At 69.0% G+C, this 57324-nt stretch carries 49 protein-coding genes (2 of these 49 only partly in view); 22 read left to right on the top strand and 27 right to left on the bottom strand.

The window, feature by feature from the left end; genetic code table 11:
- From ACEWX3_RS09155 to ACEWX3_RS09135, 5 genes are all read left to right on the top strand, one after another.
- Positions 1-730, top strand: the 3' portion of a protein-coding gene (locus tag ACEWX3_RS09155) for a DUF1214 domain-containing protein (protein WP_207066867.1). Its footprint begins 521 nt before the window's first position; 730 of the gene's 1251 nt are visible here — the last part of the coding sequence; its start codon lies beyond the left edge, outside the window; the stop codon is at positions 728-730.
- 1 nt (position 731) lies between these two features.
- A complete protein-coding gene (locus tag ACEWX3_RS09150; RefSeq protein WP_374159240.1) occupies positions 732-1565 on the top strand; it encodes an oxidoreductase in 834 nt (277 codons plus the stop codon).
- Between the two features lie 2 nt (positions 1566-1567).
- Positions 1568-2386, top strand: coding sequence for a mycofactocin-coupled SDR family oxidoreductase (locus tag ACEWX3_RS09145; RefSeq protein ID WP_221363120.1), 819 nt, complete (start codon positions 1568-1570; stop codon positions 2384-2386).
- 114 nt (positions 2387-2500) lie between these two features.
- A complete protein-coding gene (locus ACEWX3_RS09140; protein WP_163677685.1) occupies positions 2501-3661 on the top strand; it encodes an acyl-CoA dehydrogenase family protein in 1161 nt (386 codons plus the stop codon).
- 8 nt (positions 3662-3669) lie between these two features.
- Positions 3670-4785: an acyl-CoA dehydrogenase family protein gene (locus ACEWX3_RS09135; RefSeq protein WP_374159239.1), complete on the top strand. Its 1116-nt coding sequence runs from the start codon at positions 3670-3672 to the stop codon at positions 4783-4785.
- Here the strand turns inward: ACEWX3_RS09135 and ACEWX3_RS09130 are convergent.
- Both ACEWX3_RS09130 and ACEWX3_RS09125 read right to left on the bottom strand, forming a co-directional pair.
- Entirely contained in the window at positions 4782-5570 is a 789-nt protein-coding gene (locus tag ACEWX3_RS09130; RefSeq protein ID WP_374159238.1) for an alpha/beta hydrolase, read from the bottom strand. The two genes, ACEWX3_RS09135 and ACEWX3_RS09130, sit on opposite strands and share 4 nt — an antisense overlap.
- 28 nt (positions 5571-5598) lie before the next feature.
- Positions 5599-6570, bottom strand: a complete 972-nt coding sequence (locus ACEWX3_RS09125; protein ID WP_374159237.1) for a linear amide C-N hydrolase — start codon at positions 6568-6570, stop codon at positions 5599-5601.
- 864 nt (positions 6571-7434) lie between these two features.
- On the opposite strand from ACEWX3_RS09125, the gene ACEWX3_RS09120 reads away from it, so the two are divergent.
- Positions 7435-7662, top strand: a complete 228-nt coding sequence (locus tag ACEWX3_RS09120) for a hypothetical protein (RefSeq protein WP_207066873.1) — start codon at positions 7435-7437, stop codon at positions 7660-7662.
- 103 nt (positions 7663-7765) lie between these two features.
- Here ACEWX3_RS09120 and ACEWX3_RS09115 read toward each other — a convergent pair whose 3' ends face one another.
- The 4 genes from ACEWX3_RS09115 to ACEWX3_RS09100 all read right to left on the bottom strand — a co-directional run bounded on the left by ACEWX3_RS09115 (position 7766) and on the right by ACEWX3_RS09100 (position 11936).
- Complete coding sequence (locus ACEWX3_RS09115) at positions 7766-8440, bottom strand: DUF899 domain-containing protein (protein WP_374159236.1); 675 nt, start codon at positions 8438-8440, stop codon at positions 7766-7768.
- Complete coding sequence (locus ACEWX3_RS09110) at positions 8437-9750, bottom strand: threonine/serine exporter ThrE family protein (RefSeq protein ID WP_207066875.1); 1314 nt, start codon at positions 9748-9750, stop codon at positions 8437-8439. Before ACEWX3_RS09110 ends, ACEWX3_RS09115 begins: the two co-directional genes overlap by 4 nt.
- Before the next feature lie 56 nt (positions 9751-9806).
- Positions 9807-10679: an LLM class flavin-dependent oxidoreductase gene (locus ACEWX3_RS09105; RefSeq protein ID WP_221363140.1), complete on the bottom strand. Its 873-nt coding sequence runs from the start codon at positions 10677-10679 to the stop codon at positions 9807-9809.
- Between the two features lie 75 nt (positions 10680-10754).
- A complete protein-coding gene (locus ACEWX3_RS09100) occupies positions 10755-11936 on the bottom strand; it encodes a TDT family transporter (protein ID WP_374159235.1) in 1182 nt (393 codons plus the stop codon).
- Positions 11937-12103: 167 nt separating this feature from the next.
- Between ACEWX3_RS09100 and ACEWX3_RS09095 the strand changes: the two genes are divergently transcribed.
- The 3 genes from ACEWX3_RS09095 to ACEWX3_RS09085 are packed head-to-tail and all read left to right on the top strand — an operon-like array spanning position 12104 to position 15010.
- Positions 12104-13447 carry a sensor histidine kinase gene (locus ACEWX3_RS09095; RefSeq protein WP_374159234.1) on the top strand — a complete coding sequence of 448 codons (1344 nt, stop codon included), beginning with the start codon at positions 12104-12106 and terminating at the stop codon, positions 13445-13447.
- Complete coding sequence (locus tag ACEWX3_RS09090) at positions 13435-14079, top strand: response regulator (protein ID WP_374159233.1); 645 nt, start codon at positions 13435-13437, stop codon at positions 14077-14079. Before ACEWX3_RS09095 ends, ACEWX3_RS09090 begins: the two co-directional genes overlap by 13 nt.
- A 34-nt stretch (positions 14080-14113) precedes the next feature.
- Entirely contained in the window at positions 14114-15010 is an 897-nt protein-coding gene (locus ACEWX3_RS09085) for a DUF4097 family beta strand repeat-containing protein (protein WP_374159232.1), read from the top strand.
- A gap of 10 nt (positions 15011-15020) precedes the next feature.
- On the opposite strand, the gene ACEWX3_RS09080 is transcribed toward ACEWX3_RS09085, so the two are convergent.
- The 4 genes from ACEWX3_RS09080 to ACEWX3_RS09065 all read right to left on the bottom strand — a co-directional run bounded on the left by ACEWX3_RS09080 (position 15021) and on the right by ACEWX3_RS09065 (position 18541).
- The gene (locus ACEWX3_RS09080) at positions 15021-16346 is read right to left on the bottom strand and encodes a flavin monoamine oxidase family protein (RefSeq protein WP_374159231.1); all 1326 of its coding nucleotides are present in this window, start codon (positions 16344-16346) and stop codon (positions 15021-15023) included.
- Positions 16346-17365, bottom strand: a complete 1020-nt coding sequence (locus ACEWX3_RS09075) for a nitronate monooxygenase (protein WP_374159230.1) — start codon at positions 17363-17365, stop codon at positions 16346-16348. The genes ACEWX3_RS09080 and ACEWX3_RS09075 overlap by 1 nt, the downstream gene beginning before the upstream one ends.
- Before the next feature lie 90 nt (positions 17366-17455).
- Positions 17456-17932, bottom strand: coding sequence for an RrF2 family transcriptional regulator (locus ACEWX3_RS09070; RefSeq protein ID WP_374159229.1), 477 nt, complete (start codon positions 17930-17932; stop codon positions 17456-17458).
- Between the two features lie 9 nt (positions 17933-17941).
- The gene (locus ACEWX3_RS09065) at positions 17942-18541 is read right to left on the bottom strand and encodes a cysteine hydrolase family protein (RefSeq protein ID WP_374159228.1); all 600 of its coding nucleotides are present in this window, start codon (positions 18539-18541) and stop codon (positions 17942-17944) included.
- Positions 18542-18841: 300 nt separating this feature from the next.
- Between ACEWX3_RS09065 and ACEWX3_RS09060 the strand changes: the two genes are divergently transcribed.
- Both ACEWX3_RS09060 and ACEWX3_RS09055 read left to right on the top strand, forming a co-directional pair.
- A complete protein-coding gene (locus ACEWX3_RS09060; protein ID WP_374159227.1) occupies positions 18842-20080 on the top strand; it encodes a helix-turn-helix domain-containing protein in 1239 nt (412 codons plus the stop codon).
- Between the two features lie 132 nt (positions 20081-20212).
- A complete protein-coding gene (locus ACEWX3_RS09055) occupies positions 20213-22225 on the top strand; it encodes a fatty acid desaturase (RefSeq protein WP_374159226.1) in 2013 nt (670 codons plus the stop codon).
- A gap of 28 nt (positions 22226-22253) precedes the next feature.
- Here ACEWX3_RS09055 and ACEWX3_RS09050 read toward each other — a convergent pair whose 3' ends face one another.
- From ACEWX3_RS09050 to ACEWX3_RS09015, 8 genes are all read right to left on the bottom strand, one after another.
- Positions 22254-22985 carry a 3'(2'),5'-bisphosphate nucleotidase CysQ gene (locus tag ACEWX3_RS09050; RefSeq protein ID WP_374159225.1) on the bottom strand — a complete coding sequence of 244 codons (732 nt, stop codon included), beginning with the start codon at positions 22983-22985 and terminating at the stop codon, positions 22254-22256.
- A complete protein-coding gene (gene cysC / locus ACEWX3_RS09045; protein ID WP_374159224.1) occupies positions 22982-24880 on the bottom strand; it encodes an adenylyl-sulfate kinase in 1899 nt (632 codons plus the stop codon). The genes ACEWX3_RS09050 and cysC overlap by 4 nt, the downstream gene beginning before the upstream one ends.
- Positions 24880-25809: a sulfate adenylyltransferase subunit CysD gene (gene cysD, locus ACEWX3_RS09040; protein WP_207066887.1), complete on the bottom strand. Its 930-nt coding sequence runs from the start codon at positions 25807-25809 to the stop codon at positions 24880-24882. Before cysD ends, cysC begins: the two co-directional genes overlap by 1 nt.
- Positions 25810-25946: 137 nt before the next feature.
- Positions 25947-27869 carry a glycosyltransferase family 39 protein gene (locus tag ACEWX3_RS09035; RefSeq protein ID WP_374159223.1) on the bottom strand — a complete coding sequence of 641 codons (1923 nt, stop codon included), beginning with the start codon at positions 27867-27869 and terminating at the stop codon, positions 25947-25949.
- Complete coding sequence (locus ACEWX3_RS09030) at positions 27866-29137, bottom strand: bifunctional glycosyltransferase family 2/GtrA family protein (protein ID WP_152518121.1); 1272 nt, start codon at positions 29135-29137, stop codon at positions 27866-27868. Before ACEWX3_RS09030 ends, ACEWX3_RS09035 begins: the two co-directional genes overlap by 4 nt.
- Positions 29138-29166: 29 nt before the next feature.
- The gene (locus tag ACEWX3_RS09025) at positions 29167-31002 is read right to left on the bottom strand and encodes a glycosyltransferase family 39 protein (RefSeq protein ID WP_374159815.1); all 1836 of its coding nucleotides are present in this window, start codon (positions 31000-31002) and stop codon (positions 29167-29169) included.
- A 49-nt stretch (positions 31003-31051) separates the two neighbouring features.
- The gene (locus ACEWX3_RS09020) at positions 31052-32755 is read right to left on the bottom strand and encodes a sensor histidine kinase (protein WP_374159222.1); all 1704 of its coding nucleotides are present in this window, start codon (positions 32753-32755) and stop codon (positions 31052-31054) included.
- Positions 32733-33440: a response regulator transcription factor gene (locus tag ACEWX3_RS09015; RefSeq protein ID WP_152519830.1), complete on the bottom strand. Its 708-nt coding sequence runs from the start codon at positions 33438-33440 to the stop codon at positions 32733-32735. Before ACEWX3_RS09015 ends, ACEWX3_RS09020 begins: the two co-directional genes overlap by 23 nt.
- A gap of 201 nt (positions 33441-33641) precedes the next feature.
- Here ACEWX3_RS09015 and ACEWX3_RS09010 point away from each other — a divergent pair, with 201 nt between their 5' ends.
- The 5 genes from ACEWX3_RS09010 (at position 33642) to ACEWX3_RS08990 (ending at position 39449) form a co-directional block, all read left to right on the top strand.
- Positions 33642-33932: a hypothetical protein gene (locus ACEWX3_RS09010; protein WP_221363100.1), complete on the top strand. Its 291-nt coding sequence runs from the start codon at positions 33642-33644 to the stop codon at positions 33930-33932.
- A gap of 90 nt (positions 33933-34022) precedes the next feature.
- Positions 34023-35000, top strand: a complete 978-nt coding sequence (locus ACEWX3_RS09005; protein ID WP_207066892.1) for an ABC transporter permease — start codon at positions 34023-34025, stop codon at positions 34998-35000.
- Positions 34997-35902, top strand: a complete 906-nt coding sequence (locus tag ACEWX3_RS09000; RefSeq protein ID WP_207066893.1) for an ABC transporter permease — start codon at positions 34997-34999, stop codon at positions 35900-35902. Before ACEWX3_RS09005 ends, ACEWX3_RS09000 begins: the two co-directional genes overlap by 4 nt.
- Complete coding sequence (locus ACEWX3_RS08995; RefSeq protein ID WP_207066894.1) at positions 35899-37734, top strand: ABC transporter ATP-binding protein; 1836 nt, start codon at positions 35899-35901, stop codon at positions 37732-37734. The genes ACEWX3_RS09000 and ACEWX3_RS08995 overlap by 4 nt, the downstream gene beginning before the upstream one ends.
- Positions 37735-37745: 11 nt before the next feature.
- Positions 37746-39449 (top strand): ABC transporter family substrate-binding protein, encoded by a 1704-nt coding sequence (locus ACEWX3_RS08990; protein ID WP_373889055.1) that lies wholly within the window; start codon positions 37746-37748, stop codon positions 39447-39449.
- Here ACEWX3_RS08990 and ACEWX3_RS08985 read toward each other — a convergent pair.
- The 3 genes from ACEWX3_RS08985 to ACEWX3_RS08975 are packed head-to-tail and all read right to left on the bottom strand — an operon-like array spanning position 39436 to position 44550.
- Positions 39436-40701, bottom strand: a complete 1266-nt coding sequence (locus tag ACEWX3_RS08985; protein ID WP_374159221.1) for an alpha/beta fold hydrolase — start codon at positions 40699-40701, stop codon at positions 39436-39438. The genes ACEWX3_RS08990 and ACEWX3_RS08985 overlap by 14 nt on opposite strands.
- Before the next feature lie 49 nt (positions 40702-40750).
- Complete coding sequence (locus ACEWX3_RS08980) at positions 40751-43405, bottom strand: AAA family ATPase (protein ID WP_374159220.1); 2655 nt, start codon at positions 43403-43405, stop codon at positions 40751-40753.
- The gene (locus ACEWX3_RS08975; protein WP_207066897.1) at positions 43402-44550 is read right to left on the bottom strand and encodes an exonuclease SbcCD subunit D; all 1149 of its coding nucleotides are present in this window, start codon (positions 44548-44550) and stop codon (positions 43402-43404) included. The genes ACEWX3_RS08980 and ACEWX3_RS08975 overlap by 4 nt, the downstream gene beginning before the upstream one ends.
- 115 nt (positions 44551-44665) lie before the next feature.
- On the opposite strand from ACEWX3_RS08975, the gene ACEWX3_RS08970 reads away from it, so the two are divergent.
- On the top strand, positions 44666-45193 hold the full coding sequence (locus ACEWX3_RS08970; RefSeq protein WP_207066898.1) for a histidine phosphatase family protein: 528 nt from the start codon (positions 44666-44668) through the stop codon (positions 45191-45193).
- Between the two features lie 77 nt (positions 45194-45270).
- Here the strand turns inward: ACEWX3_RS08970 and ACEWX3_RS08965 are convergent, their stop codons facing one another.
- Complete coding sequence (locus ACEWX3_RS08965; protein WP_207066899.1) at positions 45271-45819, bottom strand: DUF3558 domain-containing protein; 549 nt, start codon at positions 45817-45819, stop codon at positions 45271-45273.
- On the bottom strand, positions 45816-46391 hold the full coding sequence (locus tag ACEWX3_RS08960; RefSeq protein ID WP_348727052.1) for a DUF3558 domain-containing protein: 576 nt from the start codon (positions 46389-46391) through the stop codon (positions 45816-45818). The genes ACEWX3_RS08965 and ACEWX3_RS08960 overlap by 4 nt, the downstream gene beginning before the upstream one ends.
- A 118-nt stretch (positions 46392-46509) precedes the next feature.
- Here ACEWX3_RS08960 and ACEWX3_RS08955 point away from each other — a divergent pair, with 118 nt between their 5' ends.
- Together ACEWX3_RS08955 and ACEWX3_RS08950 are read left to right on the top strand one after the other, a co-directional pair.
- Positions 46510-48243: an ABC transporter ATP-binding protein gene (locus tag ACEWX3_RS08955; RefSeq protein WP_374159219.1), complete on the top strand. Its 1734-nt coding sequence runs from the start codon at positions 46510-46512 to the stop codon at positions 48241-48243.
- A complete protein-coding gene (locus ACEWX3_RS08950) occupies positions 48240-50144 on the top strand; it encodes an ABC transporter ATP-binding protein (RefSeq protein WP_374159218.1) in 1905 nt (634 codons plus the stop codon). The genes ACEWX3_RS08955 and ACEWX3_RS08950 overlap by 4 nt, the downstream gene beginning before the upstream one ends.
- 235 nt (positions 50145-50379) lie before the next feature.
- Here the strand turns inward: ACEWX3_RS08950 and ACEWX3_RS08945 are convergent, their stop codons facing one another.
- Positions 50380-51420: a putative zinc-binding metallopeptidase gene (locus ACEWX3_RS08945; RefSeq protein ID WP_374159217.1), complete on the bottom strand. Its 1041-nt coding sequence runs from the start codon at positions 51418-51420 to the stop codon at positions 50380-50382.
- 306 nt (positions 51421-51726) lie between these two features.
- Positions 51727-52296, bottom strand: coding sequence for a hypothetical protein (locus ACEWX3_RS08940; protein ID WP_207066904.1), 570 nt, complete (start codon positions 52294-52296; stop codon positions 51727-51729).
- Positions 52297-52440: 144 nt separating this feature from the next.
- Here ACEWX3_RS08940 and ACEWX3_RS08935 point away from each other — a divergent pair, with 144 nt between their 5' ends.
- On the top strand, positions 52441-53340 hold the full coding sequence (locus ACEWX3_RS08935; RefSeq protein ID WP_207066905.1) for an AIM24 family protein: 900 nt from the start codon (positions 52441-52443) through the stop codon (positions 53338-53340).
- Here ACEWX3_RS08935 and dtd read toward each other — a convergent pair whose 3' ends face one another.
- A complete protein-coding gene (gene dtd / locus ACEWX3_RS08930) occupies positions 53341-53772 on the bottom strand; it encodes a D-aminoacyl-tRNA deacylase (RefSeq protein WP_207066906.1) in 432 nt (143 codons plus the stop codon).
- 117 nt (positions 53773-53889) lie between these two features.
- Between dtd and ACEWX3_RS08925 the strand changes: the two genes are divergently transcribed.
- Together ACEWX3_RS08925 and ACEWX3_RS08920 are read left to right on the top strand one after the other, a co-directional pair.
- Positions 53890-54096: a heavy-metal-associated domain-containing protein gene (locus ACEWX3_RS08925; RefSeq protein ID WP_207066907.1), complete on the top strand. Its 207-nt coding sequence runs from the start codon at positions 53890-53892 to the stop codon at positions 54094-54096.
- Between the two features lie 8 nt (positions 54097-54104).
- Positions 54105-56318: a heavy metal translocating P-type ATPase gene (locus ACEWX3_RS08920; protein WP_374159216.1), complete on the top strand. Its 2214-nt coding sequence runs from the start codon at positions 54105-54107 to the stop codon at positions 56316-56318.
- Here the strand turns inward: ACEWX3_RS08920 and ACEWX3_RS08915 are convergent.
- A protein-coding gene (locus tag ACEWX3_RS08915) for an adenylate/guanylate cyclase domain-containing protein (protein WP_374159215.1) crosses the window boundary here: on the bottom strand, positions 56310-57324 show its 3' portion. 107 nt of this gene lie beyond the right edge of the window; the window shows 1015 of its 1122 coding nt (coding positions 108-1122); its start codon lies beyond the right edge, outside the window — the gene reads right to left on this strand; its stop codon occupies positions 56310-56312. The two genes, ACEWX3_RS08920 and ACEWX3_RS08915, sit on opposite strands and share 9 nt — an antisense overlap.

Here is a 57324-nt window from a genome sequence, read left to right as displayed (position 1 = left end):
GCCCAACCACGTGCAGAGCACCCCGGAGGCCCACGAGTTCTACATCCGCGACGTGCTGCTGCACTGGGATCGCGACGACCCCAATCACCTTGCGGTGCAGCGGCTCGGCGACAAGCCGACCGTCGCGGCGCGCACGCTCGACGAGCAGGCCGACGCGACGGCGGCCATGATGGCGCACTTTGCCGACTTCACCGGCAAGCTCAGCCACGGCATCTACAAGATGCCGGCCAACCACTTCGACCTGGCCTGGTCGGCCGACAAGGTCGGCGCGATGCGCAACCAGGTGTATGTGATGGGGCGCTTCGACCTGAACCCCGGGGAGGCGTTCGTCGTCGACGTCAGCGACGGCGGCGCCGAGTACTTCACGGTGCCGTTGAGCAACATCTGGGGCACCACGTTGGACATCTGTGACCGCACCGGCAGCCTGAACAAGGCGCAGTCGGTGCCCAACGAGGACGGCACCTACACCTACGTCATCTCCCCCACCGACCCCGGAGTCGCGAACTGGATCGACTCCGACGGGTTGCGCGAAGGCATCCTGACCCTGCGGATGGCCGAGTTCGCCGGGCACGGCCCCCGCGAGGACCTCGGCGCGCACGGTCGCGTGGTGCCGCTCGACGAGCTGGAGAAGGCGGTGCCGACCCTGCGCCGGGTGTCGGCGCAGCAGCGGGCCACCGAGCTGGCCGAGCGCCGAGCGGCCTACCTTCGCCGTCTACCGGAGAGGATCTGACATGGCACGCTGGTTGATCACCGGATGCTCGACCGGCATCGGCCGCGAGATCGCCCGCGCAGCACTGGAAGCCGGGCATTCGGTGGTGGTGACAGCGCGCCGCGTCGAGTCGATCACCGACGTGGCCGACGAATACGGCGACCGCGCGGTCACCGTCGCGCTCGACGTCACCGACAAGGAGCAGATCGCCGCCGCGGTACGCACGGCGACCGACGCATTCGGCGGCATCGACGTGCTGGTCAACAACGCCGGCAACGGCTACCTCGCGGCGATCGAGGAAGGCGAGGACGACCAGGTCCGCAAACTGTTCGACGTCAACTACTTCGGCGTCGTGGACATGATCAAGGCGGTGCTGCCCGGCATGCGGGCCCGCGGTGCCGGGCACATCGTCAACATCTCGTCGATGACCGGCCTGGTGGCCAACCCGCCCAACGGGTACTACTCGTCGACCAAGTTCGCGCTCGAGGCACTCACCGAGGCGCTCGCGCAAGAGGTCAAGCCATTCGGGATCAAGGTCACCGCCATCGAACCGGGCGCGTTCCGCACCGACTGGGCCGCGAGGTCGATGTGGGAATCCGCCACACCGATCAGCGAGTACGACGACACCGTCGGCTCCCGCAAAACCATGATCAAGGAATTCGCCAACCACCTGCCGGGCGACCCGCGCAAGGCGGCCGACGCGGTGCTGATGGTGACCGGCCTCGACGATCCGCCGTTGCGGCTGCTGCTGGGCCGTGATGTGTTGAAAGCGGTGCGTGACAAGCTCGCCGCGTTCTCGGCGTCGATCGACGAGTGGGCATCGGTCACCAAAGACGTCGAGTTCCCGCGGGGCTGAGGATGGGTTCGCTCGACGGTCAGGTGGCCTTCATCACCGGCGCGGCCCGCGGCATGGGCCGTGCGCACGCCGTGAAACTGGCAGGCGAGGGCGCCGACATCGTCGCCCTGGACATCTGCACGGGCTTCGAGTTCACCGACTACCCGGGAGCCACGGTCGACGACCTCGAGGAGACCGCCCGGCTCGTGCGTAGCGAGGGACGCCGCATCCTGGCCCGGCAGGCCGACGTGCGCGATGCCGATGCGGTGGACGCCGTGCTCGCCGATGCGCGGCGCGAGTTCGGCCGCCTCGACATCGTCATCGCCAACGCCGGGGTCATCCGGGTGACCGACAGTGACCAGCGTCGTCGCGATTTCCGCGCGATCATCGACGTCAACCTGGTCGGCGCGTGGAACACCGTCGACGCGGCGATCCCGGACCTGGTCGCCGGCGGCCGCGGCGGGTCCATCGTGTTGACGAGCTCCACCCAGGGGTTGCGGGCCTCCGACACCGACCGGGCCGGTCTGCAGGCCTACGCCGCCTCCAAACGCGCCCTGGTGGCGCTGATGCAGGGCTGGGCACGTCAGCTGGCTCCGCATTCGATCCGGGTGAACACCATCCACCCCAGCGGCGTCGCCACCGACATGATCATGAACGAGTCGACGATGGCGCTGGCCACCGCCGGCGATCCGTGGCTGCTGGCTCAGCAGAACGCGTTGCCGATCGCGCTGGTCGATCCCGCTGACATCGCCGGCGCGGTGGCGTGGCTGGTCTCCGACGCGGCCCGGTTCGTCACCGGCACCTCGTGGCCGCTCGACGCCGGGTTCACGCTGCGCAGCTGAGCACCACGCGCCGGGAAGCACTGGTCAGCGATCTGTCACACCGGTCCGGTCACGGGCCGACCAACCGGGTGGTTAGGCTGGGTGGCAGATCCATCGACGGACCAGGAGGCCGCCATGCAACTGGCGCTGACACCCGAGGAAGCCGCCTTCCGCGACGAGCTTCGGACGTTCTACCGCACCAAGATCCCCGAAGAGATCCGCGAGCGGACTCGGCTGGGCGCCGAGGTCAGCCGCGAGGACATCGTCACCAGCCACAAGATCCTCAACGACAACGGCCTGGCGGTGCCGAACTGGCCGGTCGAATGGGGCGGCAAGGACTGGACCCCCACCCAGCAGCAGATCTGGCTGGACGAGATGCAGCTGGCCAGCGTGCCCGAACCGCTGACGTTCAACGCCAACATGGTCGGACCGGTGATCGCCGAGTTCGGTTCGCAGGAGATCAAGGAGCGCTTCCTGCCACCCACCGCCGCGCTGGACATCTGGTGGTGCCAGGGCTTCTCCGAGCCCGAGGCGGGCTCGGATCTGGCGTCCCTGCGGACCACGGCGCTGCGCGACGGCGACAGCTACGTCGTCAACGGACAGAAGACGTGGACCACGCTGGGTCAGTACGCCGACTGGATCTTCTGCCTGGTGCGCACCGACCCGAATGCGCCCAAGAAGCAAGCCGGTATCTCCTTCTTGCTCATCGACATGAACACCCCCGGCATCACGCTGCGGCCGATCAAACTCGTCGACGGCAGCTTCGAGGTCAACGAGGTGTTCTTCGAGGACGTCCGGGTGCCGGCTGACCAACTCGTCGGCGAGGAGAACCAGGGTTGGACGTACGCCAAGTTCCTGCTGGGCAACGAACGCAACGGCATCGCGCAGGTCGGCCGCACCAAGCTGCGCCTCTCCGAGGTCAAGGAACGGGCCAAGGCCAGCGGCCTGCTCGACGACGCGCTGTTCGCCGCGCGCCTGGCCGAGGCCGAGAACGACATCCTGGCCCTGGAACTGACCCAGATGCGCGTCGCCTCCAGTTCCCAAGGCGGCAAGCCCAACCCCGCCTCGTCGGTGCTGAAGCTGCGCGGCAGCCAGCTGCAGCAGCTCGCCACCGAGCTGATGCTGGAGGTCGCCGGCCCCGACGCGCTGCCGTTCGAGGCGGGCGAGGCGATCACGTCTCCCGAATGGGCCCAGCACAGCGCCCCGCGTTACCTCAACTACCGCAAGACCTCGATCTACGGCGGCAGCAACGAGGTGCAGCGCACCATCATCGCGTCGACCATCCTCGGATTGTGAGCTGAACCATGGACTTTCAACTCAGCGAAGAGCAGGTTCTGCTCCGCGACACCACCCGCGACCTGCTCGCCCGCGCCTACGACACCGAGCGTCGGCTCGAGATCATCGACAGCGACCCCGGCTTCAGCCGCGACGTGTGGAAGCAGTTGGCAGAGATCGGCATCCTGGGGCTGGGCTTCGAGGAGGAAGCCGGCGGGCAGAACGAGATCCAGGTGGTGCTCACCGAGGTCGGCCGGCGACTGGCCCCCGAGCCCGTGCTGCACGGGGCACTCGGGCCGGGAGCGTTGATCGCCGAGCTCGGCTCGGCAGAGCAGCGCGCGCTGCTCGACGAGGTCGCCGCCGGCGAGCGGCTGCTGGCCTTCGCCCACCAGGAGCCGGGGATGCGCGGAGCGCACGCGCCGGTGACGACCAAGGCTGCCCGCGACGGTGATTCGTGGACGGTGACCGGCTGTAAGAACCCGGTCCTGGCCGGCGACAGTGCCGACACCCTGGTGGTGACCGCGGCTCTTCCCGACGGCGGTACCGGCGCATTTCTCGTCGACGCCGGCGCGGTGAACCGGCAGTCGTTCCGCACCTTCGACGGCCAACGCGCCGCCCAGATAGATCTGGATGCGGTGGCATGCGAACCGCTGGGCGAGGCGACCGATGCGTCGGCAGCCGTCAGCCACACCCTGGTACGCATCTCGTCGGGGCTGTGCGCCGAAGCGCTCGGCGCGATGGAGGAAGCACTGCGACTGACCACCGAATACCTCACCCAGCGGAAGCAGTTCGGTGTCACGCTGAACACGTTCCAGACGTTGACCCAGCGCGCCGCCGACATGTATGTGTCCCTCGAGCTGGCTCGCAGCATGACACTGTATGCGGCCATGTCGATCGCCGACGGTGATCTGGATCCGACCATCGCGGCGCGGGCCAAACTGCAGATCGGTCGCTCCGGACGCCACATCAGCCAAGAGGCGATCCAGCTGCACGGCGGCATCGGCGTGACGGCCGAGTACCCGGTCGGTCACTACGCGGCCAAGCTGACGGCGATCGAACACACCCTCGGTTCCTCGCAGGATCAGCTCCACGTACTGATGGGTCAGCTCGGCGACTACGAGATCGCCACGGTGCGCGATAGCTAAAAGCTCTGGGCGGCAAGCCATTCCGCTATGCGTTGGGCAACCTTCGGCCACTGTGGTTCAAGCATCAGGTCATGACCCGTGTCCGCGAAGAACTCGGGTTTCACCCCGTACGTGGCGGCGGTCTGCCGGACGTCGCGTCGAGAGATGATGGTGTCCGCGTCGGCGCCCAGCACCAGCATCGGGATCGCGGCAACCCGCGAGGATCTGACGCGATCGAGCACGAGCATGTCGAGGAACGCCCGGTAGGACTCGTCCTGCATGCGACGCTGATATCGATCGACATCGCTGTGCGCGGTGGCCGCCGAGAAGAACAACTGGTGAGCGAGTTCGGGAGTGGCGACCAACGGAGCGAGGCGCAGCATCGCGTTGGCCCTGAGGAATTGCACCGGATGGTGTCGGGCGATGCGCATGGTGGCTCCCACCGCCCCGGTCGGCGGTACGGACGCGAGCAACACAGCGCCTTCGGCACGGTGGCGCTCGAGGTACTTCTGCACGACGAAGCCACCCATCGAATGGCCGATCAAGACCGGCGACGCCGGCAACTGGTCGACGAGGTCAGCCAGATCCCGCACGTAGTCGGCCACCCGGTGCCAGCGCAGCCGCCCGCCTCCCGAACTCGCTCCGTGGCCGCGCAGACTCGGGGCGTGGCACGCGTAGCCCAGCTCGGCGAAGTAGTCCAAGAAGTGTTCGTCCCAGCACCACGCTCCGTGCCACGCGCCGTGCACGAACACCAGCGGCGCCGGGTGGGCTTCGGTGGCAGCTCCTTTGACGATCACCTCGAGCATGCGCAACTCCTCCGCGGCGACGACGACGTCAGAAGCCGATGTGTCCCGGCGTCATTCGGGCCGTCACGTTCCCGACCATCGTCTCGTCATACGGATCGAGGATCAACGGGTCGCCGCCGTCAGGCAGCGTCAGGTCGTCGAAACGCACCCAGATGGTGTTGGGGCTGGTCGTCAACTCGAAAAAGTAGACCCGGTTGGTCAGGTCGCACACTGTGCGGTACTCGGTGTTGTAGACACCGAACTCGCCATAGGGGGCGCCGAACGGCACCGACACGTTGCGCATGATGGCCAGCACCCCGGCGACTGCCTGACGTTCGTCGCGCGGTGAGGGCAGCAGCGCCGAATAGTAGGCCGCACGCTGAAAACGGTCGACGGCGTTGACGTTTCCGGGCAGTGGCATGTCCCGCGACGGCTGGGAGAAGTCCCGCTCGGCCAGCAGGGCGAGCTGCTCGTCGTAGGTGGGGTCGTTGGTCATCAGCGTGTACTGACGGCCGTGGTGCACGATCGGGGTGCCGTGGTCGAATTCGATGATGGCCGAGTCACCGGAGGCGTCTTCCAGAGCCAGATGGATGGTCGCGTCGTGGCCGTGGGCGCCGACCATCACCACGTCCAGGCCGTCCATCAATGCCAGCGCTTCGGGCACGGTCGCCGCCTGGTCCAGTAGGTACTGCAACCACATGCCCGCGTGCACGCCTGGTTCAGCGGGGTTGCGCACCCCGAAGTCGGTGCTCTGCAGATACAATCCGTGCCCGGCGAGGCCCTTCTCGTTGAAGCCGTCGATACCGCCGAGGCCGTACACCGAGGTGACCAACGTCGCGTAGCGACTGGTCCAGCGCAGCGGATTACGGGGTACCACGTCGATGCCGGCCAGCGCTCCCCCGTCGCGCCGGCGGCCGGCCGGAAACGCGACGATCAACGGTTCGGTGGACTCCGGCCAGTCCATGCTGCGTCCCGTCAGGACGGCCAGTTCATTCGAGTTCCACAGCACACGGGTGCACACGGCCACCAACCTAGGCCAGACCACCGGGTCGCCGGACGATTTCAGAAACCGTTGCGACGGCGAGACGCGCCAAGCCACGCAGGGCGCCCGGGCACGTCACGCACGTCGCCGGACCGAGTCGTGCACGTCGCCGGACCCAAGTCGTGCAGGGCGCCCAGGCACGTCACGCACGTCGCCGGACCGAGTCTTGCACGTCACCCAAGCCCGTCACGCACGTCGCCGAGCCCAGTCGTGCAGGGGAAAAAGCCGTGAGCGCCGCGAAAGTACGGTTTCTGACGAGAATCGGGTGATTTCCGTCAGAAACCGTACGCTCGCGGGCTGTCTGGCCGCGGGCTCCGGGCCGCGGGGTCCGGGCCGCGGGTTCCGGGCCGCGGGCTGCGAAGTGCGGGCTGCGAGCTGCGAAGTGCGAGCTGCGAAGTGCGGGACGCGGGTTCCGGGCTGCGGGACGCGGCATGTCTGGGCCACAGACGGCTCCATGCCGTGAGCGCCGCGAAAGTACGGTTTCTGACGAGATTCGGGTGATTTCCGTCAGAAACCGTACGCTCGCGGGCTGTCTGGACGCGGGCTCCGGGCTCCGGGCCGCGGGCTCCGGGCTGCGGGCTGCGAAGTGCGGGCTCCGGGCTCGCGGGAAGCGGGCTGCGAAGTGCGGGCTGCGGGACGCGGGCTGCGGAACGCGGGATGTCTGGGCCACAGACGGAGCGGAGGTGCTGCGCTGCGCCGATGCAGCCCTGGCGCCCAACCCCGTAAGAGCCGCGTGAACTGTGAGGAATCATTCGTCGCCCGGCCGCGCTTAACGCTGGAGTGCCCGAGCGCGATAGAAATGGGTACAAACCTGAAACGAGCATCCGCCGAGAGGAGCGCACGATGCAGGTGAAGAGGATCGTCATCGCGGCAGCCATTGCCGGCGGCATGGGTGCGGCATCGATGGGCCTGGGTGCAGGTCTGGCCAACGCCGACCACGACTGGTGGCTGCCCCAGCCGCCCCCGCCCGGCCACGTCGGACAGATCGTCAACGTTCCGCCCGGACACATCGGGCAGGTCACCGGTGTGCCACCCGGCCATTGGGACAAGCCGTGGAAGTGGGGCCGATAGTCAAGGCGTCGCTGGGCGGGAGTGAAAGTGGGCCGCCATCCGCCCCGGCTCGGCGCCGCCAGCCGCCCCGGCTCAGGAGGCGAAGCGTGCCAGCCATGGTGCGTCAGTACGCGTCGTGCAACCGGATCCACTCGTAGGCCGGTTGCTGCGGCCAGCCCGGCGGTGACTTCTCCCAGGTCTCCTGACGGCCGTACGGGGTCAGGTCGAGCAGGTCGAACACCACCATGAAGGGCTCCTCACCGCGGTCGAACGTCTGCCAGGTGTGGAAGACCCGCTCACCGTCACGCAGAAACACACTGATGGAGTGCCGTTCCTGACCGTCGATGGTGGTGCGGAAATCCTCGTTGAAGGTCGACCGGCCCGACGACACCCAGGGCAGGTCCCAGCCCATGCGGTCCTTGAAGGCCACCAGTTTGCCCACCGGCGCGCGAGCCACCAGCACGAACGCGGTGTCCTTGGCATACAGGTGCGACAGCGGCCCGACGTGATCGGCCATCATCGAGCACCCGGCGCAGCCCTCGTCCCACTCCGGCGCGAACATGAAGTGCTGGACGATCAGCTGCTTGCGCCCCTCGAACAGGTCGAGCAGGGTCAGCGGGCCCGTCTCGGTGTCGAACACGTACGGGGTGTCGATCTCGACCATGGGCAGCCGGCGACGGGCGGCGCTGACTGCGTCCTTGGCGCGGATGAGGTCCTTCTCCAGCACCAGCAGTTCGGCGCGCGCCGTCTCCCACTCGGCCCGCGACACGATGGGCGGCAACGCGTCGGTGTCGGTCATGCTTCGAGCTTGCCACTGTTGAGGCCGTCATCTCGGCGCGCGAACACCGTGTCGTAGATGCTCCAGGCCACCAATGTGCCCAGCGCGATGGAGAACACCGCGGAGAAGGTGTTGCCCAACGTGGCGGCGTCCAGCGACCGCTGCACCGCGGCCGCGGTGATCGACTCGAAACCCAACGCGCCGGGCACCAGCGACCAGAAGGCCGCCAGCAACATGACGAACACCGGCGGGGCGGTCTTCAACTTCGCCGCGGCCACGGCGAACGGAAACACCAGCAGCGCACCGAGGGCCCCGGAGTGCGCCGACGACAGGAACAGACCGCCGATCTTCTGACCGATGAGTGCCACGGCCACGGCGGCGGTCACCCACAGCAGCGACCCGCGCGGTGCGGACAGGTAGATGTAGAGCCCTATCCCGATGACGATGATCGCGACATAGAACGACAGCGGCCCCATCCGGTCGGCCACGGCAGGCGACCCCGGCCTGCCCGCGATGGCCACCCCGATCGCCACCCCGAACGCCAGCAGCATGAGCTGGACCACTCCGTACACCAGCCGGCTCGAGCCCGCCATGATGGCGCCGCCGGCCAGCTCCATGGCTCCGATGGTCAGCGACAGGCCGGGCAAGGTGGCGACCAGTGCGGGAGCGATGATGCGCAGCAATTCGTCGTTCGCGGCGTCGGCGACGAACCAGATCGCCAACGTCGTCACCAATGCCGCCGACAGCGACGGGATGATGACGGCCAGCGTCGGGATGCGTCCGGCGACGACGACCACAGCACCGACCACGGCGCCGAGAAACACATACGCCCACAACGCCGTCCACGCCGGGTTGATGACGATGCCGAAGCCCAGCGTAGTGATGACGTAGCCGACCAGGATCATGACCGGACCGAAGCGTGGCGTCGCAGTGCGCGCCTCGGTGATGTCACGGACCGCATCGCGAGGGGCGACCGCGCCCGCTGTCGCGAGACGTGCCACCGCGTCGACCTTGCCCGCGCGGTCGAGCTGAGTGGTGCCTCCGGTGGAGGCCGCCACCTCGTGGCCGACCTTTCCCACCTGCACGATCAGCACCGTCGGCAACGCGACGACGCGCACCGGCTCGCTGGTGTAGCGCGCGGCGATGCGCTCCAACCGCGACTCCACGACGCCGCTGGGCACCTGCACTTCGATGAGGGCGATGCCGATGTCGCGCAACATCTCGGCGACCTCGTCGACGGGGAAGGTGTCGGGTGGGGCCAACGGAGCCGGCACCTGCTTGCTCACCGCCTGCCACATCTGCTTGGCGCGACCGCCCCAGCTGATCGTCATGTCAGCAGCGTGTCATCCCACCATCAGGTCCGGAACCGAACCGCGCGCGTCGGGCGTCAGAACTCTTCGGCGATCGCGGCGACCCGGCGCACCTGGTCGATGTCGGAGCTGGTGGGGATCAGATGAACCTCGTCGGCGCCGATCTCGGCGAAGCGGCCCAGCACCGTTCGCAGCTCGTCGTCGGTACCGGCCCACCCGGTCGTCGGCGCCATCGCGTCGACCACCTCGGCGGGAATCCAGTTCATGTAGCGACGCAGATGCCGGTGCACCTGCGCACGCGGCTCGTCTCCGTCACCGAGGGCGAACCAGAACGAGGTCGCCAGGTGCGGGGCCGGCTTGTCCGCCTCCTGCCAGGCCTGCCGAGCCACGTCGAAGAGCGCGGACTCCTTGTCGAGATCGAGGTCCAGCGTGATCCCGGCCAGACCCTCGGCCCAGGCGGCGGCGCTGCGCACGGTTTTGGGCCCGATCGTGCCCACCACCAGCTGCGGGCCCCCGGCCTGCACCGGCGGAGGCCCGACGGGCAGCGTCGAGTCGGTGATCTTCTCCCCCGCCCACACGCGCTTCATCACCGCCACCCGCTCGGCCATCTGGCGCATCGTCTGCGTTGCCGGGTCCGCCCCGACCGCGTGGTAGTCCTCGTGGCGCCCGCCCACCCCGATACCGACGGTGAGCCGTCCGCCGCAGAGCAGGTCACCGGTGGCCAGCTGCTTGGCGAGCATGACGGGGTCGTGCAACTGCGGAACCACCACGGTGGTCACCAGCCGCACGCGGTCGGTCCAGGCCGCCAGCGCCCCGAGCAGGGTCAGGCTCTCGGGGTTGTCGAACGCGATGCGTTCCCCCCAGCACAGCGACGAGAACGCGCCGCCGTCGATCAGCTGAGCCCAGGCCTTGAGCGTCCCCCGGTCCAGATCGGGTTCCATCACCGGCATCGTCATCCCGATTCGCACGTCGGCGATTCTGGCACGCCGGGTGAATCGGGCGCGCAAGGCGTCACGGTGGGTGCGTCAGCGCGCCGGATCCTTGCGGGCACGAATGGGGTCGGCTGCCGGTGGGGTGAACAACGAGCCGCGCCAGCCGAGGCGCAGCGTGCGCACCGCCACCAGCAGCCAGGTGAACAACAACCCCACGTAGGCGACGGCGGCCGCGTATCGGAACGCCGGCAGGTCGGTGTGCACCGCCAGCTGGGTGGTTCCGGTGACGAACGTGCCGACCGGGAACGTCAGGCTCCACCATGTCAGCGCGAACGGCATGCCCCGGCGCAGGGTACGCACGGTCAGCGCGGTGGCCAGCGCAATCCACAGCACCGCGAAACCCCACACCGGAACGCCGTAGAGCACCGCGAACACACTCATACCGTCGGCGAGCTTCTCGTCGACCGCCAGCGCGGCATCGGCGCCGAGCAACCCGGCCACCGTGATGGACTGGCCCAGCGGCCCCAGCACGATCCACAGCGTGGGGACCCGGGCGGTGCCCGACGTACCGAAGTGGGCGAGCCGGCTCCACACCATGGTGATGATGATCAGCGACGCGATCAGCGACAGGCCGAACATCGCGTAGCAGCCGTAGAGCATGGTGGCCCGGCCTGGCCCCTCGGCCATGTGCGGGATCAGCAACCCGCCCGTGGCAGCGGCCACCATCGGCGGCACGACCGGCATCAGCCAGCCACCGAACGCGGCGTCGGGCTCCACCCGGTGCCGGGTGAACATCAGATACGGGATGCTCAGCGCCGTGACCAGCCCGCCGATCGTCCCGGCGATCCACAGAATCCAGGCCAGGCTCACCGCGGTGCGCATGCCGATCAGATCCACCCCGACCAGCAGCGCGCCGGATCCGACGGTCAGCAGCGCCATCGGAGCCGCGCCGTAGAAGTGCGCCATCTGCGGGTTGCGCGCGTGGCTGCGGGCCATCTCGGAGTTACGCACCCAGTGCGCGACCGTCGCCACGATCAGAACCACCAGCCACGTCGCCGCGATCACCCACACCACCTGCGCGAACGCCCGCAAACCCGGCAGGGGTACCGGCAACGACGCGCCCGCGGTGGCGACGATCCCGGTTCCCATCACCGAGGCGAACCAGTTGGGGCCGAGATAGTCGAGGATCGCGGGGCGACGGCCAGCTGGACCGGCGGGGCCGGCGGGCCCGGCTGGACCTGCGGGATCGGCGGGGCCGGCGGTGTCGGCGGTCATTCCGTCAGTATGGCCAGCGGCGAGCGCGCGCGAAATGCCGGTTGGGTGCGGCGTGTCGGGCGGTGACACGCGCGCTCGCGCTGCAGAGCTCTGTGGAGGAAAACCCCCGCCGGACTCGCGGGAAAACGCCGTGTCCTCGGCGCGCGCCGGTCCATAGGTTGGTGGGCATGGTCGTAACGAATGACGCCGCCGCGCCCGAAGCCCCGGCGGCGGACACCGACACCACCGGCATCCCGGCCGGCGAGCCCCACCGCGGGCCCCGCCCGATCGGCGTGGTGCCCACCGCCTCGCTGATCGCCGGCGGCGCGCTGGCGGTGGTGTGGTTTTGGATCCCCCTCGGCATCGTCGTCCTCGGCATCTCCTCGATCCCGAGCATCATCGGGTTCGTCGTCGCCGCGGTGGTGTTCATCTACCTGATGCGAGGCATCGACCGGGTCGAACGCATCCGCAGCGAGGCGGTGTTCGGGATGGGCATCGGCGTGCCTGCACGCCGGCTGTCGTCCTACACCGGCTTCCAGCGTTGGGCACACCAGCTGTGGCTGGACGTGAGCAGCGGACGATTCTGGAAGTCGGTCGCCCACCACTATCTGCGGATGATCTACGACGCGCTGGTCACCGGCTTGGCCGTGGCGCTGCTCGCCTTCGCGTTCCTGGCGCCGGCGGCCGCGGTGGTGATCGGCAACAGCGACGCGCAGGCCGGCTTGTCGTTCCTGCCCACGCCGGTCGCGCTGCTGCTGGCCGCGGTGGCGGTCGCCGCGGCGGTGACGCTGCTCGTGTTCGCCCCGACACTGGATGCGTCCATCGACCGGTGGCTGCTCAGCCCGTCGCCGACCGCAGCACTGCAGAACCAGGTCAGCGCACTGGCCGATGCCCGCGAGGGTGCGGTGACCTCGGCGCAGACCGAACGCCACCGCATCGAACGCGACCTGCACGACAGCGTGCAGCCGCGGTTGGTGTCGCTGGCGATGACGATCGGGCTGGCCCAGACCAAACTCGACACCGACCTGCCCGCGGCCAAAGCCCTCATCGGCGAAGCGCACGCCGACGCCAAAAGCGCGTTGGTGGAGTTACGCAACGTCGTGCGCGGCATCGCCCCCACCATCCTGTCCGACCGCGGACTCGACGCCGCGCTGTCGGCGGTGGTGCAGCGGACAGTGAACGCGGGGATCCCGACCACGCTCAGCCTGCACCTGCCGCGGCGGCTTCCCGACGAGGTGGAGGCATGTGCGTACTTCGTGGTGGCCGAGGCATTGACCAATGTGACCCGGCACGCCGGCGCCTCGAACGCCGCGGTCACCGTCCGGCTCGACGAATCAACCCAGCAGTTGCACGTCAGCGTTTTCGACGACGGGCACGGCGGGGCGCGCATCGTGGCCGACGACGGAAGCGGTGAAGCCACCGGGCTGCGTGGCCTCGACGAGCGGGTGCGGGCAGCGCGCGGCACGTTCACGGTGTCCAGCCCGGCCACCGGACCCACGATCATCACCGCGGTGCTGCCATGCGCATCGTGATCGCCGAAGACTCGGCGCTGCTGCGGGCCGGCATCGAGCGGATCCTGACCGACGCCGGCCACGACGTCGTCGCCGGTGTGCCCGACGCCACCAACCTGCTGCGGCTGGTCAACGACGAGCGCCCCGACCTGGCGATCGTCGACGTGCGGATGCCGCCGACGTTCACCGACGAAGGGATCCGGGCAGCCGCGCTGCTGCGCAGCCAGAACCCGGATTCAGCGGTGCTGGTGCTGTCGCACTACGTCGAGGAACGCTACGCCGCCGAGCTGATCGCCTCGGACACCCGGGGATTCGGATACCTGCTCAAGGACCGGGTGGCCGACGTACCGGCCTTCCTCGACGCCGTGCAGGTCGTGGGCAACGGCGGCACGGTGCTCGACCCGGAGGTGGTGTCCCAGATCCTGGTGCGCTCGCACCGCCGAAACACCCTCGACGCGCTGACGCCACGGGAACACGACGTGTTGCAGCTGATGGCCGAGGGCAGAACCAATTCGGCGATCGCTGCCGCGCTGCACATATCGGTCGGCTCGGCCGAGAAGCACATCGCCTCGATCTTCACCAAGTTGGACCTGGCCCAGGACGAGAGCGAGAACCGCCGGGTGCTCGCCGTGCTGCGGTTCCTCGAATCGTGAACGTGCCCACGCGCACCGGAAGGAATGATCTCTGATGACCACCCCACTGCTCCTGCCCCCTGGACATCCTGCCGGGCAACCCACGGCGCCGCCTCCGCTGTCCCCCGGCGGACGTACCGCGGTGCGGGTCGGGCTGGTTGTGCTCGCCGGCGTCCTGATCACCGCGGTCATCGTGTCGTTGGCGGGGTTCGCTTGGGGCGCAAGCCGATTCCGGGTGGTCGCGGACACGATCACGCTGCCGGCGACACTGCGCGCGTTGACCGTCGACACCGGGCCGGTGCCGGCGGTCATCCGGATCACCACCGATCGCGACGTCTCCGAGCCCCGCGTGGATCTGCGGTTGATCAGCCCGGCGCGCACGGACGTAGAGCCGTTGACGCTGGGCGCCGACGGCCGCAGCGCGCGGGTCAGCGTCAGCGCCGAGCCGGCACCGATGCTGCGCTGGGCCCGGGGCGGTGAGATCACAGTGGTGCTGCCGCCGCAGCTGGCCCGGGGGCTGGCGGTCACGACCGAGCAGGACATGGGGGTGGTGATGGCCGACGCGGATGTCGACCAGCTCACCGCCCGCACCACCGACGGGGCGGTCGTGCTCAACGGGTCGGCACGCCGCATCGACATCGCCAACGATCACGGTGACGTCGCCAGCCGGAACGCGATTTCGGTGGCCGAGTCATTCCGGGCCGTCACCGAGACCGGAGACGTCAGCGTCGACTTCGCCGCCGCTCCTGCCGTCGTCGACGTCGAGACCGGCGACGGGGATGTGGTCCTCGCGGTGCCCGATCCCGGCCCGTACGCCGTCAACGCCAGCACCGGCGAAGGGCGGGGCTCCACGGTGGTCTCCGTGCCGCAGACCCGCAACCGCGACGACGCTGCGTCGGTGGTCACCGCCCGCTCGGAGACCGGGGACGTCGTCATCGAGGCATTGCGCTGAATCCGATGGCTCAGTCGAGAATTCGCTCGGCTTCGCGCAACCCACTGAGGTAGGCGCCGTGCACTGTGGCGAAGAACTCCTCCTGGGTGGCCTCACCGGCGAAGTGCAACCGATCCCCCACCGACTCGGCGAGGGCACGCTGATCGTCTGGGCTCGATCCCACTGCGAGAAAGCTGTAGGAGCCACGCGCGAACGGGTCGGCCGCCCAGCGGGTGACGAGCGCGCCGGTGGGCTCGGGCAGGCCCAGCACCGCACGCACCTGGTCGACCGCTGCACCGTCGGACAGGCCTTCGCGGTCACGGGCATTGCTCGCGGCGCGTAGACCGACCAGCAGCGGCGTGTCGGAGAACCGCAGCCCGTTGACCACATCGCTCACCGGCGCGTCAGCGCCCACAACGCCGAACACATCAGGGTCCGCGGGCCAGTGCGGCTCGTCGAACCTCAGCACGACCTTGTCGAGTAGACCGAAGCCCAGACGCCGGATCGCCTGCGACTTCGACTCGGGTAGCGGCGGATCGAACGTGATGGCACCGGCTTTGAGCACACCGAGGGGCACCGTGACGATCACCCGGTCGGCGGTGACCATGCCCCGTGTCGTGGTGAGCGTGACGGCGGCGCCGCGGTGGTCTATGCGGGTGACTGCCGTGTCCGGCCGGATCTGCAGGCCCCGGGACAGATGCGCCACCAGCTGGCCGTAGCCGTTGGGCAGCAGCACATCCGGACCGTCGAATTCCCCCTCCTGGCCGAACCACCGCAGCGACAGACCGGCGGGATCGGCTCCGTATTCGGCGGTGACCGTCGAGGTGATCAACCACTGGATCAACGGATCGTCGACATCCACGTAGTCCGCCACCACGTCGGCCAGCGACGTCTGCGGTCCGGCATCGGCGCCGGCGCGGTAGATCTCCTCCACCGCGTCCGTCCAGGCGGATCCCGCCGCTTCCACGTCGGCGTCCGGGACCGGCTGGGCACGGTCGAACACCATGACGTTCTCGAAGTCGGTCTCGACCGTCTCGGCGCCGACCTCGGCAGCCAGTTTCATCAGGGGGTTGTCCTGCGTCCCGTGGATCCACGCCGCGCCGAGATCGACGGGCACGCCCAGCGAGGTGTCCGTCCACGTTCGCCCGCCGATGCGGCGACGCGCCTCGAGTACGGTCACCCTGACCCCGGCGTCGGCCAGGCGCCGCGCCGCGGCCAGTCCAGCCATCCCGGCGCCGACGACCACGACGTGCTCGCCGGATCCGCCCGAGGTCTGGTTCACGCACGCACCCACCCACGGCGCTGCCGCCAGCACGCCCAGACCCATCGTGAATGCACGGCGGGTGAGCGGCGGCATCAGTGCACTCGAAGCAGCTCGATGATCTGGGCCGCCGGCCCGGGCACCGCCTTGTCGAAGCCGGTGCCCGCCCAGACGCTGGTTCCGTTCGGGTCACCGGCGCGCACCGATGCCGCGCGCACCGGGCCGGTCAGGTAGTGCACCTCGGGATATCCGAACGGCGCCTCGGCCTCGTGCTCGTCGATGAACCGGTTCCGCAGACCCCGCGCGAACCGGCCGGAAAACGCTTTGGTGACAGTGGTTTCGGTGAAAGCCGGATCGGTCAACGCCGCGCGGTGCACAGCACTGCTGCCGGCCTCGTCGGCCAACAGGAATGCGGTACCCAGTTGCGCGGCGACAGCACCGGCGCGTCGCACCCGGTCCACGTCCGCCGCGGTCATCAACCCGCCGGCCGCCACCACCGGCAGGTCGAGTTCGGCGACCAGGGTGGCGACGAGATCGTCGAGTACAACATCGGACGGCGTCGCGGTCGGGTCGAAGGTGCCGCGGTGCCCGCCCGCCGACGGTCCCTGCGCGACCACGCAATCCACGCCCACCTCGGCGGCCTGACGGGCCTCGGCCAGCGTGGTGACCGTGGCCGCGGTGGCAATGTCTGCCGCGGACAGGCGGCGGCGCTCCTCGGCGCTGGGCAACCCGAAGGTGAACGACACCAACGCCGGCCGGATGTCGAGCAGCACCTCGAGCTTGGCGGTCCAGTCGTCGTCGCTGAACCGGGGCGTCCCGAGCTCGGCGCCGTAACGGCGGGCGTCCGGCGACAGCGCCGCGGCGTAGCGATCGATCGACTCCGGTGTCGCGGCGCTGGGGTGCGGCACGAACAGGTTGGCGCCGAGCGGACCGGACGTCAGCTCCGCCGCCGCGCGGAGCCGATCGGCGAACACGTCGGCGCTGAGATAACCGGCGGCGATGAAGCCGAGTGCGCCGGCGTTGCTGCCGGCGGCGGCCAGTTCGGGCGTCGACGGTCCGCCCGCCATCGGGGCGATGACGATGGGGGCAGCGAGGTCGCGCACGTCGAACACCACACCGTGTTCCTACCACGGACGCCCTGTCTGCTTCCGCGATCCTGGTCGACCCAGGCGGGGATCCGCGCCCGGGACAATAAGCCCAGCGCCCTAGTTGTCCTGATGCCCGCGCGCCTCTTCCTGGCGGCGGTAGTCATCGGCGAAAGCGCGGACATGGGCGGGCAGTACCCCGGCGGCGACGTCGGCGAGGCTGGTCTGCTCGAGCACCGAGCGCATGCTGGCCCGAAGGGCGCGCCAGACGTCGGTCAACGCGGCCGTGGGGCCGGAGTACGGCAGGTCGCCGAGGCCGATGTCGCGCACGCTGGCCAGCGGTCCGTCGATGCAGCGCAGCACGTCGGCGATGCTGATGTCGGCCGCCGGTCTACTGAGTTCGTAGCCGCCGTCGCGGCCCCGGTGGCTGCGGACCAGCCGGTCGGTGCGCAGGTCGGACAGGATGTCGACGAGGAACTGGGCGGGGATCTGTTGCGCCTTGGCCAGATCGTCGGTTTTGACGAGAGCGCCGGCCTCGGCGGTCGCCAGTTGGATCATGGCGCGGACGGCGTACTCCGCCTTCGCCGACATCCGCATGGCGTCAGATTAGTCGGGCAGGTCGGCGGATCCGGGGACCACCACGGCGAACAGGTCGGCCATCGCGGCCAGGCTGGCGCTCTGCATCGCCGCGGCGGGCACGGGTTGTCCGTCCGTCCCGGGCAGGGCGCGGGTCGCGGTCGCACCGGCCACCACGGTCGGCGCGTAGCCGAGGTTGAACCCGCCGCGGGCAGTGGAGTTGACACACATGTGCGTCATGAAACCGGCCAACACGAGGTTCGAGGCGCCGACCGCCTTGAGCCGGTCGTCGAGGTCGGTCTGGACGAACGAGTTCGGGTAGCTCTTGACGACCACGGGCTCGCCCTCGCGCGGAGCGACCCGATCGACGATGGCGCCGATCTCGGCATCGATGTCGTAGGGCGAGCCGGCCCCGCCGTTGTGCTGGATGTGGATGACCGGAACACCTGCGGAGCGGGCCCGGTCCAGCAGGGCCGCCACCTCGTCCAGAGCGGCATCCACCCCCTCGAGTTCCATCACCCCGCGGGTGTAGGTGTTCTGGCAGTCGATGAGGACCAACGTCGAGTCGCCCAGCGGGGCAGGCGCCGCGGGCATCCCCTCCAGCGCGCGAAGGGTGTTCAATTCAGACACGGTCTCAGCGTAGTGCGCCCTCGCGCGCTGCGGTGCCGATCAATCGCCGAGGTCTCGGGCAGTCGGGTCCCCGCGCGGCACGCGAGGCGGGCGTGCCGCGGCACCGTCCATCCCGGAGTCGACGGCCTGACGATCCACGGCGGAGGTAGCGGCCACGACCCGCCTCGAGAGCCAAACTCACTGTGTTGCAGCCTATTCGACATGCATGAGAACGGCGATGAACGTGGTGGGTGCACAACCGACGACGCCGTCCGCTGTTGAACGGCGGCACTCGGCCCCGGGAGCATTAGAGTCTCGGCCATGGACGCTCAGTCGCCTGAGGGCCGACTCGACGGGCGAACGGTTGCGGTGGCACTGCTCTCCGATGTCTCGAAGCTGGCCGACGACATGCTGCAGTTTCTGGTGGAACGTATTCCCGAGACCGTCGAGGACTCCGAACTGCGCGGACTGACGCTGGGGTCGTGTTCGTCGAATCTGGAAGCGGCATTGTCCATGGTTCGCCACGGCATCGACGCCGCCGCGGCCGAGGCGCCGGTCACCGCGCTCGAGCACGCCCGGGCGATGGCCTCGCGCGGACACAGCGTCGATGTCATGTTGCGCTTCTACCGGCTCGGACACGAGTACTTCACGGTGCGGCTCGCAGACGTGATGAAGGGGTGGACGGGTGACTCTGCAACCGCCCTGACCGTCTACGCGGAACTGGAACGCTTCGCGTTCCGCTATATCGACCGGATCTCCAGCCTGGTCGCCGAAGAGTACGTCGCCGAACTCGACCGTCGCCAGAACCAGGCCCGCGCCGAGCGCGCCGAGATGGTGCAGGATCTGCTCGCCGGCAAGCACATCACGGTCAGCCGCGCAGAGCGAGTTCTCCGACACCGACTCACCGGCACCCAGATCGGATTCGTCTGTTGGGCGCACGACCGTGCAGTCAATCTGGAACGTCACGCCAACCTGTTGGCCAGGGCGTTGGGTTCACCGCACCCGCTCCTCATGGCCGACGGCCCTCTTGCGCTCTGGGGGTGGGTCGCGGTGACCGGCGACCAGGCCCGACTGGCCCGTGACACGTTGGCCACGTGGCACAGCTCCGGCGAGGCCGTCCACATCGCTGTGGGCTCACCTCACGAGGCTGTGCCGGGCTTTCGCCTGTCCCACCGTGAAGCGGTGGGCACGCGCCGCATCGTCGAACTCTCCGTGTTGTCGGCTCCGTCGCTGACGGTTTTCAGCGATGTCGCGCTCGTCGACGCGTTGTCACAGGACATCGAGGTGGCCCGCAACTTCGTGCAGTCCCAACTGGGCGACCTCGGCCGCGACGGGCCGCAGGAAAGGGAGGAACGCGCGGCCCTGCTCGCCGTCCTCGACGCGCAGGGCAGTCTGGTGTCGGCAGCGCACACGTTGAACGTTCACCGCAATACTGTGCTCAAGCGAATCCGGCGCGCCGAGGAGCGTCGCGGGGCTCCCGCCACTGCCGGCCTGGCGGGGCTTCACGCTGCGCTTCGCGCCGCAGACGTCCTCGGCGCCGCGGTGCTCAAGACCGGCTGAATTCGACCCCGACCGGTTTCCCCTCCCGGGTGTGTGCGCAGCGCACACGGAGATGGGCCGGGAGTGCCTTGTCGGCCGTTGTCGCGATTCGTAGCGTGACCCCGACCGATGAGCATGGAAGAAGGAGTCCTGATGGCGACAACCGCAGAGGAATCTCCGTCCGCGCCGACCCTGTCACGGCAGGCCCTGCCCGACCCCGGCGAACGGGTTCCCGCTCTCTCCTGGCCCATCGTCGCAATCTTCGTCGCCGCACTGGCGGTGTTCGGCGCGTCCACGGCCGCCGCGATCACCCGCAGTGTGCCGGCGGCGGCGACGATAGCCGCCAGCGCGGCAGCGATCTTCGTGATGTTCACCGTGCTTCACGATGCGTCGCACAGCGCGATCAGTTCCCACCGATGGGTCAACCGGCTCTTCGGGCGCGTCGCGATGTTCTTCGTTTCCCCACTGATCTCGTTCTCATCGTTCGCCTTCATCCACATCGAGCATCACCGCAACACCAATGACGGCGATTCCGATCCCGACCACTTCGTCAGCGCCGCACCGTGGTGGCAACTGCCTTTCCGATTTCCCGCCATGGATCTGCCCTACCTGCGGTTCCTGTGGCGCCACCGGAAAAAGCGTCCACGTGCCGAGATCATCGAAACCGCCGGCTTGATGACGCTGTCCGCGGCGGTCCTCCTGGGGGCCGCGCTCACCGGGCACCTGTGGATGGTGGCCGTAATCTACCTGATTCCCGAGCGCGTCGCCATCTTCGTTCTCGCGTGGTGGTTCGACTGGCTTCCACACCACGGGTTGGAACAGACCCAGCGCGAGAACCGTTATCGCGCAACCCGAAACCGGGTGGGGGCCGAGTGGATCATGACTCCGCTGCTGCTGTCACAGAATTACCATCTGGTGCATCATCTGCATCCGTCGATTCCGTTCTACCGATACGTCGCCGCCTGGCGGCGCAACGAGGCCGCTTACCTGGAGCGCGATGCCGCGATCGGCACTGTCTTCGGTCAGCAACTGGACCCGAACGAGTACCGCGAGTGGAAGAAGCTCAACGGCAAGCTCGCGCCCATCTTGCCTGTCAGGATGCCGCGGTCATCGAGTGCGCGGCACGCCAGCACCTACCCGGTTCCGGTCAAGAGCGTGGACCGATTGACCGCCGACAGCGTGAAGATCACGTTCGAGGTGCCCGAGGAGTTCCGCGAACAGTTCCAATTCCAGGCTGGTCAACACCTGACCGTCCAGCACCGCGCGGACAACGGCACGAAGATCCGGCGCAACTACTCGATCTGCACGTCAGCCACCTCCGGCGAATTGGCGATCGGGGTCCGCCGCATCGACAACGGCGCCTTCTCCCCGTACGCATGCGACATGCTGCGGGCAGGCGACGTGGTGGATCTCATGACACCCACCGGCAGTTTCGGTGCGCCCCTGCAGCCTGGGGCCGAGTGCGAGCATGTCGCGGTCGCCGCCGGCAGCGGCATCACCCCGATCCTGTCGATCATCAGGACCACCATGGAGATCGAAACCGACAGCCGGTTCACCCTCATCTACGGCAATCGCACCGCCGAAACCACCATGTTCGCCGACGAACTCGACCAGCTGGAATCCCGGTACGCGGACCGCTTGCGCATCATCCACGTCCGCTCCGGAGAAACCCACCACCCCGCCGACTTTCGGGGCCGTATCGACTACCCGCTGCTCAGAAGAATTCTCAGGGAATCGATCACCTCGGTTGACCGGTGGTACCTGTGTGGGCCCCTCCCGCTTGTCACCGAGTTACGCAGCAGCCTCGTCTCGGACGGAGTCGACGATGACAGCATTCGCCTCGAGCTTTTCCGCGGGGCGAAGCGCAGCGCACCCCATGCCGATTTCTCCGGAGCCCAGCTCACCGTCACCTTGTCCGGAACGAGCCACGCCGTCGACCTGACTCCAGGCGAGACCGTGTTGGAGGCCGCACTCAACAATGAGATCGACGCGCCGTATTCCTGTCTCGGTGGCGCCTGTGGGACCTGCAAAGCCAAGGTCGTCGAGGGCAGCGTGACGATGGAGCAGAACTTTGCGCTGACGTCCGCAGAAGTCGACGCGGGCTTCGTGCTGACCTGCCAGGCCCACCCGACCGCGGACACCGTCGTCGTGGACTACGACGGCTGACCCGCTTCGGATTCGGCTCGGCGGACGTTCAGCCCGCCGTGACGGCCAGCACGGCCTCGGCGAGCTCGGGGCGACACACGATCAGGTCGGGCAGCTTGGAGTCGCGCTGGTTGTAGATCAGCGGTGAGCCGTCGATGCGGGAGGTGTGCAGACCCGCGGCGCGGGCCACCGCGACCGGCGCGGCCGAGTCCCATTCGTACTGGCCGCCGGCGTGCACGTACACGTCGGACAGTCCCTGCACCACCGAGGCGACCTTCGCTCCCGCCGAGCCCATCTCGACGAGTTCACCGCCCAACGCCTCCTTGACCGCCAGCGCGACGGCCGGGGGTCGGGTCCGCGAGACCACGATGCGTGGCACTGCGGGCGCGGGCGGTGGTGCGGCCACCGACGGGGTCGCCAGCGTGATGTCTTGGGCGGGAAGTGCCACCGCCCCCGCGACGAGCTCGCCGGCTTCCCACAGCGCGACGTGCACCGCCCAGTCGGTGCGGTCGAGTTCGGAGAACTCCCGGGTGCCGTCGAGCGGGTCGACGATCCACACCCGCTGCGCCGACAGGCGTACCGGGTCGTCGACGCCTTCCTCGGAGAGCACGGCGTCGTCGGGACGCTCGGCGGCCAGCGCCGCCATCAGGAAGTCGTGGGAGCGCTTGTCCCCCGCGTCTTTCCGGTCCTGCGCGGCAGCGTCGGCGAACTCTGCGCGGACGTCGAGCAGCAACCGGCCGGCCTCGGCGGCCAGCAACGCCGCCAGTTCATGGTCGGTCACTGGCCGCGACTCTCGAGCAGCTCGATGACCGCGGCGGCCAGTTCGTCGGGGCTGCGCTCCGGGGTCAGTCGCAGGTCGGGGTTCTTCGGCCGCTGGTAGGGACTGTCGATGCCGGTGAAGTGGGTGATCTCACCGGATCGGGCCTTGGCGTAGAGACCCTTGGGATCACGCCTCTCGCAGTCGTCGAGCGGGGTGTCGCAGAACACCTCGAAGAACTCGACACCGGCCTCGTCGGCCACGGTGCGTGCCAGCTCCCGGTGCTCGGCCAGCGGACTGATGGCCGGCACCAGCACCACCTGGCCGGAATCGGCGAGGATGGCCGCCACATGAGCCAGGCGTCGCAGGTTCTCCGACCGGTCGGCCATCGAGAAGCCGAGGTCGGCGTTGAGTCCGTGGCGCAGATTGTCGCCGTCGAGAACGTAAGCGGGAACTCCCTTTTCGAGCAACTTCTGCTCGACCAGCATGGCCACCGACGATTTGCCGGATCCGGACAGGCCGGTGAACCACACCATCCGGCCGGTGCTCAGCCGGTCCTCGGAGGTGCACAGCGAATCGTGGCGCACCGTGTTGGGGCTGGAGGTCCGCGCGCTGACGTTGGGCAGGATCATGCCGGCGGCGACGGTGACGTTGGTGTTCGGGTCGATCAGGATGAACGAACCGGTCGCGGCAATGCGGCTGTATTCGTCGATCAGCAGCGGAACCTGGGAGCGCAACGAAATCCGCCCCAGCTCATTGAGTTTCAATGCGGTCGCGGACTTGTCCCGGTGCAGTGTGTTGACATCCAGCCGGTAGTCCAGCCCGGACACTTTGACCCGGGTGGTGCGGGTGGTGTGTTTGATGACGTAGTCGCGTCCGGGCTCCAGCGACGTGTCGTCGGCCATCCAGCAGACGGTCGCATCGAAGTCCTGCGCGATGCGCGGCTGGTTGTTGGGCCGCGCGATCATGTCGCCGCGCGAGATGTCGATGTCGTCGGTCAGGCTGACCGACACCGCCATCGGCGGGAACGCCTCGTCGACCGGGCCGCTGGGACTTTCGATCGCGGCGATCTGCGAGGTCTTGCCCGCAGGCAGCACCACGACCTCGTCGCCGACGCGCATGACGCCGCTGGCCACGCTGCCGGCGTAGCTGCGGTGGTCGTGGTGGTCACGGGTCTGCGGACGGATCACGTACTGCACCGGGAATCGGACGTCGACCAGGTTGCGGTCGCCGGCGACGTAAACCTCCTCGAGGTGGCTCAGCAGGCACGGACCGTCGTACCACGGGGCCGCGTCGGACTTGCTGACGACGTTGTCGCCGTTGAGCGCCGACAGCGGGATGGTCGTCACGTCGTGGACGTCCAGCCGTGCGGCGAAGTCGTGGAAGTCGTCGCGGATCTTCTCGAACTTCTCGCGGTCCCAGTCGATCAGGTCCATCTTGTTGACCGCCAGCACGATGTGCTGGATGCCCAGCAGCGAGGCCAGGAACGCGTGCCTGCGCGACTGTTCGAGCAGTCCGTGGCGGGCGTCGACCAGCACGATCGCCAGCTGTGCGGTCGAGGTGCCGGTGACCATGTTGCGGGTGTACTGGATGTGCCCGGGGGTGTCGGCGATGATGAATTTGCGCTTGGCGGTGGCGAAGTAGCGGTAGGCGACGTCGATCGTGATGCCCTGTTCGCGCTCCGCGCGCAGCCCGTCGGTGACCAGCGCCAGATCGGTGAAGTCGTGGCCGCGCTCGCGCGAGGTCCGCTCGACCGACGCCAGCTGGTCCTCCATGACCGCCTTGGAGTCGAACAGCAGCCGCCCGATCAGCGTGGACTTGCCGTCGTCGACCGATCCTGCCGTCGCGATGCGCAGCAGGGTGGCGGCGGGCTTGGTCAGCGTCGCTTCCGCGGCCGCCCTGGTGTCCGTCGTGCTCATCAGAAATACCCTTCGCGCTTGCGGTCTTCCATCCCCGCCTCGGAGATGCGGTCGTCGGCCCGGGTGGCGCCGCGTTCGGTCAGACGCGACACCGCGGTCTCGGCGATCACCTCCGACACGGTGGCCGCCTCAGATTCCACACAACCGGTGCAGGTGACGTCGCCGACGGTGCGGAACCGCACCGACTTCTCGATGATCGGCTCGTCCGCGCGGGGCTGCAGATACTCGTGTACCGCCAGCAGCATGCCGTCGCGCTCGAAGACCTGACGTTTGTGCGCGTAGTAGATCGAGGGCAGCGTGATCTTCTCGGCACCGATGTAGGACCAGATGTCGAACTCGGTCCAGTTCGACAACGGGAAGGCCCGGATGTGCTCACCCTTGCGGTGCCGGCCGTTGTACAGGTGCCACACCTCGGGGCGTTGGTTCTTCGGGTCCCACTGGCCGAACTCGTCGCGGAAGCTGAAGACCCGCTCCTTGGCGCGGGCCTTCTCCTCGTCGCGGCGGGCACCGCCGAACGCGGCGTCGAACTTGTTCTCCCGGATGCCGCGCAACAATGTCACGGTCTGCAGCGGGTTGCGGGACGGTCCGTTGTCGACGACCCTCCCGGCGGCGATGTCATCTTCGACGCTGGCGACGACCAGGCGCACGCCGTGTTCGGCCACCAGCGCGTCGCGGGTGGCGATCACTTCTTCGAAGTTGTGCCCGGTGTCGACGTGCATGACCGGGAACGGCAGCCGGCCGGGCTTGAACGCCTTGATGGCCAGGTGGAGCATCACGATCGAGTCCTTGCCGCCGGAGAACAGCAGCACGGGCCGCTCGAACTCGGCGGCGACCTCACGGATGATGTGGATCGCTTCGGCCTCCAGCGCGCGCAGGTGGCTCAACTCGTAACGTCCGGCGTTCTGGACGATCTCTTCGGTGGCTGTCATATTTCCCCGTAAAGTTGGTACAACTGACCAGATTTATGGTGTTAGTCGGAATTATGGCCGCGACCGGAGCTCGTGTCAACGCGGGTGCCTGAGCCCGGGGTGCGCGGTGGTGAGTCGCGCACCCCGGGCGGCGAACGTCAGGACTGCAGGTCGTACACGGTGGTGCCGCCGACGTCGAGCGGGGTGAACGTCTGCTCCACCCAGGCGGTGATCTCAGCCGACGCGCCGCTCCCCCCACCCGGACCGCCGGGTCCGCCCGGGCCGCGGTCCGCGGCGATGAAGTACCGCACCTGTCCGTCGGCGACGTAAGCCTGGAACTGCTCCAGGGTGGGTGAGTCGTCGCCGCCGGTGAATCCGCCGATCGCCATCACCGACGCGCCGGTCTGCAGCGCGAGGTCGGCCGTGCTCATCGACCCGATGCCGGCGGCGGCCCAGCGGGCATCGGTGCCGGCGAGCATCGCCTGCAATTCGGCGTTGTCGGCGATCGACCGCCCGGGTCCGCCCGGTCCACCGGGACCGCCTGGCCCGTCGTGTCCGCCGGGCGCTCCCGGCCCGTTATTTTGGGCCAGCACCGGTCCGGACATGATGCCCGGGCCGGTGCCGACCTGCGAGGCGGTCTGGACGGTGTACGCCGCGGGTGCGGCTGCCCCGGCCACCAGCGCCGCAGCGGCGACCCCGACAGCCCACCGGCCCACCCGGTGCACCCCGGCCGCGATCACGGCGGCCGTGACGACCGAGACCACCAGCACCACCCAGCGCAGCCACGGGAACCAGTCCGGTGTGCGGTCGAGCAGGATGAACGCCCAGACCCCGGTCGCGGCAGACATCGCGGCCAGCGTCATCCGCGGTCCCCGGAAGCGTCTCCCGCGCCACAGTTCGGCGGTGCAGATGCCCACCAGCGCCGCGACCGCCGGCGCCAGGGCCACGGTGTAGTAGGGGTGGATGATGCCGCCCATGAAGCTGAAGACGGCGCCGGTGACCAGCAGCCAGCCACCCCACAGCAGCAGCCCGGCGCGCACCGATGCCGTCCGCGCGGTGCGGCGGGTGAACCACAGCCCGGCCACCAGGCCGATGAGGGCGGCGGGCAGCAGCCACGACGCCTCGGCCCCCATCGACGCGCCGAACAACCGGGTCACCCCGGGGTCGCCGCCGAAGAACAGGTTCGCGCCACCGCCCGGTCCGCCCCCGGGGCCGCCACCACCTGGACCGCCACCAGGGCCCTGTCCGCCCGTGACACGGTCAATGCCGTTGTATCCCAGCGCAAGCTGCACCAAGCTGTTGTCAGTGGAGCCGCCGATGTAGGGCCTGGAGTCGGCCGGCCAGAGACTGACGAGCGCCAGAAAGGAGCCCGCGGTCACGACCATTGCGGCGGCGCCGGCGGCGAGTTTGCCGACGCGGTGCCACAGGCCGACAGGCGCGGCGACCAGAAATGCCAGCGCGAAGCCGGGAACGACGAGGAACGCCTGCAACATCTTGGTCAGGAACGCCAGCCCCAACACCACCCCGGCCAGCACCATCCACCGGGAGCGGGCCGACTCGATGGCGCGGACCATCAGATATGCCGCGATCACCAGCAGCAACACCAGCAGCGCATCCGGGTTGTTGTACCGGAACATCGACGCCGCCACCGGCGTCACCGCCAGGGCCGCGCCGGCGATCAACCCCGCACCGGGGCCGCTGACCCGTCGCACCGCGGCGTACAGCACCCCCACCGACGCAACACCCATCAACGCCTGCGGCAGCAGCATGGTGAACGGCGTGAAACCGAACAGCCGCCCCGACAGCGCCATGACCCACAGTGCGGCTGGTGGTTTGTCGACCGTGATCGCGTTGCCGGGATCCAGCGACCCGAACAGCCACGCCGTCAGGTTCTGCGTCCCGGCCTGCGCCGCCGCTGCGTAGTACTGGTTGGCCCAACCAGCCGACCCCAGCCCCCACAGGTAGAGCACCGCGGTGGCGGCCAGCAGTGCGGCTACTGCGGGGCTGACCCAGCGCGGCCGCACCGGGTCGCCGAGGCCGGGGTCAGCCGGCACGTCGCGTCCGTCGAGCGTGAGCGTCATCGTGAGGTTCCTTCTTCTCGGTTGCGGCCGGGATGGAAGACCCAGCCGCGCAGCAGCACGAACCGGACGGCGGTGGCCACCAGATTGGCCCCCACCAGCACGGCGAGCTCGGTCACGTGGTGGGCGTCGGGCGCCAGCGCGTGCAGCAGGCCGAGCGCACCGCTGGTGATGGCCAGCGCGATGCCGAAGACGATCAGCCCCTCGGCGTGATGTCGGGCCACCCGGGGACGGCCCGAGACGCCGAAGGTGAACCGCCGGTTCGCGGCGGTGTTACCGATCGCGGTGAGCGCCAACGCGATGCCGTTGGCCAGCGCCGCGCCGGCCCATCCCTGCATCGCCAGGAACAACAGCACATAGACAGCGGTGGAGGCGGCGCCGACCGCGCCGAATCTCACCCCGTGCCGCAGCAACGAACCGGGTGCGGCCGGCCTCGTCGAACCTAGCTGAGCCGCGATCACGTGCACCGGAATCGTTCCGGTGGCCAGGCCGCGCACCAGCCGCCCTACCCCCTTGAGGTCGGCCGCGGCGGTGGCGACGATGTCGACGCGACTGTCGGGGTCGTCGACCCAGTCGACAGGAACCTCGTGAATGCGCAATCCGCAGCGCTGGGCGAGCACCAGCAACTCGGTGTCGAAGAACCAGCCGGTGTCCTCGACGTGGGGCAGCAGCAGCGCCGCGACGTCGGCACGGATGGCTTTGAAGCCGCACTGGGCGTCCGAGAAGCCGGCCGCCAGAGTCGATTTGAGAATCAGGTTGTAACACCGCGAGATGAACTCCCGTTTCGGGCCGCGATGCACCCGGGCGCCGCGACCCAGGCGGGTGCCGATCGCCAGGTCGGAATGGCCCGAGATCAACGGTGCCACCAACGGAGCCAGCGCGGCCAGGTCGGTGGACAGGTCGACGTCCATGTACACCAGCACGGCGGCGTCGGACCGCGACCAGACCCACCGCAGAGCGCGGCCGCGCCCCTTCTCCTCCAACCGCACCACCCGCACGTCGGGCAGCTCCGCGGCCAGGCGCGCGGCGATCTGGGGGGTGTCGTCGATGCTGGCGTTGTCGGCGATCGTGATCCGGAACGGGAACGGCATCGCGTCGCCGAGGTAGGTGTGCAGCCGGCGCACCGAGTCGGCCAGCGCGGTCTGCTCGTTGTACACCGGCACGACGATGTCGAGCACCGGGACTCCGGTGCTGCGGGCGGCCCGCGCCACATCATGGCGCGGCCTGAACGATGGCCGTTCACAACGGGACTCGAGATCTGTTGCTGTCATGACATCCATGCTGGATGGACCGGGTGTGCTCACCGTTGGCTCGGGCTATGCGCCGGCTGTGAGATCTGCGGCATGGTCAGGTCGTAGAGAACGGTCCCGTCGACCGCAATGGCCGGGAAGCGCTCAGCGACCCATTCGGTGATGTCAGCAGACACTGATGAGGGGTCGGCGCGGCCCATGAGCGGCCGCCCTTCGATGAAGTAATGAATCCGTCCGTCTTCGACGTCGCGGACGAACTGCGCCGTCGTCGGCGACGGATCGGTGCCGTTGAATCCGCCCACCGCCAGCACCGGCGCTCCGGCCGCCAACTGATAGCCGGCTGCGTTGTTCGACCCGACAACCGCTGCGGTCCAGGTGAATCGACCCTCGTCGTCGGTCAGCATGCGCGTCACCTCAGCACTCGGCGTCGGCGCGTCGAGCAGCCCGCCGCCGAACCCGCCACCTCCGGCGGGCCCGGCCGACGGTATTGCCCCGGAGTGCGGCGTCAGTGCCGTGGCGACCGAGAAGGCTGCCGGCGCGGCAACACAGGACACCACGGCCAGACCTGCGACGGACCGGGCCACAGACTGCGGGAGCCGGCCCACGACCAGCAGCAGCGCGGCGCTGCCGGCTCCCCCAGCCGCGACGGCCGCCCGCAACCAAGGTTGCCACTCCGCGTGCCGCGCCAGCAGCACCGCCGCCAGTGCGGTGGTCACGAGCACGGTGCCGGCCAAGGCGATCGCGGCCCGGGTGTCGAAGCGGTTGCGCCACAGCAGTGTGGCGCCGATGCCGACGCAGGCGGCGAGGGCCGGCGCCAGCGCGACGGTGTAGTACGAATGCACGATGCCGTTCATCGCGCTGAACACGACGGCGGTGACGGCCAACCAGCCTGTCCAGATGATCAGTGCGGCACGCGTGGCGTCGGTTCTGGGAGCGCGGCGGGTGAGGATGAATCCGGCGGTGGAGCAGATCACCGCAGCGGGCAGCAGCCATGCAATCTCGGTGCCCATTCCCGCGCCGAACAACCGGCCCCAGCCGACGTCGTGGTCGAGGTTGCCCAACCCGCCCGGCTCATCCCCGGTCAGCCTGCCGAAACCGTTGTAGCCCAGCGCCAGTTCGAGAAGACTGTTGTGCTGCGAACCACCGATGTAGGGACGCGCCGACGCCGGCCAGAGCTCCACCAGCACCACGTACCAGCCGGCAGAGACCACCACCGCCGCGCCGGCGGCCAGCGTGTTCGTGAGCCGGTGGCGCATCGGTGCCCGCCCCACGACGAGATACGCCGCCGCCAGCGCCGGCACGATGAGCAGCGCCTGCAGCATCTTCGCCAGAAACCCCGCACCGACCGCGACCCCGGCGGCGATCAGCCACCACCGGCCGGTACGGCCTTCGCACGCCCGCTGCGTGCAGTACGCGGCGATGACGAGCAGCAGCACCAGCATCGCGTCGGGATTGTTGAACCGGAACATCAACGCCGCGACCGGTGTCAGGGCGAGCACCGATCCGGCGAGCAGGCCCGCACCGGCGCCTGCCACCCGGCGCACCGCCGCGTACAGCACCGCGACGGCGCCGACTCCCATCAGCGCCTGCGGTACCAGCACACTCCACGGGTTCAGCCCGAACATCCGCACCGAGATGTCCATCACCCAGAGCGCAGCGGGTGTCTTGTCGACGGTGATGGCATTGGCCGGGTCGCTGGACCCGAACAGCATCGCTGTCAGGTCGCGCGCACCGGCCTGCGCCGCCGCCGAGTAGAACGCGTTGGCCCAACCGCTGGCGGCCAGATCGTAGAGATAGAGCACCGCCGTGCCGAGCAGTAGCAGCACCAGACCCGCCCGGCCCTCGCCGGCCCGACGAGGTCGGGGACGGACGGAGGCACGGCGCATCGGCTCGGCGGTGGTCGCAGGGGTCACCGCTCGATCGTCTGGGACGTCGCTAGGCCCCGGGTGAGGCGGAGCTGTGCGCCGACTGTGAGTGCCGCGGCAACGTGACCGCGAATTCGGTTCTGCCCGCGACACTGTCGACGACGATCGCGCCTCCGTGAGCACGTACCACGGCATCCGCGATCGCCAGGCCCAGTCCGGTGCTGCCTCCGCCGCGCGACCGCGAGGTGTCCCCACGCGCGAATCGTTCGAAGACCTCGGGCAGCAGCTTCTCGTCGATGCCGGGGCCGTCGTCGGTGACCGTCAGCACCACCGCGCCGTCGTCGGACACCCGCAGGGCAGCGGTCACCGAAGTGCCGGGCGGGGTGTGGGTGCGGGCGTTGGCGAGCAGATTGGCCACCACCTGGTGCAGGCGTGTCTCGTCGCCGTCGACCAGGACCGATTCGTCGGGCACATCGAGTTCCCAGGTGTGTTCGGGGCCGGCGACGTGGGCGTCGCTGACCGCGTCGACGACGAGTCGGGTCAGGTCGACCGGATCGCGGTCCAGCGGCCTGCCGGCATCGAGGCGGGCCAACAGCAGGAGGTCTTCGACCAGCCTCGTCATGCGGGCGGTTTCGGATTCGACGCGGTCCATCGCGTGGGCGACCTCGGCGGGCAGATCGCCGTGGCGGCGTTGCGCCAACTCGGTGTACCCACGGATGGCAGCCAGCGGGGTGCGCAGCTCGTGGCTGGCGTCGGCGACGAACTGACGTACCCGCGTCTCACTGGCATGGCGCGCCGACAAAGCGCTCGCGATCCGGTCGAGCATCCGGTTCAGCGCCGCACCGAGTTGCCCGACTTCGGTGTGGGCTGCCGCGGGGTCGACCGCGACTATCGGCGTCGGCAGGGAGACCTCGCCGCGGTCCAGTTCCAGGTCGGCCACCTGTTGCGCAGCCGCGGAAACGCGTGCCAACGGGGCGAGTTGGCGACGCACGATCACGACTCCGGCCGCTGCGGCTGCCAGCAGGGCCACCGCGGCGACGACAGCGAAGATCAGCGTCACCCACCACATCGTCTCGTCGACGTCGGTGGTGGGTATGCCGGTGACCACGGTTTGCCCGAGTCGGTCCGGCTGTAGAGCGATGACCCGGTAGCGGCCCAGCCCGTCGAGTTCCACCGTGGCGGGCCGGCCGTCGTCGTGCACCGCGGCGAGTTGTCGTGCTGCGGCAGCGGAGATTTCGGCGCGGGCTCCGTCGGCCGTGATGACGGCCGCCGTGAGTGGTCGGCCATCCGCGATCACCGCTCCGACGGTGCCGGCGGCCTGGCCCGGCGCGTTGAGGAACTCCGGACCGGGCCCGGCCCCGGGGGAACGCGGGCCGGGCGAGGGCCCGCCGGGGTACAGCAGGACGGGCTCGGGCGGGCCGGACGAGGGCGACCCCCGCTCGGGGCGGTCGGGCGGGGGCGGGCCGAGCGGCGGAAATCCCGGCGGCGGGCTCGGCATCGATCCCAGCGCACGCCGTTCGGGCGGCCCCGAACCGGGGGGCGGGGGCGGCCCGAACTTGAAGATGACCGCCGACCGGTAACCCGCCTCGACGACCTGCTCGTCGAGCTGGTTAATCAGAAAGCGTTGCAGCGCGAACTCCGTCGCGAGGCCGATGGCCGCGCACACCACGGCCAGCAGCGCGATGAGGGTGACCAACAGCCGGGTGCGCAGCGACCAGCTTCGCGGTGACCGCAGGATCGCGCGCCGGGGTTCAGCGCGCGGGTTTGAGGACATACCCCGCACCGCGCAGCGTGTGGATCATCGGCTCGCGCCCGCTGTCGATCTTCTTGCGCAGATATGACACGTACAGCTCGACGATGTTGGACCTGCCACCGAAGTCGTAGCTCCACACCCGGTCGAGGATCTGGGCCTTGCTCAGCACCCGTTTGGCGTTGCGCATCATGAAGCGCAGCAGCTCGAACTCGGTGGCGGTCAGGGTGATCGGCTCACCGGCGCGCGTCACCTCATGGCTGTCCTCGTCCAGCACGAGGTCGCCGACGACCAACTTGGCACCGTCCGACTCGGCGGTCGCCACGCCGGTGCGGCGCAGCAGCGCGCGCAACCTCAGCACCACTTCCTCGATGCTGAACGGTTTGGTCACATAGTCGTCGCCTCCGGCGGTCAGCCCCGCGATACGGTCCTCGACCGAGTCCTTGGCAGTCAACAGCAGCAGCGGCAGGCCGGGGATCTGCTCGCGTAGTTTGCCCAGCACCTCCAGCCCACTCATGTCGGGCAGCATCACGTCGAGCACGACCACGTCCGGCGGGGTCTGCTTGGCCGCGGCGATCGCGCCGGCGCCGTCGCCGGCCGTCGAGATCTCCCAGCCCTCGTACCTCAGCGCCATCGAGACCAGTTCGGCCAGGACCGGCTCGTCGTCGACCACGAGGACGTGGACGGGACTGCCGTCGGCGCGCCGCATCGTGACGCGCGCGTTGTCGGTCGCGGCGACGTGGGAGAACTCGGACACGACCCCATTATGTGTCCGGGCCGTAGGCGGGTCCTGTGCCGTTGCTATGCGCACGCTGTGAAACGGTGCCCGTCGGCCGCCTGACGAGCACGCCTACCCGACGCTGAGCCCACGCACAGCGGGCACCAATCGGCCGGCATCAGGCTGGGCGCCATGGATACCGATCACACCAGGCCGGCCGCTCCGACATGGGGCAGCCCGCAACCACACCAGAGGTGGGGCACCCGCCAGACCACGGCGGCCGTCGCGGTGGCCGCGGCCATCGCGGCCGTGGGCGGCGCGGCGATCTTCGCCGCGAGCGGAGGGTCATCACCGGTCGCCGGCCCACCCGGAGCTCCGGGATTCGGCCCGCCTGGTGGGCCGACCGGAATGGGTGCACCGGGAATGGCCGCGCCGGGCGCTCCCGCATGCGCGGCCGAGGTCGTGGACGCACCCACCCGCTGACGGACCGGCGCGCCGGAGTGGGCATCGGTGGGCCGGGCCGCGGCATTTCTCCTACCCTGTCGGGATGCAGCCCAGCGGTGGAACCACCGGATGACCCGTTTCCTGACGCGTCGGCTGCTCAACTACGTGGTGCTGCTGGGCGTGGTGTCGTTCCTGACGTTCGCGCTGACGTCGCTGACGTTCAATCCGCTCGACAGCCTGCTGGAGCGCAACCCGCGTCCGCCGCAGTCGGTGATCGACGCCAAGGCCGCCGAGCTGGACCTCGACAAGCCGATTCCGGTGCGCTACGCGAACTGGGTGTCCGGAGCGGTGCGAGGCGACTTCGGCACGACTGTCGGTGGCCAGCCGGTCAGCGATGAACTGTGGCGCCGTATCGGGGTGAGCCTGAGGCTGGTGCTCATCGGCTCGGTCCTCGGCACCGTCGTCGGCGTCGTGGTGGGCGCGTGGGGCGCGATCCGTCAGTACCGGCTGTCCGACCGGGTCATCACGGTGCTGTCGCTGCTGGTCCTGTCCGCCCCCACCTTCGTGATCGCCAACCTGTTGATCCTGGGGGCGCTGAAGGTCAACACCATCCTCGGGGTGCAGGTGTTCGAGTACACCGGGGAAACCTCACCCGACGCGACCGGGGGCACGTGGAACCGGCTCGTCGACCGCCTGCAGCACCTGATTCTGCCCACCTTCACCCTGGCGCTGGCCTCGATCGCCGGCTTCAGCCGCTACCAGCGCAACGCCATGCTCGACGTGCTCGGCCAGGACTTCATCCGCACCGCACGCGCCAAGGGCCTGACCCGTCGCCGAGCGCTGTTCAAGCACGGCCTGCGCACCGCGCTGATCCCGATGGCCACCTTGTTCGCCTACAGCGTCGGCGGCCTGTTCACCGGCGCCGTGTTCGTCGAGCAGATCTTCGGTTGGCACGGTGTCGGTGAATGGGTGATCCAGGGCGTCGCCAGCCAGGACACCAACATCGTGGTCGCGATCGTGATGTTCTTCGGCGTCGTCATCCTGCTGGCGGGGCTGCTCTCCGACGTCATCTACGCGGTGCTCGATCCGAGGGTGCGGGTGTCATGACCGAGACCACGTTCACCTCCCGGCGCCGCCTCGTGTGGCGCCGCTTCCTGCGTAACCGGCCTGCGGTGGTGTCGCTGGTCGTGCTGGTCACCATGTTCATCGCGGCCTACGCCTTGCCGGCGCTGCTGCCCTACTCGCACACCGACCTCGACTACTACGCACTGCAGCAACCCCCGAGCCCGACCCACTGGCTGGGCACCAACGCGCTGGGCCAGGACCTGCTGGCGCTGACGTTGCGCGGCATGCAGAAGTCGATGCTGATCGGGGTGTGCGTGGCGTTCATCTCGACGTTGATCGCCGCGACGGTCGGGGCCATCGCCGGCTACTTCGGCGGCTGGCGCGACCGGGCCTTGATGTGGCTCGTGGACCTGCTGCTCGTGGTGCCGAGCTTCATCCTGATCGCGATCGTCACCCCGCGCACCCGCGAGTCGGGCACCATCCTGTGGCTGATCCTGCTGCTGGCGGGATTCAGCTGGATGATCAGCTCCCGCATGGTGCGCGGACTCACCATGAGCCTGCGCGAGCGCGAGTTCGTCGTCGCCGCCCGCTACATGGGCGTCAGCAACTGGCGCATCATCGCGCGCCACATCGTCCCCAATGTGGCCTCGATCCTGATCATCGACACCGCGCTGAACGTCGGTCTGGCCGTGCTGGCCGAGACCGGGCTCAGCTTTCTCGGCTTCGGGGTGCAGCCCCCGGATGTGTCGCTGGGCACCCTGATCGCCGACGGCACCAACTCGGTGACGACGTTTCCGTGGGTGTTCCTCGTCCCGGCGGGCGCGCTGGTGCTGATCGTCATGTGCGCCAACCTGGTCGGTGACGGGCTGCGCGACGCGCTCGACCCGGGGATCCGGCCGGCCCGTCGGCGGCGCTGGCGAGAGCGTCGGGAGGCAGCACGATGAGCCTGCTCGAGGTCCGCGGCCTGACCGTGACGTTCCCCACCGACGAGGAACGCGTCGCCGCGGTACGCGGTCTGGACTACCACGTCGACGCGGGCGAGGTGGTGGCGCTGGTCGGCGAGTCCGGGGCGGGCAAGTCCGCCGGGGCGATGGCCGTCATCGGGTTGCTGCCCGAATATGCGGAGGTGTCGGGCTCGGTGCGCCTGCACGGCGACGAACTGCTCGGATTGCCCGACAAGCAGATGTCGCGCATCAGAGGCAACCGGATCGGCACCGTGTTCCAGGATCCGATGTCGGCGCTCACGCCCGTCTACCCGGTCGGAGACCAGATCGCCGAAGCGATCTCCATCCACCAGCGCGAGCTCGGCGACCGCGCGGCCCGCGCCCGCGCGGTCGAGCTGCTGGAACTGGTCGGCATCGCCCAGCCCGAACAGCGCGCCCGCGCGTTCCCCCACGAGCTGTCCGGCGGTGAGCGGCAGCGCGTCGTGATCGCCATCGCCATCGCCAACGACCCGGACCTGCTGATCTGCGACGAGCCGACCACCGCGCTCGACGTCACCGTGCAGGCGCAGATCCTCGACGTGCTGCGCACCGCGCGCGATGTCACCGGTGCGGGGGTGCTGATCATCACCCACGACCTCGGGGTGGTCGCCCAGTTCGCCGACCGCGCCCTGGTGATGTACGCCGGCCGGGCGGTCGAAACCGCGCCCGTCGACGAGCTCTACCGCGACCGCCGGATGCCCTACACCGCGGGCCTGCTCGGGTCGGCGCCCAGCCTCGACGCGGCACAGGGGACCCGTCTGGTGCCGATCCCCGGCGCCCCGCCGTCGATGGTGTCATTGCCGCCCGGCTGCCCCTTCGCGCCGCGGTGTCCGCTGGCTGTCGACGACTGCCGCGCCGAGGAACCCGCGCTGGACGAGGTGGGGCCGGATCACCGGGTGGCCTGCATCCGCAGCGACGAGGTCACCGGCCGCAGCGCCGCCGACATCTACGGCGTGCCGAGCGCACCGGCGCAGACCGCCCCGGCGCCGGGCTCCGAGGTCGTGGTGCGGGTCGACAACCTGGTCAAGACCTACACCCTGACCAAGGGTGCGGTGCTGCGGCGCCGCATCGGTGAGGTGCGCGCCGTCGACGGCGTCAGCTTCGAGCTGCGCCAGGGCCGCACCCTGGGCATCGTCGGCGAGTCCGGGAGCGGCAAGTCGACCACACTGCATCAGATCCTGGAGCTGACCGCTCCGCAAGACGGGACCATCGAAGTGCTCGGTGCCGACGTCGCCGACCTGGACCGGCGATCCCGGCGTGCGCTGCGCGGTGATCTGCAGGTGGTGTTCCAGGACCCCGTCGCATCGCTGGACCCGCGGCTGCCGGTGTTCGACGTGCTGGCCGAACCGTTGCGGGCCAACGGATTCGACAAGGCCGCGACCAACGACAGGGTCGCCGAACTGCTCACCACGGTGGGGCTGCGCCACCAGGACGCCAGCCGGTACCCCGCCGAGTTCTCCGGCGGCCAGAAGCAACGCATCGGCATCGCCCGCGCGCTGGCGCTGCAGCCGAAGATCCTGGCTCTCGACGAGCCGGTCTCCGCGCTGGACGTCTCCATCCAGGCCGGCATCATCAACCTGCTCCTCGACCTGCAGGACCGATTCGGGCTGGCCTACCTGTTCGTGTCCCACGACCTGTCGGTGGTGCGGCACCTGGCCCACGACGTCGCCGTGATGAACCGCGGGGTGATCGTCGAACAGGGTGAGGCGGCGCAGGTGTTCGAGCATCCGCGCGACGACTACACACGCCGGTTGCTGGCCGCGGTACCGCGGGCCCTGCCCGATCACCATTAGAGTCGGAGCGCATGGGTGATCTGAGACCAGGTGCGCACCGTCCTTCGGCGATGACGGCGTGGGTGCGGTTTCTCGCGGTGGTGGCCACGCTCGGGCTGGTGGTGACCGGCTGCTCCAGCCCCGACGAGGCCCCCTCCGCCGGCGGCGACGCCGAACTGGGCGCCAGCGCCGACATCAATCCGCAGGACCCCGCCACGCTGCAGCAGGGCGGCAACCTGCGGTTGGCGCTGTCGGGCTTCCCGCCGAACTTCAACTACCTGCACATCGACGGCAACGTCGCCGACTTCGGCGGGTTGCTGCGCTGGACGCTGCCGCGCGCGTTCTTCATCAAGCCCGACGGCGAGATGACGGTCAACAGCGACTACTTCACCAGCGTCGAGCTGACCAGTACCGACCCCCAGGTCGTCACCTACACCATCAACCCGAAGGCGGTGTGGACCGACGGCACGCCGATCACCTGGGAGGACTTCGCGGCGCAGATCAACGCCACCAGCGGCAAGGACGACCGGTTCCTGTTCGCCGCGCCGAACGGCAGCGAGCGAGTCGAATCGGTGACCAAGGGCGTCGACGACCGGCAGGCCGTCATCACATTCGCTCAGCATTACGCCGACTGGCGGGGCATGTTCGCCGGCAACAGCATGCTGGCGCCGAAGTCGATGACCCAGGACCCGGAAGCGTTCAACCGCGGCTTCCTGAACGGACCGGCTCCGTCCGCCGGCCCGTTCATGATCACGTCGGTCGACCGCGCCGCCCAACGCATCACGCTGACCCGTAATCCGGACTGGTGGGGTGAGACGCCGGTGCTGGACGCGGTGACCTACACCGTGCTCGACGACGCCGCGAAGATGCCTGCGCTGCAGAACAACGCGCTCGATGCCGTGGGTGTGGCCAACCTCGACGACTTGACGATCGCCCGGCGCACCCAGGGCGTGTCGATCCGGCGGGCCCCCGCTCCGAGCTGGTATCACATGACGTTCAACGGGGCCGAAGGCTCGATCCTGGCAGATCCGGCGCTGCGCACCGCGATCTCCAAGGGCATCGACCGCCAGGCCATCGCCTCGGTGACCCAACGGGGTCTGGTCGACAACCCGGTTCCGCTCAACAACCACATCTATCTGGCCGGCCAGGAGGGCTACCAGGACAACAGCATCGGCTTCGACCCGGAAGCCGCCAAGCGTGATCTGGACGCGCTGGGTTGGCAGGTGAACGGTCAGTTCCGGGAGAAGGACGGTCGCCGCCTGACGATCCGCGACGTGTTCTACGACGCGCAGAGCACTCGGCAGATCGCCCAGATCGCGCAGAACAACCTGGCCCAGATCGGGGTGGAGTTGCAGCTCAACGCGGTGGGCGGCGGCCAGCTGTTCACCGACTTCGTGACGCCGGGCAACTTCGACATCGCCCAGTTCTCGTGGGTGGGTGACGCCTTCGCTCTGGCGGGTCTCACCCAGATCTATGCGTCGGGCGGCGAGAGCAACTTCGGCAAGATCGGCAGCCCGGAGATCGACGCGCAGATCGAGGAGACCCTCTCCGAGTTGGATCCGGCGAAGGCGCGCGAGCTGGCCAACGAACTGGACAAGATGATCTGGTCGGAGGGCTTCAGCCTGCCGCTGTTCCAGTCGCCGGGCAATGTCGCGGTCCGCAGCACGCTGGCGAACTTCGGCCCGACCGGCATCGGCGACCTGAACTACACCGCCGTCGGGTTCATGAAGCCGTGAGCTGACGCATCGCGCGGGGTAGCACGTCGGGCACCACCGCCTCGGCCCTGGCCGCCAGCGCGACCGCCCGCACCATGAGCCGCACCGTGAGGTTCGCCGGCAGCGCATCGAGTTCGGCGGCGCGGCCAGGCAGTTCGTGCGCCGCACCCGAACAGACGGCCAGGCTGATCTGCAACGCGGCACGCTCTCGGATGTCGAGGATGCTGTGGCCCGCGGTGGGCAGTTCGACCAGGGCAGGATCAGGCAGCAGCTGGGCCACTCGCCGCGCGATCGCCGGCGGCGTGGTCAGGTCACGCCCACCGGAGACCACCACGGTCGGCCAGCCGAAACCCGGCAGTGCCGCCGGCAGATCATATGGTTCGGCGACGAATCCGGCGTCCCCCGTGGCCATTTCCCGGAATGCCACCGCGGGATCGAGCGGCCCGCCGTCGGGCACCGCGCCGTAGTTCAACTCGCGGTAGGCGATCCGCTCGACCAGGTCGGGCTCCTGGTGATACGGCGTCTTGCGCTCCAGCAGCAGCCGGGTACCCACGCCGACGGCAGTCCAGAGCCAATCATGTCCGGCCAGCAGCAGATCCAGTTGGCGACGCAACACGTCGGGTCCGGCGAGTTCGAAGATGCCCACGGCCTGCAGGACCGCCTGCGGCGTGAACACCCCCGCGTCGACCAGAGTGCGTACCTTGACAGCAAGCTCGGCGGTGTCGGGCGTCGCACCGTCCCACAGCACGTGCCGAATCTGTGCGCGGGCCTCGACGATGTCGTGCGCCGACAGCAGCGGCGAGTCCAGCACCATGGCGTGTACGCGCCCCGGGTGCCGCACCCCGAACCCGGCCGCCACATAGCTGCCGTAGGAGGCGCCGTAGACGACGGCCTGCTCGACTGTTGCGTCGTCGAGCACCGCGGCGACGTCGTCCACCGCAGCGTCGATACAGATGGCTTCCGGCGGCAGGTCCCGACCGGCATCGTCGTGGCGCGACAGACCCACGCCGCGGTGCTCCACCATGATCACGTCGAGGCCGTCGACCGCAGCATGACGGCGAAACGCCCGGTACAGCGCCACCGACGCCGCTCCGGGCCCGCCGGGGATGACCAGAAGTGGATGCCGAGACTTGCGGCCGATGCGCACGTAGTAGAGGTCGAAATGCGGACCGTCGGCCCCGCCACTCGGATGCACCGGCCGGCGCACGGCACGCACACCCGGCAGCCCAGCCAGCCGGTCGTGCGCCCGCCGACGCCGGGAGCTCATCGTCATCGGACTCATTTTGCCCCGCCGGGATGCCCGCCAAACCGGCAGCGACGGGTTACGCGGTCAACTCGATGTGCTCGGCGCTCTCGATGACCCCGGCGTAGCGCTGCGGACTGCACGTCAAGATGATGACCTGCCCGTCGCCGGCCACCGCGTCGAAGACATCGGTCATCTTGGCCAACCGGTCGGCGTCGGTGAAGCCCAGCGCGTCGTCGATGATGACGGGCACCCCATCCTCCTTGGCCACCAGCGCAGCACTGGCCAGCCTGGCCACGATGCCCAGCTGTTCCTTGGCCCCACCGGACAGTGATTCATAGGGCACGGTCCGGCCGGAGAGGGTGCGTTGCTCGATGCGCAGATCGGCGTCGACGTCGATCTCGAAGCTGTCGCCGAACACGACGCGGCCCAACCGCTCCACCTCGCCGCGGTAGGGGTCGACGTAACGCTGCCGCGTGGCGTCGCGGTGTCGCACCATGACCGACCTGAGAAGCTGTGCGGCCTGCGCCCGGCGCTGCATACGCAGATGCTCGGCCTCGGCATGCTGGCGCTCGGTCTCGGCTTCGTCGAACCTGCCTTGGCGGCCCTGGGTGCCGTACACCTTGAGCTGAGTGGCGACCTCGCGCAGCGACTCAGCGGCGCGCTGGCGCTCGCTGTCGAGGCGGTCATGCTGCCGTTGCGCCTGCTCGAGGGCGGCGGCCACGGCGTCGGGTTGGTGCCGCTCGAGGTCGTCGTTGAGGCGGGCGACCAGCGAATCCGCTGCCCGGACCGCTTCGGCGTCCGCCTCGGCCGCGACGGCGAGGTCGTCGTCTGGAGTGAGGGCCCGCTGCGCGGACAGTCGCTGCGTGGCCAGCGTCAGCTCGGCCTGGGCGGCATCGAGTTTCTCTTTGGCGCGCGCCGCGCGCAGCTCGCGGTCGGACAGCAGCTTGGCTGTCTCTTCGGCGACCTTGCGGTGGGTTTCGCAGTCACGAACGAGCTGTTGGTGTTCGGCAGAGGCGGCGTCCAGTTCGGCACGCAGGGCAGCGACGTCGCGCGGCCCACCCGCATCGGCGTCCCACAATCCGTCATCGGCGGGCAGCGCCGCCCGCAGGGCGTCGACGCGCGCAGCCAAAGCGTCAACGGTGTGCTCGGCGGTGAGCACATCGAGGATGCCGCGCAGCCGCTCCGCGGCGCCGGCCAATTCGCGGCGCCGCTGATCCGTGTGCCGCGCCGTCGCAAGATCGGTGACGCCGGCCTGCCCGAGAACATCGGCCAGTCTCGCGCACGCAGCGTCCAGTGTGGCCTGCGTGGCCGCCGCCGGTGCGCCAGGCACCACGCGTAGCGACAACACGCCGGCGATGTCGACCCCGGTGGGGCCGCTGACGGCCGCCGACCAGTCCTGCCCCGCCGACAATCTGATCCGGTCCTCACCGATCGTCACCTCGAGGTCGGTGGCGGCGACCAGATCCAGATGCGCCGACGCCTGGTCGGCGGCCGCGCGGGCCCGGTCGACGGCGGCGGCCGCATCCTCGACGGCCGCCATCAGGGAGGCGGTGAGCGTGATCGCGCCGAGGTCACGCTGCACCTCGTCCAATTCACGCTGATGGCGTTGCAGGGTCGTCAGCTGACCGGCGAGCCGATCGAGTTCTTCGCGGTCGCACAGGCGCTGGACCGTGGCACGCACCGCCTCGACCCGGCGGTGGCCGGCCTCGACCGCCGTGCGTGCCGCGGCCGCGACCTGTTCGGCCTCCTTCTGCATCGTCGACGCGGTATCCAGATCATCGGCGGCAGAGTCTGATTCGGCCTGCAGCCGGGTCACGGCCGCAGCGCGCTCATCGATGTCCGCGCGGGCACGCCGGCGCTCAGCGAGGGCCGACACCGACATACGATGCTTCTCGGTCGCTGCACCGGCCACCACGGTGGCCTGCGCGATCTCGGTACGCAACCTCTCGACCGCACGAGCAGCCTCCTGCGCCTCGGCGAGAATGGTTGCCGCAGCAGTGCTTTGCGCCGTCAATGTGACCGAATCCGTGGTCAGCGCGGCATGCCGGCGGACGGCTTCGTCGACTTCGGCGACCGCGGCGGCGCACCGGGCAACCTCCTCGTCGGCGGTGCGCAGGCGAGCGATGGCTGCTGCCCACTCCCCCGTGGGCCGCCCCGTGGCCGTGAAATAGCGCCGGTATTCGGCGTCGACACGGTCGATCAACAGCGAGTCCACCGCACCGCCGGCGGCCGGCTGGTCGTCGACCTCACCGGCAGCGACGTCGAGCGCACGTGACAGCGCGTCACACCCGGACAGATCCACCGCCGAGGTGGACGCCGACTGCAGGACACGCTGGGCCTGCCAGAGATCCATGTCCACGGTCTCGGCGAGCATGGCGCGCACCCGATCGTGGGCTTCGTCACCGGTGAGCTGCTCGCGCCGCGGGGCCAGCAGCGTGAGCTCTGTCTCCGGGCGCTTGTGGAACCGCTTCCGGTATACGAACCGGTATGGGCCCGTCGAGATTTCCGCGGTGACCTCGGCGCCGACGTCGGCGTGGGTCGGCTTGACCTGCTTGACCTCTTTCTTGGTCGAGCGGTCCTTGGCCTCCAGCAGCAGGTCCAGCGCCTCCAGCATGGAGGACTTGCCGATCTCGTTGGCACCGCTGATGACAACGACGCCGTGGTCGGGGAATTCGAGGTCGCGGTGGGTGATGCCGCGGTAGTTGGTCAGAGTCAGCCGGTGCAGTTTCACGCCGCGCTCCCGTCGGCCAGACGCAGCAGCAGCCCCAGGGCGGCCCGCGCGTCGTCGGCCTCGGCGGTGTCGGAGCGTGCGGTGGCCACGAGTTCGTCGACCGCGGCGGCCGCGAAACCACCGATGCCCAGATCGTCGAACTCCCCGTCCGCCGGCATCACGGCGAGGTCGGTCTGCTTGTCCCACGGCACGAGGGCGGCGAACAACCGCGCGTACCGGTCCAGGCAGACGTCGAGCGCGGCGCGGTCGGTGACCGTCAGAGAACCGGTGAGCCCGTGCCGGACCACGGTGCGCTCCTTGTTCGGGATCAGGTCCAGGTTGAGGTCCAGGTCGGCAACATCGCGCCCGTCATCGACCGAACGGCACAGGGAGACGAAACGCCACTGTCCGATGCGCGCCGAGTCGACCCGCGCGGGCCGGCTGGGGTCGTCCTCGTCGAGCTCGACGACCAGCACATGCCCCGGGTCGGGCTCGATGTCGTCGTAGTTGGTCACCTCCGGGGAGCCGGAGTACCAGACCCGGCCGGTCGCGCCCACGCTCATCCGGGAGTGCTTGTCGCCCAGCGCGACATAGTGCACGGCTCCACGCTGCAGGGCCGACTCGACGGCGTCGAGCCGGATCAGCGAGGCCCGGTCCTTGTCCGGGACCAGGATGTCGACGGCGCCGTGGCCGACGACGATGCGGGTCACCCCGTCGGCCGGCAGGTCGTCGATCACGTCGGCGACGAGGTCGGTGGTCGGGGCCTTCGAGTACCAGGGGGCCGCTACCAGCTCCAGACCTGGACGCACCTCGTGGACGCCGGGGCGGTCCAGGACGATGACGTTGTCGGGGCGCTCGGCGGTGAAGAGCGCGCTGGTGTACACCGACGAGGCGTCGAGCGGGTCGTGGTTGCCGGGGAGCAGGTAGACCGGCACCCCGATGCCCCGCATCACCTCCAGCGATCGCCCGACTTCGTCGGGGGCGAGTTGGTTGTGTTCGAACACGTCGCCGGCGACGACGACGAACTCGGCGTCACGGTCCTCGGCCACCGAACCCAGCGCAGAGATCGCAGCGCGCCGCGCGGCGGAGTAGCGGGGCTGGGCATCGGGGCTCAGGAAGTGTCGGGTCATGCCGAGTTGCCAGTCAGCGGTGTGCAGAAAGCGCATGTCAAGCTGTCCTTCCCCCGGTCGTCCGTGAACCCGTTGGTCCGGGCACAGCGAGTCTAGGGCGGCGCTCCGACAACTCCTGGGACGCCGACCGGCATGCCCTACCGTTATCCAGATGAGCGACCGGTACCGCACACTTCTGCTGCTTCGACACGCCAAGTCGGACTACCCCTCCGGAGTCGCCGACCACGATCGCCCGCTGGCGGACCGCGGGATCCGCGAGGCCGCGCTGGTCGGAGACTGGATCAGGACCAGCGTCAGCCCGGTCGACGCCGTGCTGTGTTCGACGGCGACGCGAACCCGCCAGACCTTGGAACGCACCGGTATCGACGCGCCGGTGCACTACGTCGACCGCATCTACGATTCGTCTCCCGGCATCGTCATCGACGAGATCAACGGCGTCGCTGCACGCTTCGGCGACGCGGCGAGCGATCCGTCGACCCTGCTGGTGGTGGGACACGAACCGGTGATGTCCGGGCTCGCGCTCGGACTCGCCGACGAGGAGTCGAGCAGGAGCGCCACCGCGGAGGCGATCCTGGAGAAGTTCCCGACCTCGGCGATCGCGGTGTTGCGGACGAACCGTCCCTGGGCCGAGCTGGAGCTGAGGAGCGCGGAACTCGTCGACTTTCACATCGCACGCTGAGCGCGCAGTCAGACCGGGGCGCGCTGAGCGCGCAGTCAGACCGGGCGCGTCGAGCGCGCAATCAGACCGGGCTCCAGTCAGGCGCGGGTGGCCAGCGTCAACTCCATCAGCTTGATCGCCATGCCGCAGGCGTCGATGCCGGGCGCTTGCGGGTTGACCCACCAGCCCACCACGCCGGCTGCGTCACTGGCCACGCCGCACGCGCCGTTCGGATCGTTGGGGCGCATCACGAACGACTGGATACCGGCGATCGACCGGTCTTCGATGTCGTAGCCGAGTTCCTGGGACACCTGGCGTTCATGGTCGAGGCTGCCGAGCTCGAACCAGAACCGGGTGATGTCCACCAGGCCGGCCGGATTGGCGGCCTGCCACCGGCACACCGCGCCGACGAACGTGCTCTGGATGTCCAGCGGGTCCGCGCCGACAGTCTCGGCGAGGATGTCCTCGGTGAGGACGTCGCACTCCTTGAGCAGGTTGGGGTACTGGCGCTGCGAGTCGTTGTTGCGCGGCACGTCCCCCGCACCCGCCCGGGCAGCGGAGCCCTCGACGGTCTGGGTGCAACCGGTCAGCACAACCAGGCCGGCCAGCGCGGCGACGAAACCTGCGACAGCTCTGCGCGCCCTCATTTGGAATTCACAATCGACTGGCGGGTGAGTTCGGTGGCCACGTCGCACGCGTCCGGGAACGGCTCCTGGGCGTAGCTGATCGACCATTCGATGAAGTCGTCGCCGAACTGGATACCGATCTCGCACAGGTTGACACCCATGGTCGGGTCCTCGTTGATGCCCATGAAGCCTTCGTGACCTTCGATGGTGATGTCTTCGACGCTGGTGCGCGACAACTCCATCGTCTTGCGCTCGCGGCCGATCGGGCTGCCCCGGAACCAGGTGAACGAGAAGTGCGGGCCCAGAATGCTGCCTCCGGCCAACCACTGACAACCCACCGACGTCTTGGCCGTGTTCACCAGGCCGGCCACCTGCGTCAGCTCGGTCATCTGTTCGTCACTGATGCCGCCGCACTCGGGAAAGAACGGACCGTGGGACACGTCCTGCTGCGGCGCATCCGTGGTCGGCACCTCCGGGGAGGGCGACTCCGAATCCGAACACGCGGCCAGCACCGGGACGACGGCAACCGCAACGACGGCGAGACGCTGCGCCGAGCGGCGGAATCTGCGGTCGCGGTGAGTCACGCCATGCACTGTAGCTGCAGCCCCATGCCCCGACCACCGACATGCCGACTGACCTGCCGATTTATGCGATTCTCAGGTGCGGCAGCCGAACAGGTTCGCGGCGGTGACCGTGTGCGACAGTAGCGGGATGCTCTGGGCCCTGCTGCGACGACACGTCCAGCCCTACCGCGGGCTGCTCGCCACGGTGGCGACGCTGCAGGTCATCAGCACGCTGGCGACGCTGTATCTGCCGACGATCAACGCCGCGATCATCGACGACGGAGTGGCTCAAGGCGATCTGCGCCGCATCGTGGAGCTCGGCGCGCTGATGCTCGGGGTGACCGCGTTGCAGGTGGTGTGCGCCGTCGGCGCGGTGTACTTCGGCTCCCGCGCGGCCATGGGGGTGGGCCGGGATCTGCGCTCCGCGGTTTTTCGGCATGTCACCGGCTTCTCAGCGGAGGAGACGGCGCGATTCGGTGCCCCGTCACTGTTGACCAGGACCACCAACGACGCGCAGCAGATTCAACTGCTCGTGCAGTTGACCTGCACCATGCTCATCACGGCGCCGATCATGGGTATCGGCGGCATTGCGATGGCCGTGCACCAGAATGCCGGGCTGTCCTGGCTGCTGGTGGTGAGCGTGCCCGTGCTGGCGCTGACGAACTACTGGATCGTGTCGCACCTGCTGCCGATCTTCCGTCGCCTGCAACGCCAGATCGACGGCATCAACCGGGTGATGCGCGAACAACTCACCGGTCTGCGGGTGGTGCGGGCGTTCGCACGAGAACCGTTCGAGCGCAACCGCTTCGCCGAGGCCAACCAGGACCTTGCCGGCACAGCGCTGGAAGCGGGACGCTGGCAGGCATTGATGTTGCCGGTCACGACGCTGGTGATCAACGTCTCCAGCGTGGCGCTGATCTGGTTCGGCGGGTTGCGCATCGATGCCGGCGAGATGCAGGTCGGTTCACTGATCGCGTTCCTGGCCTACTTCATGCAGATCCTGATGGCGGTGCTGATGGCCACGTTCATCCTGGTGATCATTCCGCGCGCGTCGGTGTGCGCCGAACGCATCACCGAGGTGCTCGACACCCACCCCGCGGTGGCCAGCCCGGCCGAGCCGGTCACGCTGTCGCACATCGCCGGGGAGGTCGTGTTCGACGACGCCACCTTCCGTTACGAGGGCGCCGACCGGCCGGTGCTGCAGCGGGTTTCGCTGACAGCGCGGCCCGGTGAGACCACCGCCGTCGTCGGCTCCACGGGGTCGGGGAAGTCGACGCTGATCGCGATGATCTGCCGGCTCTACGACGTCACCTCGGGCTCGGTCCGCGTCGACGGAGTCGACGTCCGCGAGATCGACCTGGACCAGTTGTGGCATTCGGTCGGCCTGGTGCCGCAGCGCGGGTATCTGTTCGCCGGGACGGTCGCCGACAATCTGCTGTTCGGCAAGGCCGATGCGACCGAGGACGAGATGTGGGCGGCGTTGCGGGTCGCCGCCGCTGAGGAGTTCGTCGCCGCCCACCCGGACGGGCTGCACATGCGGATCGCGCAGGGCGGGATGAGTCTGTCCGGCGGGCAGCGTCAGCGCCTGGCGATCGCGCGGGCGGTGATCCGACGTCCGGCGATCTACCTGTTCGACGACGCGTTCTCCGCCCTGGACGTCCACACCGACGCGCGGGTGCGCGCCGCGCTGGCCGACGCGGCCGCCGGTGCCACCGTCATCATTGTGTCGCAGCGCATCTCGACGGTCTCCTCGGCGGATCAAATCGTCGTCGTCGACAATGGATCGGTGGTGGGCTCCGGTACCCACGATGAGCTGTTGGCCGGTTGCGCGGCCTACCGCGAGCTGGCCGACTCGCAGTCGGTGTCGGCGGGCGAACGATGAGCGGTCCGATGGCTCGTCCGATGCGGATGAACGAACCGCCGCAGGTCCGCTCCCGCGACTTCAAGGGTTCGGCGTTGCGACTGCTCAGACGCCTGACCCCGCAACGCGGTCTGACCGTCGCGGTGATCCTGCTCGGCGTCGGCGGTATCGCGGTGAGCGTGATCGGTCCTCGTATCCTCGGGCATGCCACCGACCTGCTGTTCAACGGGGTGATCGGCCGCCAGCTGCCCTCGGGTCTGACGAAGGAGCAGGCGATCGAGGCGGCGCGGGCACGCGGCGATTCGACGTTCGCCGACCTGCTCTCCGGCATGAACGTGGTGCCCGGCCAGGGGGTGGACTTCGGTGCCGTCGCCCGGACGTTGGCGTTGGCGTTGGCGTTGTATGTGGTTGCCGCTCTGATGGTCTGGCTGCAGGCGCGGCTGTTGAACGTGGTCGTGCAGCGCACCATCGCCCGGTTGCGCGCCGACGTCGAGGACAAGGTGCACCGCCTGCCGCTGCGCTATTTCGACACCCGCCAGCGCGGGGAGGTGCTCAGCCGGGTCACCAACGACGTGGACAACATGCAGCAGTCCCTGTCGATGTCGATCACCCAACTGCTGACCTCGGTGCTGACGGTGTTCGGGGTGCTGGTGATGATGCTGACCATCTCGCCGTTGTTGACGCTGCTGACGGTGGTCACCGTGCCGCTGTCGCTGTGGGTGACCCGCTCGATCGCGCGACGGTCGCGCACGCTGTTCGTCGACCAGTGGACCAACACCGGCAGGCTCAACGCCCACATCGAGGAGACCTACAGCGGTTTCACCGTGGTGAAGACCTACGGGCACCGCGCGGGCGCGATCGAGCAGTTCGACGAACTCAACGACGACGTCTACCGGGCCAGCTTCGGGGCGCAGTTCCTCTCGGGTCTGGTGTCCCCGGCGACAGTGTTCGTCGGCAACATCAGCTACGTGGCGGTCGCCGTCGTCGGCGGTGTGCAGGTGGCCACCGGCCAGATCACGCTGGGCGGCATCCAGGCGTTCATCCAGTATGTGCGGCAGTTCAATCAGCCGCTGACCCAGATCGCGGGCATGTACAACACGTTGCAGTCGGGCATCGCCAGCGCCGAGCGGGTCTTCGATCTGCTCGACGCCGAGGAGGAGCCGGCCGATCCCCCCGCGACGCTGCCGGCGGTGGGTGCGTCACGGCGCGGTCGCGTCGAGTTCGACGAGGTGTCCTTCGGCTACCTGCCCGGCGCCCCGGTCCTCGAGCACCTGTCACTGGTGGCCGAGCCGGGCTCCACCGTCGCGATCGTCGGCCCCACCGGGGCGGGCAAGACCACGCTGGTGAACCTGCTCATGCGGTTCTACGACGTCGACGCCGGCCGCATCCTGATCGACAACGTGGACATCACCTCGGTCAGCCGCAGCTCCCTGCGCTCACAGATCGGCATGGTGCTGCAGGACGCCTGGCTGTTCGCCGGCTCGGTGTACGACAACATCGCCTACGGCCGCCCCGACGCCCGATACGACGAAGTCGTGGACGCAGCGAAGGCGGCGTATGTGGACCGGTTCGTGCACACGCTGCCCGACGGTTACGACACCCAGGTCAGCGATGGTGGGGCGAACATCAGTGTCGGCGAACGTCAGCTCATCACCATCGCCCGCGCGGTGCTGGCCCAGCCGCAGCTGCTGATCCTCGACGAGGCGACCAGCTCGGTGGACACCCGCACCGAGGTGCTCATCCAGCACGCGATGGCGCAGTTGCGGCGGGACCGGACCAGTTTCATCATCGCCCATCGGCTCTCGACCATCCGCGACGCCGACCTGATTCTGGTGATGGAGTCGGGGCGGATCGTCGAACGCGGCACCCATGCCGAGTTGCTGGCGCAGCGGGGAGAGTATTGGAGGATGACACAGCGGTGAACCGCTAATTCGGGCCCAGCGGTGAACCGCTGATCAGGCCCAGCGGTGAACCGCCGGCCGTATGGCCGATCAAGCAGTCTGCTCAATTCCATTCCGCGCCATGGGACTGGCGCGGAACGGGCAGTGTCGTGGAGTCCTGACAGCTCCGCCGACAGGCCCTGAGCCACGACGTTGGCCCGCTTCTGGCTTCGACGAGCGAAGCCATGGACCGTCCGGAACACGAATTACATTGCGCTCAGGAGTTATCGCATGTCGCGGTAACGGGCTGCGTTTCGGTGAACACGACGGCATCGTCGATGACGGTGTGAACGAAGCGCATCTTTTCCAGGACCGGCGGTGGCAGCACGAAAGGGTACAGGTCCGCGCGCCCCATGGAACGATTGATCATGTTCAGCGACCACGCCAGGGGCAGCCACATCCCGATGAGCGTATCGAAACGGTTGGGGCCCAGGTGAAGCAGATCGAATGCCGCGGCGGCCGGGGCCAGGCCGAATGACGCCGCGGTATCCAACGTATCCCGGATGTGCAGGTAGTGCGCGAACGTCTCTGCCCAGTCTTCGGCGGGATGCATCGACGCATAGGAGGACACGTGATGTGTCGACCAGTCAGGCGACGGGCCGGTTCCATAGTGGCGGTCGAGCGCCTCCTGGTAGTCGTCAGCAGGGTCACCGAAGAGGGCGACGAATTCGGAACGGCGTGCGACCCAGCCGCCGACCAGGCGGTGAAAGTACGCGTGCCCAGTCTCATGTCGAAAGTGGCCGAGCAGCGTCCGGTACGGCTCGTCCAGGGCGACACGCAACTCCTCGCGGCGCACGTCGTCGCTTTCGGCCAGGTCCAGGGTGACGACCCCGTCCTCGTGACCGGTGACGACCTTTTCTCCGGTGCTCGACAAGAGGTCGAACGCCAACCCGAACCGCGGGTCCTGCGTGCGGTCAACGATAGGCAGCCTGAGCTCGATCAGCTCCGCGACCAGCCGGCGTTTGGCGGTCTCGGCCACGGCGAATCTGGCCATCCCAGCGACGTCGGAATCGTGGGGCCGGGTCCGTGTCAGCCGGCATGACGCGCACAGTCCGCCGCCGTCGGCGGCCCCCCGAGAGTCGAGCAACCAGTTGCATTGCGCAATCGCCGAATTCGCACACAAGGAAGAACCTTGCTCATCGACCAGGACCATCGTCGCCTTCTCGGAGGAATATCCGAGCCTGCTTCCGCACGAGAGGCACAGAGAATTCTCGAAGGTGAGGTGTTGGCCGCATTTTGGGCAGGTGAAGTCGCGCATGCGCAGAGTCCATTCGGTTTCGAAGCTGACGCAGGAGAGCAGGCATCGACGCCAACTGCTAACGACGTATCAGAACGTCGACAAACGAGAAGTGGGAGACATCGCGGGCACGCCGGGTAGAAGTGCTGCCTCGCGGCGAATCATGTCGAGAACGATGACGGTTCTGGATCGGCTTACCAGAAACCCTTCCTGGTCATCGTATCAGGTCGGCAGGCCGCCACGGCCATTTGCCCGACTGCTCCCCCGTGGCGATCGCGACGAGCCTGTGCGGTTTCGTCGCGTCTCAGTCCGACAGATGCGCGCGACTCAGACCGAGGGCCCCTGGGCGCGCAGGTCGTCCACCTCACGCATCGCGGCGCGCAGCTTGCCCAGCCATTCGTCGGCGTGCTCGCCGACCAGGCGCACCGACCATGCCAATGCGTCCGATCGTGAGCGCGCCACGCCGGCGTCGACGAGGGTGTCGAGCACTTGGCGTTCGGGCTGGCGTAACCGGGTCATCACCGGCACGGCCATGTGGGTGAACAGGATTCGTTCGGGCTCTCCGCTACCCACATCGACGCCCCAGGCGACCTTGCGCCGGTATCGGGCCTCAGCCTCATCGGCGATCTGCATGCGCTCGGCGCGGGTCTGCTCCCGGAACCGGGCGGCCCGCCCGGAGGCGTGGGCTTCCGTCTCGCCGGCGTCGCCGTCGACCTCGGGAAGGCGCCCGATGACGGTGATCTCCTCCCGGTCGACGGTCACCTCCGGGTCGCCGGTGAACCAGTGTTCGGGCATACGACCGGCGAACCAGTCAGCGGCGTCGCTTGCGTCCGGCTGGTCGGCCTGCTGCCAGCCGCCGGCGCGGCCTGCTCTGCGGTGGGGGGAATGATGTTTCATGATTACATACTTACATCGTTGCAGCGCAGGTGCGGAGCGGTTCGCCACCAGCGAAACAGCGGTCAGCGCCGCCCTCAAGGGGTGCCTGCAGCCGTCCCCCACCGCATAGGGTGGCAATCGGCCAGACACGTCAAGGAGGCGGCGGTGACAGGACCCGGACAAGGCAGTTGGCAGCCCGACCCGGAGGGTCGATTCGATTACCGGTGGTTCGACGGTCAGCGGTGGACCGACCAGGTCTCCCACCAGGGTCAGGTGCACCAGGCTCCGCTCGGCCCGCCGCCGGCCCAGCAACAGGGGTCTGCGCGCCACGCCCAGCCGGAGCACGGCCAGCAGCCCAGCGACCAGGCTCAGGCCGTGCCCGGCGGCGACGGCTTCGCCGGTATCTCCGGCGACCTCGTCGACGGGCGGTTCAGCGAGAAAGAGGCCAAGCCGATCGCGAACCAGAACGCCAAGCTGCTGCGCGTTCGCCTCGGTGAGCCGTTCATGGCCAGGCAGGGCTCGATGGTGGCCTACCAGGGCAACGTCGACTTCGCCTTCGAGGGCGGAGGGGCCTCGAAGTTCCTGAAGAAGGCACTGACCGGCGAGGGTCTACCCCTGATGCGGTGCTCGGGGCAGGGCGATGTGTTCTTGGCCGAGTTCGGCTACGACGTGCACATGCTGAACCTGACCAACTCCGGCCTGTCGATCAGCGGCAAGAACGTGCTGGCCTTCTCGGCCAACCTGGACTGGAACATCGAGCGGGTCAAAGGTGGCAGCATCGCCACCGGCGGATTGTTCAACACCACGTTGCGCGGCACCGGGTGGGTGGCCATCACCACCGACGGCCCGCCAGTGGTGCTCAACACCGCCGAGGCGCCCACCTACGCCGACACCAACGCGGTGGTCGCGTGGTCGGCGAACCTGCAGACGCAACTGAAGACCAGCTTCAAAGCGGGTGCGCTCATCGGCCGCGGCTCCGGAGAGGCGCTGCAGGTCGCCTTCCACGGCAACGGGTTCGTCATCGTGCAGCCCTCCGAAGGCTTCCCGGTCACCGCGGCCCAGTAGTCACAGTTCCAGCAGGACGGTCACGGGGCCGTCATTGACGAGCTCGACCTGCATGTCCGCGCCGAACACGCCCGTCTGCACCTGTGCGCCCAGCGCGCTCAGCGCGTCGGCGAAGGTCTGCACCAACGGCTCGGCGACCGCGCCCGGCGCGGCCGCGTTCCACGTGGGCCGGCGCCCCTTGGCGGTGTTGGCGTAGAGCGTGAACTGGCTGACCACCAGGATCGGCGCCGCGGTGTCACTCGCCGACTTCTCGTCGGCGAGAATCCTGAGTTGCCAGAGCTTTTCCGCGAGTCGGCGGGCCTTGTCGGCGTCGTCGGTATGGGTCACGCCTACCAGCGCCAGCAGACCCTGCCCGTCGGGGTGGATCTCCCCGACCACGTCACCGGAGACGGAAACACGCGCCGACGTGACGCGCTGTACGAGGATCCGCATGCCGTGATGCTGTCACGCCCGGAGCGGGGCGCCGACGGGGACGTTTCCTAAGTACCCTAGGGGGGTATGGTACACAGGACGTCAGCGACGCTGCAGTCTACGACCGAGAGGACCGCCATGAGCACCACGACCATCACCGTGACCGGCATGAGCTGCGATGCCTGCGCATCGGCCGTGCGGGCCGAACTCACCAGCATCCCCGGCGTCGTCGACGTCGACATCGACCTGTCCGACGGGAAGGTCACCATCGGCAGTGACTCCCCCGTCGACGACGCCACCCTCCGCGACGCCGTCGAAGAAGCCGGCTACGAGCTGGCGAACTGAGCGACGCCATGAGCACCGTTGAACTGTCGATCGGCGGCATGACCTGTGCGTCGTGCGCTTCCCGCATCGAGAAGAAGCTCAACAGGCTCGACGGTGTCAGCGCCTCGGTCAACTTCGCCACCGAGAAGGCCCGGGTCGAACTCGGCGACCACGTCACCGCGCGGGACCTCGTCGCCACCGTCGAGGCCGCCGGCTACCGGGCCACCCTCCCCGAGGCCGAGGCCGACGACCAGCCGCAGGCCGAGGATGCGTCGGCGGCGCTGCGCCGGCGCCTGTTGATCTGCCTTGCGCTGTCGGTACCCGTGATCGCCATGGCGATGGTGCCGGCGCTGCAGTTCCCGAACTGGCAATGGTTGTCGCTGACGCTGGCCGCCCCGGTGGTCGTGTGGGGTGCCTGGCCGTTCCACGTCGCGGCGTGGACGAATCTGAGGCACCGGGCAGCGACGATGGACACGCTGATCTCCCTAGGCACCCTGGCCGCCTTCGGGTGGTCGCTCTACGCACTGTTCTGGGGCACGGCGGGGCACACCGGGATGACCCATGCCTTCGAGTTCACCGTCGAACACACCGACGGCAGCGCCAACATCTACCTGGAGGTCGCCGCCGGGGTGACGACGTTCATCCTCGCGGGCCGCTACTTCGAGGCACGGGCCAAACGCCGCGCCGGGGACGCGTTACGCGCCCTGCTGCAGATGGGCGCCAAAACCGTCTCGGTGCGCAGGCCCGACGGCGAACAGCGCATACCCATCGAATTGCTCAGCACCGGTGACGAATTCGTGGTCCGGCCCGGCGAGAAGGTGGCCGCCGACGGCGTCGTCGTCGAAGGCTCTTCGACGGTGGACACGTCGATGCTGACCGGGGAATCGGTCCCGGTGGAGGTGTCGGTCGGCGACCAGGTGGTGGGCGCGACAGTCAACGTGGACGGCGTCCTGGTGGTCCGAGCCGAGCGGGTGGGCTCCGAAACGCAACTGGCGCAGATGGCCCGGCTGGTCGAGCAGGCGCAGAACGGCAAGGCCCCGGCCCAACGGCTCGCCGACCGGATCTCGGGTGTCTTCGTGCCGGTCGTCATCGCTCTCGCGGTGGCCACTCTGGGGTTCTGGATCGTCTCGGGCGCCGCCGTGTCGACGGCGTTCACCGCGGCCGTCGCGGTGCTGATCATCGCGTGCCCCTGCGCGCTCGGGCTCGCCACCCCGACCGCGTTGATGGTCGGAACCGGGCGCGGCGCGCAGTTGGGCATCGTCATCAAGGGGCCCGAGATCCTGGAGTCGACGCGGCGGGTGGACACCGTGGTCGTCGACAAGACCGGGACCGTCACCACCGGCACCATGACGCTGGCCGGCGTCACCGCCGCCGACGGCGAAAGCCGCGACGAGGTGCTGCGGGTCGCCGGGGCGCTGGAGAGTTCGTCGGAACATCCCATCGCCCGGGCCATCACCGCCGGCGCCCGCACCGAGCTCGGAGAACTGCCCACAGCACAAGGCTTTTCGAACCTGCGCGGAATGGGTGTCGAAGGCGTCCTCGACGGCCGCGCCGTCCTGGTGGGTCGTCTACGACTACTCACCGAGCGCGCCTACGACATCCCCGAACAGCTGGCCGACGCGGCGCAGCGCGCCGAGCGGGACGGGCGAACAGTCGTCGCCGTCGGCTGGGACGGCCAGGCTCGCGGTCTTGTGATGGTGGCCGATGCCGTCAAAGAGACCTCTGCGGAGGCGGTGTCGCTGCTGAAAAGACTTGGCCTGACACCGATCATGGTGACCGGTGACAACGAGGCGGTCGCGCGGAGGGTGGCCCGACAGGTCGGCATCGATGAGGTGGTGGCCGGCGTGCTGCCGCAGGACAAGGTCGACACGGTCGTCCGGCTGCAGCACGAGGGCAGGGTGGTCGCCATGGTCGGAGACGGGGTCAACGACGCGGCGGCGCTGGCGCAGGCCGACCTCGGCCTGGCGATGGGCGGCGGGACCGACGTCGCCATCGAGGCCAGCGACCTGACGTTGGTCAGCGACGACCTGCGCGCGGTGCCCGACGCCATCCGGCTGTCCCGAAGGACGTTGAGCACCATCAAGGGCAACCTGTTCTGGGCGTTCGCCTACAACGTCGCCGCGCTGCCGTTGGCGGCGGCGGGACTGCTGAATCCGATGATCGCCGGCGCGGCCATGGCGTTCAGCTCGGTGTTCGTGGTCAGCAACAGCCTGCGCCTGCGGACGTTCAGCCCGTCACGCTGAGCCGGCCCGGCGCGCCCGGAACAGCTTCACATCCGACTTGATGCCCTTGAGATGCCTGGCCCCGGCGAACGACCAGGTGAAGCGGTCGTCGTCGCCGATCGCCTCGCGGGCCGGTTCGGCCACCAGCACCGAGCCCGGTCGGGCGGCACCGGTCACCCGGGCCGCGAGGTTGACGGGGCTGCCGAACCAGTCCCCTTCCCGGCTCACCGCCATGCCGCTGGCCACCCCGGCCCGCAGGCTGGGAAAGTCGTCGTCGCCGTTGGTCACCTCGACCAGCTGCAGCACGGCGTCGAGCAGCGCAGCGGGCTCCGGGCTGACCATCATCACCTCATCGCCGATGGTCTTGACGAATCGGACCGGCGCGGTCGCCACCTCCCGCGTCAGGTCGGCCAGGCGTTGCGCAAGGCGCTCCAGATCCTCCGGCGGCACCTTCTCGCCCAGCCGGGTGAACCCGACCAGATCCGCGAACCCGATCGTCACCTGCCGGGCACCTGGCAGGTGCTGACCCTCGGCGCGTTCGACGGCGTTGACGGCCTCCGTCTCGATGGCATGCCGCAGCTGCAGCTGCAGCATGTCCTGGATCATCGGTCCGAGCAGCGGCGCCAGGTTGGTCACCAAAGCCGCCGACGCCTGGGCGATCTCCAATTCCGTGGCCCCGGGCCGGATCACCGCGGCCAGCGTGGCGTACCGCATCGCCTCGGCCGCCCTGGCCAGACCGTCACCGAGCAGCCGGGTGATCTGGACCAGTTCGTCGGGGTCGATCCCGGCGTCGAGGAAGTCGCGGGTGAACTTCGCCGCCTCCGCGTCGGCGCGCAGGAACACCGCGGCATCGGGGTCGTCGACCCGCGGCAGACCCATGGCGCGCTGGATCCGGACGAACAACTCGACGTCCACGTTAAATTTCTCGGCGGCCTGGCGGGCCGAGACGTATTCGCCGTCGTCACCGATGATCCGCCGGGAAGCGAGCAGCATCGGCGCCGAATTGCCGCGGATCTGGTCGAGGGCC

Source organism: Mycobacterium sp. G7A2 (assembly GCF_041902445.1).
Lineage (GTDB): Bacteria > Actinomycetota > Actinomycetes > Mycobacteriales > Mycobacteriaceae > Mycobacterium.
This window is presented reverse-complemented; position numbering and strand designations above follow the sequence as displayed.

Excerpts from the sequence above, each read along its gene's own strand:
- ACEWX3_RS09150 (WP_374159240.1), top strand. The coding sequence starts at position 732 with ATGGCACGCTGGTTGATCACCGGATGCTCGACCGGCATCGGCCGCGAG.
- ACEWX3_RS09145 (WP_221363120.1), top strand. The coding sequence starts at position 1,568 with ATGGGTTCGCTCGACGGTCAGGTGGCCTTCATCACCGGCGCGGCCCGC.
- ACEWX3_RS09140 (WP_163677685.1), top strand. The coding sequence starts at position 2,501 with ATGCAACTGGCGCTGACACCCGAGGAAGCCGCCTTCCGCGACGAGCTT.
- ACEWX3_RS09135 (WP_374159239.1), top strand. The coding sequence starts at position 3,670 with ATGGACTTTCAACTCAGCGAAGAGCAGGTTCTGCTCCGCGACACCACC.
- ACEWX3_RS09130 (WP_374159238.1), bottom strand. The coding sequence starts at position 5,570 with ATGCTCGAGGTGATCGTCAAAGGAGCTGCCACCGAAGCCCACCCGGCG.
- ACEWX3_RS09120 (WP_207066873.1), top strand. The coding sequence starts at position 7,435 with ATGCAGGTGAAGAGGATCGTCATCGCGGCAGCCATTGCCGGCGGCATG.
- ACEWX3_RS09115 (WP_374159236.1), bottom strand. The coding sequence starts at position 8,440 with ATGACCGACACCGACGCGTTGCCGCCCATCGTGTCGCGGGCCGAGTGG.
- ACEWX3_RS09110 (WP_207066875.1), bottom strand. The coding sequence starts at position 9,750 with ATGACGATCAGCTGGGGCGGTCGCGCCAAGCAGATGTGGCAGGCGGTG.
- ACEWX3_RS09105 (WP_221363140.1), bottom strand. The coding sequence starts at position 10,679 with ATGCCGGTGATGGAACCCGATCTGGACCGGGGGACGCTCAAGGCCTGG.
- ACEWX3_RS09100 (WP_374159235.1), bottom strand. The coding sequence starts at position 11,936 with ATGACCGCCGACACCGCCGGCCCCGCCGATCCCGCAGGTCCAGCCGGG.
- ACEWX3_RS09095 (WP_374159234.1), top strand. The coding sequence starts at position 12,104 with ATGGTCGTAACGAATGACGCCGCCGCGCCCGAAGCCCCGGCGGCGGAC.
- ACEWX3_RS09090 (WP_374159233.1), top strand. The coding sequence starts at position 13,435 with ATGCGCATCGTGATCGCCGAAGACTCGGCGCTGCTGCGGGCCGGCATC.
- ACEWX3_RS09085 (WP_374159232.1), top strand. The coding sequence starts at position 14,114 with ATGACCACCCCACTGCTCCTGCCCCCTGGACATCCTGCCGGGCAACCC.
- ACEWX3_RS09080 (WP_374159231.1), bottom strand. The coding sequence starts at position 16,346 with ATGCCGCCGCTCACCCGCCGTGCATTCACGATGGGTCTGGGCGTGCTG.
- ACEWX3_RS09070 (WP_374159229.1), bottom strand. The coding sequence starts at position 17,932 with ATGCGGATGTCGGCGAAGGCGGAGTACGCCGTCCGCGCCATGATCCAA.
- ACEWX3_RS09060 (WP_374159227.1), top strand. The coding sequence starts at position 18,842 with ATGGACGCTCAGTCGCCTGAGGGCCGACTCGACGGGCGAACGGTTGCG.
- ACEWX3_RS09055 (WP_374159226.1), top strand. The coding sequence starts at position 20,213 with ATGGCGACAACCGCAGAGGAATCTCCGTCCGCGCCGACCCTGTCACGG.
- cysC (WP_374159224.1), bottom strand. The coding sequence starts at position 24,880 with ATGAGCACGACGGACACCAGGGCGGCCGCGGAAGCGACGCTGACCAAG.
- cysD (WP_207066887.1), bottom strand. The coding sequence starts at position 25,809 with ATGACAGCCACCGAAGAGATCGTCCAGAACGCCGGACGTTACGAGTTG.
- ACEWX3_RS09035 (WP_374159223.1), bottom strand. The coding sequence starts at position 27,869 with ATGACGCTCACGCTCGACGGACGCGACGTGCCGGCTGACCCCGGCCTC.
- ACEWX3_RS09030 (WP_152518121.1), bottom strand. The coding sequence starts at position 29,137 with ATGACAGCAACAGATCTCGAGTCCCGTTGTGAACGGCCATCGTTCAGG.
- ACEWX3_RS09025 (WP_374159815.1), bottom strand. The coding sequence starts at position 31,002 with ATGCGCCGTGCCTCCGTCCGTCCCCGACCTCGTCGGGCCGGCGAGGGC.
- ACEWX3_RS09020 (WP_374159222.1), bottom strand. The coding sequence starts at position 32,755 with ATGTCCTCAAACCCGCGCGCTGAACCCCGGCGCGCGATCCTGCGGTCA.
- ACEWX3_RS09015 (WP_152519830.1), bottom strand. The coding sequence starts at position 33,440 with ATGCGGCGCGCCGACGGCAGTCCCGTCCACGTCCTCGTGGTCGACGAC.
- ACEWX3_RS09010 (WP_221363100.1), top strand. The coding sequence starts at position 33,642 with ATGGATACCGATCACACCAGGCCGGCCGCTCCGACATGGGGCAGCCCG.
- ACEWX3_RS09005 (WP_207066892.1), top strand. The coding sequence starts at position 34,023 with ATGACCCGTTTCCTGACGCGTCGGCTGCTCAACTACGTGGTGCTGCTG.
- ACEWX3_RS09000 (WP_207066893.1), top strand. The coding sequence starts at position 34,997 with ATGACCGAGACCACGTTCACCTCCCGGCGCCGCCTCGTGTGGCGCCGC.
- ACEWX3_RS08995 (WP_207066894.1), top strand. The coding sequence starts at position 35,899 with ATGAGCCTGCTCGAGGTCCGCGGCCTGACCGTGACGTTCCCCACCGAC.
- ACEWX3_RS08990 (WP_373889055.1), top strand. The coding sequence starts at position 37,746 with ATGGGTGATCTGAGACCAGGTGCGCACCGTCCTTCGGCGATGACGGCG.
- ACEWX3_RS08985 (WP_374159221.1), bottom strand. The coding sequence starts at position 40,701 with ATGACGATGAGCTCCCGGCGTCGGCGGGCGCACGACCGGCTGGCTGGG.
- ACEWX3_RS08975 (WP_207066897.1), bottom strand. The coding sequence starts at position 44,550 with ATGCGCTTTCTGCACACCGCTGACTGGCAACTCGGCATGACCCGACAC.
- ACEWX3_RS08970 (WP_207066898.1), top strand. The coding sequence starts at position 44,666 with ATGAGCGACCGGTACCGCACACTTCTGCTGCTTCGACACGCCAAGTCG.
- ACEWX3_RS08965 (WP_207066899.1), bottom strand. The coding sequence starts at position 45,819 with ATGAGGGCGCGCAGAGCTGTCGCAGGTTTCGTCGCCGCGCTGGCCGGC.
- ACEWX3_RS08955 (WP_374159219.1), top strand. The coding sequence starts at position 46,510 with ATGCTCTGGGCCCTGCTGCGACGACACGTCCAGCCCTACCGCGGGCTG.
- ACEWX3_RS08950 (WP_374159218.1), top strand. The coding sequence starts at position 48,240 with ATGAGCGGTCCGATGGCTCGTCCGATGCGGATGAACGAACCGCCGCAG.
- ACEWX3_RS08945 (WP_374159217.1), bottom strand. The coding sequence starts at position 51,420 with ATGCGCGACTTCACCTGCCCAAAATGCGGCCAACACCTCACCTTCGAG.
- ACEWX3_RS08940 (WP_207066904.1), bottom strand. The coding sequence starts at position 52,296 with ATGAAACATCATTCCCCCCACCGCAGAGCAGGCCGCGCCGGCGGCTGG.
- dtd (WP_207066906.1), bottom strand. The coding sequence starts at position 53,772 with ATGCGGATCCTCGTACAGCGCGTCACGTCGGCGCGTGTTTCCGTCTCC.
- ACEWX3_RS08925 (WP_207066907.1), top strand. The coding sequence starts at position 53,890 with ATGAGCACCACGACCATCACCGTGACCGGCATGAGCTGCGATGCCTGC.
- ACEWX3_RS08920 (WP_374159216.1), top strand. The coding sequence starts at position 54,105 with ATGAGCACCGTTGAACTGTCGATCGGCGGCATGACCTGTGCGTCGTGC.